This is a genomic window from Halanaerobium sp. MA284_MarDTE_T2 (assembly GCF_003337245.1).
Classification (GTDB): Bacteria; Bacillota; Halanaerobiia; order Halanaerobiales; family Halanaerobiaceae; genus QPJE01.
Genome location: NZ_QPJE01000011.1, coordinates 1 through 57671, shown reverse-complemented (window position 1 = coordinate 57671; position 57671 = coordinate 1). Strand labels below are relative to the sequence as shown.

The 57671-nt window shown below is 33.4% G+C and carries 53 protein-coding genes, 3 riboswitches and 1 other annotated feature (1 of these 57 running past the window's edge); of the genes, 3 read left to right on the top strand and 50 right to left on the bottom strand.

The window, feature by feature from the left end; all coding sequences use genetic code 11:
- Together DFR78_RS06745 and DFR78_RS06740 are read left to right on the top strand one after the other, a co-directional pair.
- Positions 1-1250, top strand: the 3' portion of a protein-coding gene (locus tag DFR78_RS06745; RefSeq protein WP_114458076.1) for a flagellar hook-length control protein FliK. Its footprint begins 322 nt before the window's first position; only the last 1250 of its 1572 coding nucleotides appear in the window; the start codon falls outside the window, past its left edge; it ends in the stop codon at positions 1248-1250.
- Between the two features lie 100 nt (positions 1251-1350).
- Entirely contained in the window at positions 1351-1674 is a 324-nt protein-coding gene (locus DFR78_RS06740) for an EscU/YscU/HrcU family type III secretion system export apparatus switch protein (RefSeq protein WP_114458075.1), read from the top strand.
- Positions 1675-1744: 70 nt separating this feature from the next.
- Here DFR78_RS06740 and typA read toward each other — a convergent pair whose 3' ends face one another.
- From typA to DFR78_RS06520, 44 genes are all read right to left on the bottom strand, one after another.
- The gene (gene typA, locus DFR78_RS06735; protein ID WP_114458074.1) at positions 1745-3550 is read right to left on the bottom strand and encodes a translational GTPase TypA; all 1806 of its coding nucleotides are present in this window, start codon (positions 3548-3550) and stop codon (positions 1745-1747) included.
- Between the two features lie 199 nt (positions 3551-3749).
- Complete coding sequence (locus tag DFR78_RS06730) at positions 3750-3953, bottom strand: cold shock domain-containing protein (RefSeq protein ID WP_013406635.1); 204 nt, start codon at positions 3951-3953, stop codon at positions 3750-3752.
- Positions 3954-4155: 202 nt separating this feature from the next.
- Entirely contained in the window at positions 4156-4617 is a 462-nt protein-coding gene (locus DFR78_RS12295; RefSeq protein ID WP_114458073.1) for a hypothetical protein, read from the bottom strand.
- A gap of 18 nt (positions 4618-4635) precedes the next feature.
- Positions 4636-5163, bottom strand: a complete 528-nt coding sequence (locus DFR78_RS06720) for a hypothetical protein (RefSeq protein WP_114458072.1) — start codon at positions 5161-5163, stop codon at positions 4636-4638.
- Positions 5164-5266: 103 nt separating this feature from the next.
- Positions 5267-5722, bottom strand: a complete 456-nt coding sequence (locus DFR78_RS06715; RefSeq protein ID WP_114458071.1) for a chemotaxis protein CheX — start codon at positions 5720-5722, stop codon at positions 5267-5269.
- Between the two features lie 2 nt (positions 5723-5724).
- Positions 5725-6144: a bacteriohemerythrin gene (locus DFR78_RS06710; RefSeq protein WP_114458070.1), complete on the bottom strand. Its 420-nt coding sequence runs from the start codon at positions 6142-6144 to the stop codon at positions 5725-5727.
- Positions 6145-6371: 227 nt separating this feature from the next.
- A complete protein-coding gene (locus tag DFR78_RS06705; protein WP_114458069.1) occupies positions 6372-7268 on the bottom strand; it encodes a DMT family transporter in 897 nt (298 codons plus the stop codon).
- Positions 7269-7637: 369 nt separating this feature from the next.
- Positions 7638-8258 (bottom strand): Spy/CpxP family protein refolding chaperone, encoded by a 621-nt coding sequence (locus DFR78_RS06700; RefSeq protein WP_114458068.1) that lies wholly within the window; start codon positions 8256-8258, stop codon positions 7638-7640.
- Between the two features lie 182 nt (positions 8259-8440).
- Positions 8441-9556 (bottom strand): CBS domain-containing protein, encoded by a 1116-nt coding sequence (locus DFR78_RS06695; protein ID WP_114458067.1) that lies wholly within the window; start codon positions 9554-9556, stop codon positions 8441-8443.
- Positions 9556-9687 (bottom strand): hypothetical protein, encoded by a 132-nt coding sequence (locus tag DFR78_RS12290; protein WP_255416533.1) that lies wholly within the window; start codon positions 9685-9687, stop codon positions 9556-9558. Before DFR78_RS12290 ends, DFR78_RS06695 begins: the two co-directional genes overlap by 1 nt.
- 21 nt (positions 9688-9708) lie before the next feature.
- Positions 9709-11328: a glycoside hydrolase family 10 protein gene (locus tag DFR78_RS06690; RefSeq protein ID WP_233487007.1), complete on the bottom strand. Its 1620-nt coding sequence runs from the start codon at positions 11326-11328 to the stop codon at positions 9709-9711.
- Positions 11325-12584 carry an ABC transporter substrate-binding protein gene (locus tag DFR78_RS06685; protein WP_114458066.1) on the bottom strand — a complete coding sequence of 420 codons (1260 nt, stop codon included), beginning with the start codon at positions 12582-12584 and terminating at the stop codon, positions 11325-11327. The genes DFR78_RS06690 and DFR78_RS06685 overlap by 4 nt, the downstream gene beginning before the upstream one ends.
- A gap of 128 nt (positions 12585-12712) precedes the next feature.
- The gene (locus DFR78_RS06680) at positions 12713-13603 is read right to left on the bottom strand and encodes a YegS/Rv2252/BmrU family lipid kinase (RefSeq protein ID WP_233487006.1); all 891 of its coding nucleotides are present in this window, start codon (positions 13601-13603) and stop codon (positions 12713-12715) included.
- Between the two features lie 261 nt (positions 13604-13864).
- Positions 13865-14650, bottom strand: a complete 786-nt coding sequence (locus DFR78_RS06675; protein WP_114458065.1) for a nitroreductase family protein — start codon at positions 14648-14650, stop codon at positions 13865-13867.
- Positions 14651-14686: 36 nt separating this feature from the next.
- Entirely contained in the window at positions 14687-16030 is a 1344-nt protein-coding gene (locus tag DFR78_RS06670; protein ID WP_114458064.1) for a phosphomannomutase/phosphoglucomutase, read from the bottom strand.
- 50 nt (positions 16031-16080) lie between these two features.
- On the bottom strand, positions 16081-16710 hold the full coding sequence (locus DFR78_RS06665; protein WP_114458063.1) for a hemolysin III family protein: 630 nt from the start codon (positions 16708-16710) through the stop codon (positions 16081-16083).
- 386 nt (positions 16711-17096) lie between these two features.
- Complete coding sequence (locus DFR78_RS06660) at positions 17097-17477, bottom strand: RidA family protein (RefSeq protein ID WP_114458062.1); 381 nt, start codon at positions 17475-17477, stop codon at positions 17097-17099.
- Positions 17478-17566: 89 nt separating this feature from the next.
- Complete coding sequence (locus DFR78_RS06655) at positions 17567-17812, bottom strand: pyridoxal-phosphate dependent enzyme (protein WP_199505571.1); 246 nt, start codon at positions 17810-17812, stop codon at positions 17567-17569.
- 329 nt (positions 17813-18141) lie between these two features.
- On the bottom strand, positions 18142-19335 hold the full coding sequence (locus tag DFR78_RS06650; protein ID WP_114458061.1) for a M20 family metallopeptidase: 1194 nt from the start codon (positions 19333-19335) through the stop codon (positions 18142-18144).
- A gap of 59 nt (positions 19336-19394) precedes the next feature.
- The gene (locus DFR78_RS06645; protein WP_114458060.1) at positions 19395-20060 is read right to left on the bottom strand and encodes a hypothetical protein; all 666 of its coding nucleotides are present in this window, start codon (positions 20058-20060) and stop codon (positions 19395-19397) included.
- 132 nt (positions 20061-20192) lie between these two features.
- A complete protein-coding gene (locus DFR78_RS06640; protein ID WP_114458059.1) occupies positions 20193-20888 on the bottom strand; it encodes a DUF5058 family protein in 696 nt (231 codons plus the stop codon).
- Between the two features lie 13 nt (positions 20889-20901).
- Positions 20902-22119, bottom strand: coding sequence for a Zn-dependent hydrolase (locus DFR78_RS06635; protein WP_255416534.1), 1218 nt, complete (start codon positions 22117-22119; stop codon positions 20902-20904).
- A gap of 131 nt (positions 22120-22250) precedes the next feature.
- The gene (locus tag DFR78_RS06630) at positions 22251-23771 is read right to left on the bottom strand and encodes a PucR family transcriptional regulator ligand-binding domain-containing protein (protein WP_114458057.1); all 1521 of its coding nucleotides are present in this window, start codon (positions 23769-23771) and stop codon (positions 22251-22253) included.
- Between the two features lie 91 nt (positions 23772-23862).
- Positions 23863-24918: a nicotinate-nucleotide--dimethylbenzimidazole phosphoribosyltransferase gene (gene cobT, locus DFR78_RS06625; protein ID WP_114458056.1), complete on the bottom strand. Its 1056-nt coding sequence runs from the start codon at positions 24916-24918 to the stop codon at positions 23863-23865.
- A gap of 79 nt (positions 24919-24997) precedes the next feature.
- Positions 24998-25172: riboswitch (cobalamin riboswitch) on the bottom strand.
- 170 nt (positions 25173-25342) lie between these two features.
- The gene (locus DFR78_RS06620) at positions 25343-26167 is read right to left on the bottom strand and encodes a universal stress protein (RefSeq protein ID WP_114458055.1); all 825 of its coding nucleotides are present in this window, start codon (positions 26165-26167) and stop codon (positions 25343-25345) included.
- Positions 26167-26736 (bottom strand): potassium-transporting ATPase subunit KdpC, encoded by a 570-nt coding sequence (gene kdpC / locus DFR78_RS06615; protein ID WP_114458054.1) that lies wholly within the window; start codon positions 26734-26736, stop codon positions 26167-26169. The genes DFR78_RS06620 and kdpC overlap by 1 nt, the downstream gene beginning before the upstream one ends.
- Complete coding sequence (kdpB, locus tag DFR78_RS06610; protein ID WP_114458053.1) at positions 26737-28773, bottom strand: potassium-transporting ATPase subunit KdpB; 2037 nt, start codon at positions 28771-28773, stop codon at positions 26737-26739.
- Between the two features lie 2 nt (positions 28774-28775).
- Positions 28776-30512, bottom strand: coding sequence for a potassium-transporting ATPase subunit KdpA (gene kdpA, locus DFR78_RS06605; protein ID WP_114458052.1), 1737 nt, complete (start codon positions 30510-30512; stop codon positions 28776-28778).
- 15 nt (positions 30513-30527) lie between these two features.
- Positions 30528-30617 (bottom strand): potassium-transporting ATPase subunit F, encoded by a 90-nt coding sequence (locus DFR78_RS12400; RefSeq protein ID WP_114458051.1) that lies wholly within the window; start codon positions 30615-30617, stop codon positions 30528-30530.
- A 92-nt stretch (positions 30618-30709) separates the two neighbouring features.
- The gene (locus DFR78_RS06595) at positions 30710-32197 is read right to left on the bottom strand and encodes a TrkH family potassium uptake protein (RefSeq protein ID WP_114458050.1); all 1488 of its coding nucleotides are present in this window, start codon (positions 32195-32197) and stop codon (positions 30710-30712) included.
- A 2-nt stretch (positions 32198-32199) separates the two neighbouring features.
- Positions 32200-32859, bottom strand: coding sequence for a TrkA family potassium uptake protein (locus tag DFR78_RS06590; protein WP_114458049.1), 660 nt, complete (start codon positions 32857-32859; stop codon positions 32200-32202).
- Positions 32856-33275: a TrkA family potassium uptake protein gene (locus DFR78_RS06585; protein WP_114458048.1), complete on the bottom strand. Its 420-nt coding sequence runs from the start codon at positions 33273-33275 to the stop codon at positions 32856-32858. Before DFR78_RS06585 ends, DFR78_RS06590 begins: the two co-directional genes overlap by 4 nt.
- Complete coding sequence (locus DFR78_RS06580) at positions 33276-33971, bottom strand: response regulator (RefSeq protein ID WP_114458047.1); 696 nt, start codon at positions 33969-33971, stop codon at positions 33276-33278.
- Complete coding sequence (locus tag DFR78_RS06575; protein WP_114458046.1) at positions 33964-34344, bottom strand: response regulator; 381 nt, start codon at positions 34342-34344, stop codon at positions 33964-33966. Before DFR78_RS06575 ends, DFR78_RS06580 begins: the two co-directional genes overlap by 8 nt.
- Positions 34341-36164 carry an ATP-binding protein gene (locus DFR78_RS06570; protein ID WP_114458045.1) on the bottom strand — a complete coding sequence of 608 codons (1824 nt, stop codon included), beginning with the start codon at positions 36162-36164 and terminating at the stop codon, positions 34341-34343. The genes DFR78_RS06575 and DFR78_RS06570 overlap by 4 nt, the downstream gene beginning before the upstream one ends.
- A gap of 28 nt (positions 36165-36192) precedes the next feature.
- Positions 36193-36846: a TrkA family potassium uptake protein gene (locus DFR78_RS06565; RefSeq protein WP_114458044.1), complete on the bottom strand. Its 654-nt coding sequence runs from the start codon at positions 36844-36846 to the stop codon at positions 36193-36195.
- A gap of 44 nt (positions 36847-36890) precedes the next feature.
- On the bottom strand, positions 36891-38213 hold the full coding sequence (locus DFR78_RS06560) for a TrkH family potassium uptake protein (RefSeq protein WP_114458043.1): 1323 nt from the start codon (positions 38211-38213) through the stop codon (positions 36891-36893).
- A 520-nt stretch (positions 38214-38733) separates the two neighbouring features.
- Positions 38734-38864, bottom strand: a riboswitch (cyclic di-AMP (ydaO/yuaA leader).
- Between the two features lie 176 nt (positions 38865-39040).
- Positions 39041-40030, bottom strand: a complete 990-nt coding sequence (locus DFR78_RS06550) for a zinc transporter ZntB (protein ID WP_114458041.1) — start codon at positions 40028-40030, stop codon at positions 39041-39043.
- A gap of 152 nt (positions 40031-40182) precedes the next feature.
- Positions 40183-42594: a homocysteine S-methyltransferase family protein gene (locus tag DFR78_RS06545; protein WP_114458040.1), complete on the bottom strand. Its 2412-nt coding sequence runs from the start codon at positions 42592-42594 to the stop codon at positions 40183-40185.
- On the bottom strand, positions 42578-43279 hold the full coding sequence (locus DFR78_RS06540; protein ID WP_114458089.1) for a vitamin B12 dependent-methionine synthase activation domain-containing protein: 702 nt from the start codon (positions 43277-43279) through the stop codon (positions 42578-42580). The genes DFR78_RS06545 and DFR78_RS06540 overlap by 17 nt, the downstream gene beginning before the upstream one ends.
- A 4-nt stretch (positions 43280-43283) precedes the next feature.
- Entirely contained in the window at positions 43284-44171 is an 888-nt protein-coding gene (gene metF, locus DFR78_RS06535) for a methylenetetrahydrofolate reductase [NAD(P)H] (protein ID WP_114458039.1), read from the bottom strand.
- 88 nt (positions 44172-44259) lie between these two features.
- A riboswitch (SAM riboswitch) is annotated at positions 44260-44363 on the bottom strand.
- A 432-nt stretch (positions 44364-44795) separates the two neighbouring features.
- Positions 44796-45305: a peptide deformylase gene (gene def / locus DFR78_RS06530; protein WP_114458038.1), complete on the bottom strand. Its 510-nt coding sequence runs from the start codon at positions 45303-45305 to the stop codon at positions 44796-44798.
- Between the two features lie 44 nt (positions 45306-45349).
- On the bottom strand, positions 45350-45793 hold the full coding sequence (locus tag DFR78_RS06525; protein WP_114458037.1) for a GNAT family N-acetyltransferase: 444 nt from the start codon (positions 45791-45793) through the stop codon (positions 45350-45352).
- Entirely contained in the window at positions 45783-47903 is a 2121-nt protein-coding gene (locus tag DFR78_RS06520) for an EAL domain-containing protein (RefSeq protein WP_233487009.1), read from the bottom strand. Before DFR78_RS06520 ends, DFR78_RS06525 begins: the two co-directional genes overlap by 11 nt.
- 456 nt (positions 47904-48359) lie before the next feature.
- Between DFR78_RS06520 and dmpI the strand changes: the two genes are divergently transcribed.
- The gene (gene dmpI / locus DFR78_RS06515; protein ID WP_114458035.1) at positions 48360-48545 is read left to right on the top strand and encodes a 4-oxalocrotonate tautomerase DmpI; all 186 of its coding nucleotides are present in this window, start codon (positions 48360-48362) and stop codon (positions 48543-48545) included.
- Positions 48546-48801: 256 nt separating this feature from the next.
- Here the strand turns inward: dmpI and DFR78_RS06510 are convergent, their stop codons facing one another.
- The 6 genes from DFR78_RS06510 to DFR78_RS06485 all read right to left on the bottom strand — a co-directional run bounded on the left by DFR78_RS06510 (position 48802) and on the right by DFR78_RS06485 (position 57531).
- A complete protein-coding gene (locus DFR78_RS06510) occupies positions 48802-50061 on the bottom strand; it encodes an MFS transporter (protein WP_158531725.1) in 1260 nt (419 codons plus the stop codon).
- A 319-nt stretch (positions 50062-50380) separates the two neighbouring features.
- Positions 50381-51847, bottom strand: coding sequence for a tryptophanase (locus DFR78_RS06505; RefSeq protein WP_114458033.1), 1467 nt, complete (start codon positions 51845-51847; stop codon positions 50381-50383).
- Positions 51848-52019: 172 nt separating this feature from the next.
- Positions 52020-52249, bottom strand: a binding site (T-box leader).
- Positions 52250-52363: 114 nt separating this feature from the next.
- Positions 52364-53446 carry a putative sulfate/molybdate transporter gene (locus DFR78_RS06500; RefSeq protein ID WP_114458032.1) on the bottom strand — a complete coding sequence of 361 codons (1083 nt, stop codon included), beginning with the start codon at positions 53444-53446 and terminating at the stop codon, positions 52364-52366.
- A gap of 59 nt (positions 53447-53505) precedes the next feature.
- A complete protein-coding gene (locus DFR78_RS06495; RefSeq protein ID WP_114458031.1) occupies positions 53506-54966 on the bottom strand; it encodes a pitrilysin family protein in 1461 nt (486 codons plus the stop codon).
- 110 nt (positions 54967-55076) lie between these two features.
- Positions 55077-56429 (bottom strand): pitrilysin family protein, encoded by a 1353-nt coding sequence (locus tag DFR78_RS06490; protein ID WP_158531724.1) that lies wholly within the window; start codon positions 56427-56429, stop codon positions 55077-55079.
- Positions 56430-56685: 256 nt separating this feature from the next.
- Positions 56686-57531, bottom strand: a complete 846-nt coding sequence (locus tag DFR78_RS06485) for a serine hydrolase (RefSeq protein WP_114458029.1) — start codon at positions 57529-57531, stop codon at positions 56686-56688.
- Between the last annotated feature and the right edge of the window lie 140 nt (positions 57532-57671).

Here is a 57671-nt window from a genome sequence, read left to right as displayed (position 1 = left end):
TTCCATATTCAGATAAAATAATTAATGCCTTAAAGACAATTTTTTCTCATCAGAACAATTTGAGCAGCCTTTTGAACAACATTGTAAACAGACCATCTTTATTAAACAGTGAAAACACAAAAAATCTACTTTCTCAGTTGGATTCACAAAAACTTTTATCTGTTTTTGAAAATGTTAATACAGAAATTTCGGGCCAGAATTCGATTCAAAATGGAAATACTTTTTCAGAAAAAAATTATAATTCCGATCAGATAGAGAGCTTACTCAAAAATATGGAAAACACAAATCCCAAATTAGCAGATTCAATCAGCAGACTGGAAACAGAAACAAAAAATATAGTTCTTTCCAGCTGGGATAAGATAAGTAGTGATTTTAAAAGCAGAACAGTTAACTTTCTCAGTGACTTTTTAAATAATAATAATTTTAGCAGTAATGAAAAACTACTTACTATCAAATCACTTTTATTTATGAAAAAAAATAATATCCCGCTTACAGAAAATTTAACAAAAATCATTATGGATAAATTTTCACAGCATAAAACTTACTTTTTAGCAGAAAATACAGACATTAAAGATGAAATACTGAGTACCTCAAATGAAAATCTAAAAAATCCAATCAGCAAAAATGATCTCAGTATTAAATTAAATAATACACCAGCCCAAATAGCTGAACAGCTGGAACTTATATCGGAAAAAAAAGGAGAGATTTTTTCTCTTTTAAATAGAATTGCTGAACATGGAGAAGAAAAAACTGCAGCTGAAATAATACTGGGAGAAAAAATAATTAATCTAGAAAAAAATCAGGAACTCAATCCTGCTCTTCTAGCTTTAGAAATACCTGTACAGATAGCAGATAACAAAAACCTTAAACCTTTTTATTTAAAAATAGAAGATTCAAACAGAAATAAAACTGAAATGGATTCTAAAAGCGCTTTTAAAATAACTTTTATTATAGAGCTGAAAAATTTGGGTTTTATTCAGAGTAATATAAGTATTGAAGGAAGTACAATAAGTGGAGAATTTTTTGCAGAATCTGAAACTGCCGCTGAAATAATAGATGCCAATATAGAGCTTTTAAAAACCAGCTTAAATAAAATTAATTATCACCTGGAAAGTTTAAGTATAGATGTTTTAGAAGATGCGGATAAAAATATTGATGGAAATAAATTTTATAATGAGCTTGTACTCAATGAATTAAATAACATTCAATTTGAAGCAAATAAATATACACATATTGATGTTAAAATCTGACTTCAGCTAATTTTTATTTCTTAAAATGCAAAAATATTTATTGAAACACCTGTTCTGATTTATGCAAAAATCTATTATTTAGATTAAAGGAGCTAAAAATATGTCTTCTGCAAATAATTCAAATATAAATCAAGATAATGATACAGCTAAAAACAGCATAAAAGATAAAAAATCCGTTGCCCTAAAATATAATAAAAATAAAGATAGTGCTCCAAAAGTAATTGCAAGTGGCAAAGGCAGTATAGCAGAAAAAATTTTAAAAAAAGCACGAGAAGAAAATATCCCTATCAAAAATGACTCAGATATTGTCGAAGTACTGGCCAAACTTGATATTGGTGAAGAAATTCCTGAAGATCTATACCGCGTAATAGCTGAAATTCTTTCTTTTGTCTATAGTCTGGACGAAAAATACAGGCAGTTTTAAACTACCTGTATTATCTTTATCAAATAATTTATTTAATTATAATTTTTCTTTCTATCTCCTATTTTAAAAACTATTTGTTATCTCTTAAACGCATCTTTTCATTGAGTATCTTTTTTCTCAGCCTTATTGCTTCCGGAGTAATTTCAACTAATTCATCATCATCAATAAATTCTAGAGCAGTCTCCAGTGTAAACTTTTTAGCCGGTGCAAGGCTGATATTATCATCAGAACCAGAAGCCCGCATATTGGTTTGTTTCTTGTTTTTACATGGATTTACTGTTAGATCATTATCTCTATTGTGAAGACCTATAATCATACCTTCATAAACTTTAGTACCTGGTTCAACAAAAATTTCTCCTCTTTCTTCAAGATTGGAAAGGGCATAACTCATTGCTGTCCCAGCTTGATTGGAAATTAAAACACCGTTCTGACGTTGTGGTACTTTCCCTTTGTAAGGTTCATATCTGGCAAAAGATCTAATTAAAGTTCCTTCACCTCGAGTATCGTTTATAAATTCACTTCGAAAACCAATTAAACCTCTTGTAGGCACCATATATTCTAAACGAATATAATCATTTTCCGGCAGCATTGACTGCATTAAGCCTTTTCTCTGGTTAAGCTTATTAATTACTGTTCCTGAATATTTTTCAGGCACCTCCAAAATAACTTTCTCTATTGGTTCATTTTTTCGTCCATCTATTGTTTTCATCAAAACCTCAGGTTTGGAGACAGAAACTTCATACCCTTCTCTCCTCATGTTTTCCAGCAGTATCGAAAGGTGAAGTTCTCCTCTACCAGAAACTTTAAAAGCTTCTGCACTTTCTGCTTTTTTAACCCTGAGCCCAACATTTACTTCAAGTTCTCTTTCTAGTCTAGCCTTTAAATGACGGGTAGTAAGATATTCCCCTTCCTGACCGGCGAATGGAGAATCATTAACCAGAAAATACATAGCAAGTGTGGGTTCTGCAATTTCTATCATCGGCATAGGAATAACATTATTAATCTCACAGATCGTCTCACCTATCGATATATCCGGGATACCTGCTACTGATACAATATCTCCACTATATGCTGTTTCAACGGAATTCTGTTTAAGTCCCTCATATACAGAAAGCTTTGTTATTTTACCTCTTTTTATAGTTCCGTCTCTTTTAAAAATATCAACCTGCTGTCCATCTTCAATCCTGCCCTGATATATCCTACCAATTCCTATTCTGCCAAGATAATTATCATAAGCAAGATCATAAACCTGCATCTGCAGTGGTTTATCATCATAATCCGGATAGATATTTATATTATCAATAATAGTTTCAAAAAGAGGAGTCAGATCCTCACTTTCTTTTTCAAGATTGTAAAATGCTTTTCCTTCAACTGCAATACCATATATAACTGGAAATTCTAACTGCTCATCATCTGCAGCTAAATCAATAAACAGATCAAGTATTTCATCTTTAACTTCTTCTGCTCGCTCATTATTTTTATCTATTTTATTAATAAATACAATCGGTTTAATACCCTTTTCCAAGGATTTTTTTAGAACAAATCTTGTCTGAGGCATTGGCCCTTCAGAAGCATCCACAATCAAAATAGCAGAATCAACTGCTTTAATAACTCGTTCCACTTCAGAAGAAAAATCAGCATGGCCTGGAGTATCAACTATATTTATTTTTACACCATTATATTCTATGGCACAATTTTTAGAATAAATGGTAATTCCTCTTTCTCTCTCTAAATCATTACTATCCATTACACAGTCAACAACTTCTTCATTTTCCCTAAAGACTCCACTCTGATTCAAAAAGGCATCCACCAGAGTTGATTTACCTGCATCAACATGTGCAATTACAGCTAAATTAATTATCTCTTTTTTATTCATATTAAAACCTTTCTATATAAAGCCGAATTTTTATCTATTCTAAATTTTAAACTCAAAGAAATTTTGAACTGATCCGGCAGTTTAACACTGCTGAATTTTGAATATTAATCTTCTAAAAAACTTTTTCTATCAACAAAAAACCCTGATTACATTACGCAATCAGGGTTTCTGTTTCTATATTATAAAACTTTAACTTGCTTTATAATTTAACGATATTAGCAGCTTGTGGGCCGCGATCGCCTTCCACGATTTCAAATTCTACTTCCTGACCTTCGTCAAGATTTTTGAAACCTTCCTCTTCAATTGCTGAGAAGTGTGCGAACACGTCGTCTCCATCTTCTCTTTCAATAAATCCAAATCCTTTTTTCCCATCAAACCACTTTACTGTTCCTGTGTAAATCATTAAATAAATTCCTCCTATTTTTTAACGATGGAAATCTTACTTATTTTTTTTCTCCATCTCCAACAGTATAGCATTCTTATATGTTTCTGTCAACTATTATCTAAATTTATTTTTTAATAATTCTACTATTACCATATTCCCGCATATTTTTAGTTATTTTTAACATATTAATCTTCAAAAACTCCCAGTCTTATAGAATAATCTATTTTACCTTTATTCCTTTAGCTGTAATATCTATAACTTTATCTTTATATAATCCACCAATAGCCTTTTTGAAAGTATTTTTGCTCATCTGCAGTTCTTTTTTTATTTTTTCAGGAGAACTATTATCATTTAGAGTTAAATATCCATTTTTAGCCTTTAGCTTATCCATTATTTTTTGCTTTGCATCTTCAACTTTACCATAACCAATTTTTCTTAAGCTTATATCTATCTTATTATCATCCCTTATTTTCTTTATATACCCTTTTGTTCTCATACCTGTACCCAGGTGTTTGTATATATCATCCTCATAAACTAAACCAAAATATTTATTGTTAATAACAACTCTAACTCCCAGATCAGTAAAATGATCTATAAATATATCCACTTCATCTCCAACTTCAAACTCTACATTTTCTGGAGCCTCTTCTATCTGCGAAAAATCGATTTCATTTTTACTCATTTTTGCATCTATCCTTTTTTAATTTTTTAAAGCCACATCTGCCTGATACCACCTAATAAAATCTTCAACAAATTGTTCTGGTAAAAGTTCTAAATATAAAACAACCGGTCCACCTATAGTTTCAGATTCAGATTCAATTATAAATTCTCTCCCAGGAAGTTTATAAATACTCTTATCTATTTTTTTTAATTTTCTTCTGTGAGGAATAGTAAAACCTTCGACTCTTAAAGCAGTAAATTTAACCTCTTTTATATCTTTTCTATTTATTATTTTCATCTCAAAATCTTTATTTCCTTTAATTATAATACTCCTGTTTGTAAGAATAATTTTTTCATTCCAGGTTTCAAAAGTTTTTACTATCAATGGTAATGACTCAAAACTAAAGAGAATTATTCCTGAAAAATAAACAATCCAGATTAAGATTTGCTGATATCTCCCTGTAACTGGATAGAAAAAATCAACTAAAAATCCTGCAATTATTATTCCTACGGGAGTATACATTTTCTCTAAAAATTTAATTTTGCTGTATTCATATATATCTTCCATAATAATTGCTCCTTCATATACTAGTTTGATATATTAATACAACAATATCATTATTAAATAAATTTATCAACAAAAAAGCCCCATCTATTGGGGCAATAGCTGATTAATTTATAGAAAAACTGACATCAAAACTACCAAGATTAGTATCAAATGTAACTGAAAGTACATTTTTTGCATCTGTAACTATCTTTACCTCTTTTCCAGTAACAATCTGTGGTGGTGCAATATCACAGGTGAAATTTTTTTCTGCCAGACTAGTTGTTGCCTTTCCGCTAATTATATTGCCCAGTTCTCCCATAGCAGAAGTCACAAATTTATCCAGCTCTTTCATTTCCATCCCTGACATCGCTTCTACAACTTTAAGTGCCATATCTTTAGAAAAACTATATATAATGGAGCCTTTAATATCTCCAGTAACTCCAATTATCACATTTGCTTCTTTTCTGCTTACAAGCCCTTCCTGTACAAAAACTTTTCCTTTTCTTGGCTCAAGCTGAAGCATTGTCTGAAAAACAGAATCAGTTGCTGCAATTATCGGATTTAAATAATCTGCATTCATTATTATTTTCCCTCCTCAATAGAATTTATATAATCACCAATCTTTTGATCGGTTGAGGCTACATGATTTATCAGCCAGGTGAGCAGCCGCCCGCTGAATTCCATAACAAAATCTTCATTATAGTCATTATTTTTATATTCTTTTTGAAAATCAATTACTTCCTGTTTGAAATTTTCATGTATTTCATGATGTTCTTCATAACCTGGATAATTATATTTTTTCTGAAGAGCTTCTTCAGAATCAAAATGTGTAACTACATATTCTCCCATAAAATCGAGTGTTTTTTCTACTTCTTCTTTTTTTACATCTTTTTCACTATCACTCCTCACAGTTTTAATAAAATTACCAAGCCTTTTAAAAAGTTCCTCATGCTGTTTATCAACAAGTTCTACTCCTATTTTATAATCATCACGCCAGATCATAATTTCACTCCTTCTTATGAATTTAAAATTATTATTAATAATGATTATTATATATTTCTATAATAGCATTTAATTTCCTTCTTAAACCTTATATTTTTTATTATTACAAAGAATATGCATGGCCGCTCTGCTTTTAAAAAAGTAAGGTCAGCTTTAAACAGCTGACCGTGATCGTACTTGTATTATATAATTTACCTTAAAGCAAATATTTAATATTAAAACATATTCTATGAAGCCTGAGAACTGAGTCTTTTTTTCCTTTCCAGCCCAGCTTTTTTCTTTTTCTTCCTCCCGGCCTGAAAATTAATAAATCCAGCCAGTATAATAACAGATCCACCAAAAATACTCAATATATCTGGAATCTCACTGAAAAGAAAAATACCTATTAATGCAGAAAATATTATATTAGAATAAGCATAAATCGATACTTCCCCTGCCGGTACAAGTCTGTAAGCATTAGTAACAAAAAACTGAGCAATTACTCCAAATACACCAACAGCAAATAGAGCCAGCATTTCATTTGCGGTAGGAACCACAAATTTGCCCAAAATCATAAAAGGAATGGACACCAAAGTAGAAAATCCACAAAAATAAAATACTATTGTGTCAGCCGAATCACTTTTCCGCAAATATCTTAAAATTGTATAGGCTGTACCAGCTAAAATCCCGGAACTAAGTGTTACAAGGGCGGGTACTATAGATGCATCAAATCTAGGCTTTATTACAAAAACTGCACCAACTACTGCAAATGCCAGAGCAGCCATCTGTGGTTTTCCAATTTCTTCTTTAAGAAAAACAGCTGCCAGTACAATTATAAAAAACGGGGAAATCTTATTTAGAATAACTGCATCAGCCATCTTAAGCTGAGAAATTCCATAAAAGTAAGCTGCAATACTTAATACCCCGAATAAACTTCTAAACAGCACCATTTTAATATTATTTGCTTTTATGCTGCTTCCATTTTTCCGAATCATATAAGCCGCAATAAACATTCCGATCAAATTTCTAAAAAATATCTTTTCTGCCAGCGGGATCTCACCCAAAAACTTTACTGTTCCTGCCATAAGTGCAAAAAACAGTGAGGACAAAAGCATATAAGCTATGCCCTTTTCATTATCATTCACTTTTAACACCTCTAATTATTTTTATTATTTCCTTATCTGAGTTTTATCATCAGCAATTATACAGGGGTTAAAAGTACTTGTAAAGAGCTTATTGATATTTAATAAAATACTGATATTAATAACAAAATACTTTATGATAAGCACTATAAAAATATATTAAACAGCCTCAGTAATCGATAAAACCTGATATACTGCATTGTTCAATTAAATTATCAATTTATACAAAATTATCACCATATTTTTAATCTTTAGTAATCAAAAAATACTACAGTTAAACACAAAAAAGAATAACCCGGTATATATACCGGATTATTCTAATCTTTTATTTACAATATTCCTGCTGTTTGACTTCAGCCTGGTTAAACAAAATTAATAGCAGAATCCAGGACCCATTCCATAATGTCCATAACCAGGATATCTGTTAAAATCGTTAAATCCTCTTCCCATCCAATGTCCAAAGTTATTATAATTTCCCCGTCCAAAAAAGTTTCTGCCTCGTATACCAGGACCATAACTGCCGTGGGGACCATAGTGTGCATCAAATCTTCCGTAATCTCTTGCCTCAAATCTCTGACCAAAATTATTTCTATTGTTCTCAATTTCTTGCAGCTGTTCTTCTGTCAGCAGTGCTTCTATATCCTGCTGATGTTTTCCACGCATTTTCGCCAGCTTTTCAACTATTACTTCTATTTCGTTCTCAATTGCTCCTATTTCTTCATTACTTGCACCTTTTAGATATAGATCTCTCAAATTCCATCTTAAATTTCTGAGCTGATCTCTCAACTCATCTGTTTCATTATAATACTCTTCTCTCAATTCAGAAATCCTGTCGATTTGATTTTCAGTTAATTCTACAGACTGATATCCAGTACCCACCTGTGGAGCAGCTGTACCCCTGTTCATACCATAACCACCATATGCCATAACAGAACTACCCACTCCAAACAGTGCCAGACTAACAATTAAAATTCCTACTAAAATTTTTCTCATTATTTTCAACCCCTTTAATTTAAAGTTTTATTTTACTTTCTGAATTCATTATAGGAGTTAAATTTGAAGGAATTATGAATTTGAGAAAATAATTTAATTTTTTTTGCATTAATTTTTTCATTTTATACTTCTCAGCAGCTTCAGCACTCTTTTCTTTTTTTCTTTTTTCAATTTGTTAAATTCTAATTCGAAGAGTGATAATTTTCCAGCTGCCTGATTCTAATACCGGTTAAAATATCAGAACGGGTAATTATACCTTTTAACTCATCATCTTCTAAAATTAAAAGCCGACCTATGTCTTTTTGAAATAACAGTTTAAATGCTTCATAAAGCTCATCTTCTGCACTTACAGAATGAATTTCTTTTGACATTATACTCTGAACTGATGTATTTCTGTACTCATCCTGAGGTATCTTTTGTGCATCTTCCATTGTAACCATTCCTACGACCTTTCCATCTCTAACAACGGGGAAACCGGAATGTTTATAATTAAACATATTTTCTATAAGCTGCTGTACACTTATATTTGCAGGCACAGTTTTCACCTCAGTAGTCATTAAATCCGCAACTTTCAGATCGGATAATGCATTTTTTATAGTGCTAAATTGATATTCCTGTGAAGCTCCGATATAAACAAAAAAACCGATAAAGACAAGCAAAAAATTGCCTGTCATAAAACCCACCAGGCCGAAAAAGAAAGCAAATCCTTTCCCTATCTTTGAAGCAAGTTCTGTAGCTTTCAAAGAAGAAGTCCTCTGGGCCAGAAAAGCCCTTAAGATACGTCCCCCATCAGAAGGAAAAGCAGGTAAAAGATTAAAAAGAGCCAGAAAAATATTTAGCTGTCCGGAATAAAGTGTAACAAGCCTGATATCTTCTATAAAAAAGCCGGGAAAAATCAGTGAAAATCCAATCAGTAAAATACCTAATACTAAACTGGTCAGCGGACCACTTGCAGCTATCTGTATCTCTACTTTTGGATCTTTAGAAATATCATCAATATTAGCTACTCCACCAAAAAGCATTAAAGTTATATCATTTATTTTAATATCCTTACTTCTGGCCACAAGCGAATGAGCAAGCTCATGAAAAAGAATACTTATAAACAATATTACCGCCATAATTAATCCCAGCAGGTATGGATTTAAAACAAGTGCACTGCGAGCAATTTCTGTATTTTCACTGAGATAAATAATATTATTTCCAAAAGCCCAGGCAAAAAACGGGAGTATTATAAGCAGACTAATATGAATTTTAACAGGTATACCAAATAATTCTCCAATTGTTAAGGAATTTTTCACTATATTTCCCTCCCCAAAAAATTTATAATATCAACAACTCCTGCCAGCTCAACTTTATCTGTAATTTTTTTAAAAACAAACTGTGTTACGGCGAGAATAGTAGTTTTTAAGTTCCGGTCTTTCAATTTCATCACCCAAATTTCCTTAATTTATTAATTATCATGCCGCAGCTCCTGCAGATATCTGTAATCAGTTTTAAGTTTTTCTATATCTTTAGATATATTTAATTTTTCAAGATAATTTAAAAAATCTTTTTCAGTATCTAAATTACCTGATAAATTATCCAGCAGATCACTTTCATTTTCAGCTCCGCTTTCTTTTAGTATAAGCTTTATACGCTCTTTAATCACGGCAAAAATCATTTTTTCTGCCTCAGAACTATTCCTATATGGAAGCAGAGCTTTTTTCCTGAAAGGACCTTCTCCTAACATATAATAGTGTTCTTTCGTAAGATGGGCAGCTGCAAATAGTGATAAGCCTGTTCTGTTCAGATTATTAATTTCATCAACCTGTTCTATCACCTGATATGGTGACAATTTAAATACCGAAATCCCTGGATATATGGGGTAATCAAGTTCTTTTGTATCTTCTTGAATCCATTGACTTAGTTCTGAAAATAAATTCTCAGTATATGTCATGGGTAAAACAAAATCCAGATAACCTTCCTTAAGCCAGAGTGACCAGTCCTGCAGCGCCCTATACCTCGCTTCTTCTCTTCCCGGAATTACATCAGCAGAAATTATAAGCCCGGGCTTGATATTTTTCAGCACTGCTGAAGTTTTTTTTACCATCTGTGTAATTAAACTTTCTCTAAATTTATTCCACTCTGCTGACTGACTGCTGCCACTTTTTATTTCAAAAGGATTAATACCGGTTGTTTCTTCAAACAAAGCTGCTGTATTCTCATCAAATCCATAGCTGGCCCTGTATTCTTCTGGAAATCTTATATAATCCAAATTTATACCGGCCAGATCATAGTTTTCTGCCAGGTAGGCATACCGCTTAATCAAAAATGTCCTTACATCTTTTCTGGAAGGACTTAACCAGCTGCTGTTGTGATATGTTACTATATTTCCACTTTTATCTCTGGTAGCCCAGCTAGGATGTTCTTGTAGTATTATTCCCGGCTTACCATGGGTATTTTCGTTGAAAACCCAGACCCAGGCATGAACCTCCATATTCCTTTTTTTAGCTTCTTCAATTATTATTTTTAGAGGGTCTTCAGTCCAGTTTTTAAATCTTTCATCCTGTATAAAAAGTTCATTATCAGGAATTATAGTTTTTCCTTTAAAAAACACTTCCGGAAGGACAGCATTAAAATTTGCCATTTCTGCCATATTCAGAAGTTCTGCAATCCCTTCTCTACCTCCAGCAGCTGCTATAGTACCATTATCAAGCCAGAAAGCCCGAAACTGCACAGGATAGGATTCTAATGTCTGCAATTTTGCCCTATCTGCCATTTCTACTGCCCTTACAGCAGCAGCTTCAACTTCAGCATCTCTGTTATTTTCGTACAATTCCACTGCTTTCTGCAGATATTGTTTTGATTCAGATAAAAAATATTCTGCCTGTTCTTCATTATAGAGTTTAAATTCTAATTCAGCTTTATTTATCTCTCTTTCTGCTCTGCTGATTTCCCTTTCGGCTTCCCTTATTTTCATCAAAACCTGTCTCATTTGCTCTGGCTTAAAGACTGCTGCTGTTGGAATGCTATTTACTACCAGAAAAATTATAGTAAATATTATAATTAATTTAGTTTTATTTTTCATCATTCTGTTTCATTCCCTTTATTTAAAATATCCAGCCAGCCTTTTTCCATCCTGTTAACCGCTTCTTCTGCAGTATTTTTTGACTTGACTGCCCGGCCAAATTCTATATCCATTACTCTAATGAGTTCATCCGCCTGAGGCAGCTTCAATGTCATATCAACCGCTTTTTTGAGCTGCTTTTTAGAAATTTCTCTTACTGCTGATTTAAGTAAATCGCCATTCTTGTTTTTTAAATCTTCTCCACCTGCATTTTTTGCAGATGAAAGAACATTTGCTTTTTCTGCAAATTCTTGCTGAGCTTCAGCTCCAGTTAGATAATGCGCAAATTCAGCTGCTTTTTCAGGATTTTTTGATTTTTTAGGAATTACAACATTCATAAGTGCAGCACTAATTTTTTCTCCTTCTCGAAGAACCAGTGGGGCAGCAGCTGTAACATCATAAATATATGGGGATTCTTCTTTGATTTTATCTATAAACTGTGGTCCCGTAATCAGTATTCCCAGCTCTCCATTAATATATCTTTCTAATGCCAGATTATATCCTCCCGTAAGAGTATCTGCCGGAATTAAATCTTTCTGCATTAAATTCTGATACCACCTTAATATCTCAACAGCTTTTTTAGTATTAAAAGCAGGCATAATTCTGCCATTTTTTTCTGTATAAAGTTCTATACCAGCCTTTATAAATTCATGATGTATCTTTATCTGAGGCATAAATCCATATATTCCTGTATTTTCTTTTATTTTTTCAGCAGTTAATTTTAATTCGTCAATATTTTTAGGATAGTCATTTTCTTCAATTCCAGCAAACATAAAAATTTCTTTATTATACATCATTATCTGTGTACTTAAATACCAGGGAAAAGCATAACTTTTCCCATTAAATACTCCGACCTCCCAAAGACCCTGATAATAATCCTGATAAAAATCCTTATCAAAATTACTCACAGGATATAACAGATCTTCTTTTACCAGTGAAGTCATTAGTTCAGGAGAAAGATTAACAACATCCGGACTCCTATCTTCTGCCATTCTGTAAAGCAGCTTCTGTTTAACAGCAGAAAAACTATTATCTTCCCATATAATATTTATATCGGGATTTTCTCTTTCATAATTTTCAATTAAATTTTCAAAATACTCATCAAATCTAGGACTTAAATTAATAGTCCAGAACTCTATTTCTGTTTTTTCAGCAGATAAAGTTTTGCCAGCAGAAAAAACAGTTATTATTATAATTAAAATAAATAATATTTTTTTCATAAATTTCCCACCTAATAATTCTACGTTACCTCAAATCTAACTGATAATAATTATCAAAATTTGATTTGTAAACTGATTATTTCAACTGTATAAAATACTTCGCTGATTTTTGCTTTGATATCGTAAATTCAACCTATAAAAACCTTAAGACTTTTAGGAAAAATATTTATTTCCAGTGGTATAGAAGGACCTTTTTCTCCATCAACATCACAAAATTCTGTATTACAGTCCTCTTTTAGACATTCTATCTTAAAGTAATTATCCTGAAGATAAATGAGATTTTCACTCTCAACTTTTTCTCCCTGAAACAGCCGGGCTGCTGCAGATGTTAATTTTATCAAGTTGCCTACTTTAACTCCAATAAAATCAAATACTCCATCATCTATGGCCGCTTTTTGAGCCACATTTTTAAATCCACCCGCTCCTTTACTGTTGAAAATAAAATATACTAAAAAATCACCCTCAAGTACTTTTTTAGAAGTTGTAATTTTTAAAGGCATCGGTTTTACCTTCGGCAGTTCGGTGACTCCATGCAGATAATATGCTACTTTACCGAGCCTGTTTTTAAGTTCAGTATCTGTCCCATGAGATATATTGGATATAACTCCACCCACACATACATTTAAAAAATACTGTTTATTTACACAGCCAATATCTATTTCTTTTATATTGTGTTCTAATATTTTATCAAAGCTTTTTTCGATGTTCTGTGTCATTCCCAAATAAGAAGCAAAATCATTGACTGTACCTGCAGGAATAATCGCAAGGGGAAGATCTATCTTTTTCTTTTTCATTACATTTAACATCTGATTAGCAGATCCATCACCACCTGCGACAGCAATAAAGCTGAAGTTTTCATCTATATTTTTAAGACCTCTACCAAAATCTCCTGGCTCCATACTGCGGAATATATCTACTTTATAACCGGCTTTCTGAAATTTTTCTATAAAACTATCTAAATATCTGGGAAAAGATCGATCCCCAGCATATGGATTATAAACTAATTTTACTTTTTTCACTATAAAACAATACCTCCCTTTACGTATTATACCACATCTATTGTTATATAAACTATTCAAATAAGATCTTATTATGAACTTTTTCTAATATATCAGAATCTATTGCTAATCTTGTCAAAATATTGAGATTATTGTTATACTCTTAATAGAAGATGTGTCCACCACAAAGGAAGATGTCTACATCTTTCAGAAGATCTATTAGTATAAATCAAAACCCTGGAAGCCCAAAAATTACTGAACTCCAGGGCCTAAAATATATAATCAGTGTTCCTTCTTAAAACTTCCTATCCCTTCTCCGCCAAATTCTACTTTGCCGTTTACACCACCATCTTTAGCTCCAATTTCTAAATGCAGGAGGGCAATCCCACATTCCAGCCTCCTATATGCAGTTGGTGTTCCTTTACATTCCACTATAATCCTGTCAGATTCAACTTTAAAACGCCAAGGCTGTCTGTTTAATCTGGAAGGAGCAATTCTTGCTATCTTAAGCGCATTTTTCATCCACCCAGGCCAGTCAGAATCAAAACCACCTTCACACAGATCATCAAGTGATTTTCTGTCATGTCGGGGAAATAATTTGGATATAAAGTTTTGGCTGAAAAGATAATTTTCAGAAGAAAACCCAAGTGGAGAAACAGCGGCCAGCCTTTCATCAGGCTCTAATTCTAAATCTACTTTTGATTTTTCCTCTTTATAACGGCCGGCAGTCCAGCAGGTTGCCAGACCCAGATCTGTTGCCTCTAAAAGTGCTGCTTCTCCTGCATAGCCCGCCTTTTCCCAGCAGTAGTCACCTTCTTTTTCTACAATAATAGCTATAAAATAAGGTGCACCTGTAATACTTCCATATTTGCCTTCAAGAGCCGGCAGCAGTTTAGAGATGTCTTCTTTAAAAAGCTTGATCCGAACTTCAGGAAATATCTGATTTAATTCCTCAAGAAATTTTTCATAAGATCTTAAAGTGAACTTAGAGATTTCTTTTTTTTGATATTTTTTACGAGAATATCGTTTTTCAGCAGCTTCATACCAACGTTTTACAGGAATCTGCATAAAATCAGCTCCTTTTCTTCTCAATTTTATCTTTTTCTACTCAACATTCATCACTTTTTTTATCTCTTCTACTTTTTCACCTAAAAGTTCTTTGTTTTTAGCTTCAACAACCAATCTAAGATAGGGTTCTGTATTAGAAGGTCTTATATTAAACCACCAGTCCTTATATTCCAGACGGTAACCATCAAAATCATAGAAATTAACAGGTTCTTTTTTATTAACAAAATAATCCTTTACCTTCTCCATTACTTTTGCTTTATTTTCAATTTTAAAATTTATTTCTCCAGAAGAAGCGTATTTATCCAGTTCAGAAATATATTCCGAAATAGTTTTACCTTCTTTTTTAAGCCTTGAAACAACATTTAGCACCACCAAAGCTGTCAGCATACCGGAATCACAGTAAAAAAAGTCTTTATAATAATAATGGCCGGCCAGTTCACCACCACACACACCATCTATTTCTCTGAGTTTTAGCTTGGCATAAGCATGACCTACTTTCCACATATGAGTTTGACCACCAAGTTTTTCTATATGTTCTTTTACAGACCAGGAAGTACGGATATCATATAGAATATTTTTTCCTTTACCCTGATCAAGATAATACTCTGCCAGCAGGGCAATAATTAAATCAGGAGAGATAAAATTTCCTTTTTCATCCAAAAACATCACCCTGTCTCCATCACCATCAAATATCACCCCCAGATCAGACCCTTTTTCCAGCAATAATTTTTTTAGGTCTTCTCTGTTCTCTTTCAGCAGTGGATTAGCTTCATGGTTGGGAAAAGTCCCATCAAGTTCATTGTATAGATAATGAGGATAATCACCAAAAATTGCGTCAGTTAAAATAGCCACCATCCCATTGGAAATATCTATGGATAAGTTTAGGTCTGACAGATCAGGCAGATATATTTTTTGAAATTCTATATATTCATCCTTTAAGTTGTGTTCTAAAATATGGCCCTTTTTATTCTTCCCTACAGGTTTTACATCTTCATTTTCCATCATTTCTTCTAATTCTTTTAGGCCGGAGTAATATCCAACAGGAAGTGCATTTTCGCGAGAAATTTTGAGCCCATTATACTCAGGAGGATTATGTGAAGCAGTAATCATAACCGAAGCTTTGTAGCCGTGTTTGGCTGTACCATAATAAACCATAGGTGTAGTCGCATAACCTATTTTATATACATCTGCTCCTCTGTCAGTAATACCATCCGCCAGTGCTGTAAAAATTTCTGGTGTCGATTCTCTATCATCATAGCCGACCAGTACTCTGTCAGTTTCCAGCAGTTTGGGTAAAAAATATCCAATTTTATATACATCTTCTTTATCAAAATCACTATTGTAAACTCCTCTTATATCATAAGCTTTAAATGCATCCATAATACCGCCTCCCTATTTAATCTGATTCTGTAATATAACTGTAGAGCAGGTTATCCTAATGCAATGAAAACCATCAAATAATGAAGTATTCCACCTGCCAGTATGAAAAAATGGAAAATCTCATGAAATCCAAAATTAGGTGTAATGTCCGGTTTTTTTATAATATAAAATACTGCTCCGGCTGTAAAAGACAAACCTCCGGCAAACATAAGAATTAAATTTAAAGTAGGCATTGTCATAAACAGCTGATGGAAAGCAAAAATACCCACCCAGCCCATTAAAAGATAAATTACAGTGTAAAGAATTCTTGGAGTTTTAAAATACATAAACTTCAGAAAAAAACCGCCCAGGACAAGTCCCCACTGTACTGCAATTATTGTCCACTTCAGCCATCCTTCAAGATATAAATAGGCTACAGGTGTGTAAGAACCTGCAATCATAACAAAAATAGCAAAATGATCCAGTTTCCTCCAGATAGAATTTTCGTCATCGACTTTTTTGTGAGCATGGTAAAGTGAACTAGCCAGGAAAAGAAAAACCACAGACAGACCATAGACAGCAGCTATTATGAGTTTATCGAGACTGTCAAAAGCTTTTATCAATAAAATAATCATACCAATCAAAGCCAGAAAAAAACCAACTAAGTGAGAATAAAAAGATATCCGTTCATCTTTTTTCACTGTTTTTACCTCCTGAAATTTAAAGTGCAGCAAATCAGACAAAAATCATATATATTTTGCAGTTGAGAAACTAAATTTTTGAAACTCAGAATCTATTTTCTTAACTATATTCTATCACAAATTTATCTTTTTTAAATATAAATAGAAAAAAATCCCGGGAAAACAGGGAAATATCCAGGGTTAAATTGATATGCCACCTCAAAAAGAGTAAAGATAAGTATTTACAATCAAATAAATTCCTAGTGTTTCTTCTCTGGCCGCTACATTAAGATATTTCACTATCTTTGTCTTTTGTAGTGAGCAGCATTATATGGACAAGAAAAAACCATAAATATACCCCTTGTGCCAAAAAAGCCACAGGGGGTCTAAAAAATAAAAAAACTAATCTACTTTACTGCAGTAAGTGCTATTTCTACTGAAACACCTTTGGGCAAATTGCTTACTTCCATACAGGCTCTTGCAGGAGGATTTTCTTTAAAATACTCTGCATAAATATCATTTACTGCGCCAAAATCATTTATATCATCAAGAAAAATTTCTGCTTTGACAACATCCTGAAAAGTACAATCTGCTGCTGCTAAAACAGCCTTAAGATTTTCTAAAACTCTTTTTGCCTGTTCTTCTACTCCACCATCAATAATTTCTTGAGTTTCCGGATCAATAGCAATCTGTCCGGATAAATAAACTGTATCTCCTGCTTTTACTGCCTGTGAATATGCTCCCACTGCTTCTGGTGCCTTATCAGTTTTAATAATTTCTTTTGTCATTTTAAAATTCCTCCTAATTGATTTTGTTTAAAATATTTCTCTTTTAAATGTAAATAAGATTGGGTAAAAATGATATTATGATTCTAACCTTATCTTGTCCTTTTTACTCTATAGTTATTATTCTCTAAAGTGGTAAGAATATCCTTCACATGATCTTCATTTTTTGTTTCTAATGTGACCTGAACCTGAGCATGATTTCCTGCAGAAGCAGCCACCACTCCATTTTTCTTTCCCTCTTCAGTCAGGTTACACATTTTATTATATGCACCGCGAATTTTAAATGATCCAGTTCTCTGCAGATTTTCCAGCTTTAAAAAGACCTCATTCCCACTCATTTTGCTGAATGTTCTTGACCAGTCCAGCTCGGTTTTTTTGCAATACCTTCTAAATTTTGTTTTGCATTTTTTATATCATCTAAAGTGACTATAGCCATCTTCTTCCCCCTTTAATTAATAATTAATCCTGACAAAATTTTAAAATACCCAGCAGAATAGAACATATTTAATTTATTCAGCTAAATTTATTGGATTCCTCTAAAAAAAGTATAAAAAAAGATATGTACCGAATACATAAAAAGGAAATAGTACCGGGCACAAGTGAAAAATTTCATTTGTACCCAGTACTATTTAATAATATTGCTATTTTATTTTTCTATCTGCTGTCTCTACTTATTTTTCTCAAGCCAGTCAAAGGCGGTTTTTGCCATTAATGCTGTCCCCAGATGGAATACTGATTCTTCAACATCAAATTTAGAGTTGTGATGGGAATGCACTTCACCTTCAATCTCTTTGCCTCCACCTAAAAAGAAGAATGTTCCCGGCACTTCCTTTAAGAAATATGCCATATCTTCTCCACCCATAACTGGTTCTTTTATTTCTATAATATTTTCGTCATCCATAACTGTTTCTGCTACTCCTTTAAAGTAATCAGTAAACTCTTCTGGATTAAATACTGGTGGATATCCATAGTGGTAATCAAACTTAACCTTTGCTCTTCTGGCATCAGCTACTTTTTTAACCACTTCTTCCATTCTTTTGGAAATCTGCTGCCTCTGTTCTTCATGGATAAAGCGGGCTGTTCCTTCCATATTTACTTTTCCAGGTATTACATTATAGGCACTGCCTCCATGAATCTTACAGACACTTATTACTCCCGGTCTAACAGGATTTATCTCTCTACTGATCAGTGTCTGCAGCTCCTGTACTATTGATGAACTTACAGCAACCGGATCAACAGTGGTATTTGGCATGGCACCATGGCCGCCTTTTCCTTCAACTTCTATCTGAAAACTGTCCAGACATGCCATTGTTGCACCTTTAGAAACACCAATCTGTCCCGGTTTTACTTCTTTAAAGATAGTACCTATATGCAGACCTACTATAGCATCTACTGCTGGATCTTCTAAGGCACCTTCTTCTATCATAGGTTTTGCTCCACCAGGTCCTTCCTCTGCAGGCTGGAAAATTATTTTTACATTTCCGGCCAGCTTATCTTTGTTTTCACTGGCAAGCTTTGCAACACCTAAGGCCATAGCCATGTGAGAATCGTGACCACAGGCATGCATTTTCCCTTCATGTGTTGAGGCAAAATCCAGTCCAGTTTCTTCATTAATATCAAGTGCATCCATATCAGTTCTTACAGCAAATGTTTTAGAATCTCCTTCTCCGGCCCAGATTGTAGCCACTATACCACTTTTAGCCAGACCTGATTTATATTCTATACCCATTTTATCCAGTTCATTTCTAATATACTCATTTGTTTTGGGAAGATCAAGCTGTGTTTCTGGAATCTGATGCAGATCTCTTCTCCACTTAATTATCTGATCTTCAATATCTAAAGCCATCTTTTTAAAATTCATAATTTATCACTCCTATTCCAAAAAATCGTCTGATATTTATCTCTTTTTAAACTATATAATCAGTCAATAATACCTTTATCAAATAATACTTTACCTACAAAAATCGATCCAAAAACGGCTGCCAGAATACTTATCCAGGCTGGTGCTCCAAAAAATCCAATTAATATGATAGAAAGTCCGATACCAACCGGAGCAAGCTGTGGATATTTCATAGAAAACTGCCCAAATACAGCTCCAAAAATAGCTGGAGCAGTATAATTTCTAAATGCATGTATTACCACATCTGGCAGTACTTCAATAATAGACATTCCTATAAATGCTGCCAGTGTTACACCTAAAAGATTTGTTACAACAGAACCAGTAATACCAAGAGTTCCGACGATTTCTGCTTCCTTAGTTCCTTCTTTAACTTCCAGCACTTCCTGAGCCATCGCAGAACAGGGAAGTCTTAGATTGGAAATATTACCGGTCAGAAATGATAAATATGTCCCTGCCAGTCCAAGTATCGCATAATAGGAAACCGGTTCAACTACATAAAAAGCTCCAAAAGAAGCTGCCACCAGACCCCAGGCTCTAATCGAGGTTGTAAAATTGGGTAAAATTCCTTTAGCAAAATATAAATATACAAGTGGAAGAAATGAAAATACAGCTGCCAGTAAAAGTGTTGTCATCCCAACTTTCTTTACAGGTAAATACCAGTCTTCGTGCCACTGCTTGTCAGTCAATTGTTTTTCCCCCTTTTATTTGCTGTAACCATTTAATATTTTTATAATTCTATATCATTGATTTTAATAATTTCCTATTGTTTTTATCGAGTAGAATATTATATCTTTCTGATTAAATTGTACTAATTCTAATTACCCTAATAATGTAGCAAAAAACATACCTAACAGCATTGCAATACCAAGTGAATATTCCTTTATTGGCCTGAAGCTTTCCGATATTTTGAGAAGAGCAACCATTGATAATGCACCAACAACAACTGCTACAAGTGGACCACCCAGTGAAAGTACATAATCAGCATTCAAATAACCAAATACACCAAGCATAGCTGCACCACTTAGCACACCCAGCCATCTTGAATCTCCATTGGCAACTTTTTCCCGAACATCTTCTAATTTATGTGCAAAAAGTCCTACAAATAAGAGCCAACCGACACCGTTAATAATCATATTCCACCACGATACTGCCATTACTTCTAAATTATATCCATCTCCACCAAATTCAACCCCTGCTGCATCTGCACCCAGTCTGGCAGCAGTCAATTCAGTTGGAGCTGCACCGATAACAGATAATCTCATCCATGCCATTGGACCACCAATTACTGACATTAAACCCACCATGACAATAAATACAGCGATTACAGGACCGATAGATGTTACCACACCTGTTTTAAAAGCCTTATGAAGTTCCGGCTTAGTTAAACCTATCTCCTGACCAACCTTCATAGACTGACGATAATATAATAAAGCCTGAACTAAAGCAATAATAACAACTGGAGCTGCCGCAAGCCAAACTCCCCATTCATTGGCTACTTTTAATACTTGATCCATTATTTTCCTCCTTTTAAGTACTTAATTCTAAAACAGTATCCAGCAGTACATTAGCACCTTTTTCAATATCTTCATATTCAGTCGCCTCTTCTGGTGCATGACTAATACCATCAATACTGGGAACAAAAATCATTCCTACATCATATTTTTTTGCCAGAAGAGAAGAATCGTGTACTGCCCCACTGTGCATATGTTTAAAATCAAAACTTCTTTTCTCAGCTTTTTCAGAAATAATATTCATAATCTTATCAGAAAGTTTAATTGGAGGTGCAGTTTCCTCTACATCAATAAATAATTCTATTTCACTGTCTTCTATTAATTTTTCTGCAAATTCCTTAAGATTAGTAACAAGATAATCCATACCTTTCTGAGAAATATCTCTAACATCAACATTAATTTCTACTTCTGAAGGGATTACATTTGTTACATTTGGAGTAACTTTAATTGAACCGGCTGTTCCTACTAAAGTATCAGAAAACGGACAGTTTTTTGCAATTTTTTCTACTTCATTAATAATTAAACCGGCAGTTGGAAAAGGGTCTTTTCTGAGATGCATGGGTGTTGATCCTGCATGATTGGATTGTCCTTTTAGTACAATACTGAGCCAGTTCACACCAGCAATATTGGTAACAACTCCAATCGTTATATTTTCTGAATAGAGTACATTACCCTGTTCAACATGCATCTCTAAAACTGCTTTTATAGGAGTATTTCCTCTTTTTTTGTAATCTTTTTTTATAGTAAATTCCTCAGCCTTTTCCAGAATAAAAACACCATCATCATCAGTATACCTGCTGAAATCCTTAATTTCATCAATAAAAAATTTGCTTCCAAGAAGAGTTGAACCAAAAGTTGTACCTTCTTCTTCTACAAAAGCAACAAGTTCAATAGGATGTTTAAGAGCAATATTATTTTTATCAATAGTCCTGATTACTTCCAGTGCTCCCATTACTCCTACAACTCCATCAAATCTTCCCCCATTTTTTACACTGTCAATATGGGAACCAACCATTACAGACTCTTCTTTTTCAGTATTTTTAGAATATTTACCAAATAAATTGCCGATTTCATCAAAATAAATCCCCATATCCAATTTTTCCATTTCACTAATTAGATATTTTAGAGACTGTTCGTATTCACTGCTGAAGCTGAGTCTGCTGATTCCTTTTTCTGGAGTACTGTTAAATGAATTGATTTTTTCCAGTGAATTTTTTAATCTTTTAAGATTGATATTCAGTTTAACTCACCTCCTTTTTTGAATCATATTTCAATCATATATTGATTATATCAAATTTACTGAATATTTAATATATTCTAACCGTACAATAAAAGTTCCCTCAGATTGTACGGTTCGTATAAGATTTAAATATTCATTTTTAATAATTTTACCGAAATGGCTAGATTTAACTTTTGATTCCAGTCATCGGGATCTAAATCTAAAATTTTACATATCTTGCTGAACCTGTATTTTGCTGTATTATAATGAATAAATAAATCCTGTGAACTCTTTTTTAAATTCCAGTCATTTTCTATTATTGTTTCTAATGTTTCAAGCAAATTATCATTTGCACTGTTATCATATCTTATCAGTTTGCCCAGATTATCTTCCAGAAATTCCTCTGCTATGTCTTCTTTTATTACAATATCCAGCAGCCTGTATATGCCGAGTTCATTAAAAAAATAAATTTTTTCCTCAGATTTTATATTCATACCTAAATTTAGAGCATTTTTTGCTTCTTCATAGCTTAAATTAATATCAGCTATATTATCTCTTGCATTTCCAATACCTGTATAAAAAAAACTTCCATTAGAAGCATCAGAAAATATTTTCTTTATTTTGTCTTTAACAGTCCGGTCCATATATTCGCTGCTTCCATCTGATTCAATTAAATAAATAAATCGATTTCCAATCTGAGTGAAAACAGAGCCACCGAACTCTTTTTTAAATTTTCTTTCAAGATCTCTGGCTTTAGTTATACTGCAGTGTTTATCCAGTTTAGTTATTAAACAAAAAATATCATTATTATATTTCCAGTCATATTTATTTAGCTGTTCTTTTATTTCATCTTTTGAACTGAAGTTATTAAAAATCAGATCCTGGATGAACTCATTTCTAAATCTTAATTCCACCTGGTAATTAGAAATTTCCCGCTGAATCTTTAACCGCAAAACAGTAGCAGCATGTTCAACTGCAATTTTATCATATTCTTTTAAAACAAAATCGGCTTCCTTATCAATTAAGATAATGTAACCATATGTCTTATTTTTATATATCAATTTGTAAGTAAAGTTTTCTTCTATCAAATCACTTATACCTTTTGTATTATTTATCAGTTCTCTGGAATTAAAAAGCTGTTCCGAAAATTTATCATAAAAAACAGTTTTTGTTTTTATCAATTTTTCTAAATTATCAAGAATTACTGGAAAATCCTCATCTTCCAAAACCAATTTTGTAAAAGACTCATGAACTTTTTCAGAATATCTTAGTTTCTTAGCCTGCCGATTGACAACCTCTGATAAAACAGGATTAATTATATCTGCAAATGCAAATTCATCGGGAATGTAGATTATAGGAAAATTCAATCTATCAGCTTTATTTTTAATATCTTCTGGAATTTTTTTAATATATCTGTCTATTTTAATTCCAAGACCAGCTGCATTTTTCTGATTCATTATATCAAGCAGTTCCAATAAATAATCAATATCATCTCTAATAACATAAGCAGTAGAAATTATAAATTCTTTTCCATTAATCCATTTATAAAAATCCGGTGCATCAATTACAGTAACTGTACTTACTTCTCTACTTAATCCATTCTTTCCAGCTATTACTTTCAAATCCCCATTAAATAATTTGAGCATATCTTCAATATTTAGCAGCATAAGGCACCTCCTATAAAATGTATATTATCATGAAGATGGTACCGGGCACAAGTGATTTATTTCACTTGTACCCGGTACTATATTAAAAAAACTATGCAGATGCATTATCGACGGCAGCTTCAGAAAAGGTAGCCATACTTTTCATTAGATTAATAGAACTATCTAAAAATGGCATAGCCAATACAGCCCCTGTACCTTCTCCTAAACGCATATTTAAGTCAAGAAAAGGACTAAGTCCAAGTTGTTTATAAACATTTTTATGCCCTGGCTCAACTGATTTATGAGAAGGAATAAGATAATTAACTACTTCAGGTTTTAGTTTTTGGGCAATTAGGGCTGCAGCACCAGTAATTAAGCCATCCATAATAACGGGCACATTATTTGCAGCTCCTCCAATTATAACACCAGCCATACCTGCTATTTCTAAACCTCCAATTTTTGCAAGGATATCAATTGCATCTTCTGGATCAGGATTGTTGATTTTTATGGCTCTTTTTATTACTTTTATTTTATTTTTTAATCCTTTTGGATTTAAACCGGTTCCAAAACCTACTATCTCCTTCAGTGGCGCCTTTGTTATAACTGCGATTATTGCAGAACTAGCTGTTGTATTTCCAATCCCCATTTCCCCAATACCAATTACTTTAGAACCTGATTTTATAGATTTTTCTGCAATCTCAATTCCAGCTGCTAAAGAGTCCACAGCCTCTTTTTTAGACATTGCTTCCATTTTTGCCATATTATCAGTACCATTTTTTACTTTTTTTATTATTAATTTTTGATTATTAATATTATCTATCATTCCCATATCTACAATTTTTAAGTCTACACCAACTTCAGCTGCTAAAACATTTATAGCAGCCCCATTATTTAAAAAATTATTTACCATTTGAGTTGTTACTTTTTGAGGAAAAGCACTAACTCCTTCTTCTACAACTCCATGATCTCCTGCCATTACAATATGAGTTTTCTTGTCAAAACTGGGATAAAGTTCTGAACAAATCCCCGCCAATTTGACCGCCATTTTTTCTAATTTCCCCAGACTTCCTTTAGGTTTTGTTAATTGATCTAATCTGTTTTGAGCTTCTGTCATTTTTTTAATATTAGGTATTCCAATTTGGCTAATAGTTTTTTCTAATTTTTGCATTTTAATTCCCCCTTCTATATTTTTTAAATTAAAAAAGTTCACGATCCCCAAAGAGATCGTGAACTTTTCCATCATCCACAAATAATTTAATTATTAAGGCAGGTCTCCTGACTTACAGCAAGTTCTTTTTCCCTTCCCTAATTAAATAGGTGGTTTATAAAAAGTTTTTAAGCTGAATACAGTGATGGGATCGTTCAAGATTCAAACTTGATTCCCTATTCTCCCAAATAGGCACCTTAATAATCATTTTTTATTATGCATTCATTATATAACATATTTAATAAATTTTCAAAGCTTATTACAAATGATAAATAGCGAAGAATCTTTTATTTTTTACTAGTTAATTTCCCCGTCAAATCATAGATTTAAATGTTAAATAAAATTTTCTTTAAATATTTTTGATAAGATGAGGATATTTTAAATACTATTCTTCTTCTCCATACTTATGAAGTAAGACTGAACATTTTGCTGCCTCTGCAATTTTATCTGTTTTGCGACCAAATACAGTCTGATAAACCCACCAGTCTCCAGATGGTCCAATAACTAGCAGATCAAAATCCTCTGTGGCTTCTTTAATGCTGGCTGTCAGAGAATCGCCCTCCAGCATCATGGTTTCGACATCAAGACCAAATTCAAGCGCTTTTTCTTTTGCCTGTTCCAGTACTTTTTTGCCTTTTTGACGGCTGCCGTCTCTTTTATCAACATAATGAGTCAGAGTTAAAGTAGCGCCAGTTTCCTGAACAATATGTTTAATTAGATTCAATCGGCTTTTAGAAGGAGCTTTAGCTACAGGATACATTATCTTTTTTGTCTGATCAATATCAATCCTATTTTTATAGATAATCACATCACCATGAAAATTATCCATGATATGTGAGGCCATTTTAGAAATTTTAGTCCCCGGCTTAGGGCCCCAGCCCAGGATGATCGCTTCTGCATCCATATCAAAGGCAGTCTCTAAAATACCCCTTTCTATAGTTTTAGAAGTTACAATTTCACGGTTACTGTGAATCCCATACTTCATCATCTTATGGTGACTTTCTGTAACCCTTTTAGCACCCTCTCTCCATTCACGAGGTAGATCTATATAACTTCCCTCACGCATCACATGGATAAATTTAACCTCTCCTTTTTTTCGCTCAATAATAAAGGAAGCTAGATCTGTTAAATTATTAATATCTGCTTTATGACCTAAAGGAAGTAGAATCTTCTTATATCCGGGCCAGCTTTCTTGTAATTTATCATTCATTAATCTAATACCTCCTCTAAAGCAAGATTTAATTCCAGTACATTAACTCTGCTTTCCCCAAATAATCCCAGCAGTTTTGATTCTGTATGTTCTTCTATCAATGAATTCAGGGTTGACTCAGAAATTCCTGTCTGTTCTACTAGATAACTAACCTGAAAATAAGCTGCCTCAGGCGAGATATGTGGATCTAAAGCAGAACCAGATTCAGTAATTAAATCTACTGGTACATCCCTATTACCAGGCTGATATTTAACTTTAATTTTCATTGAGTCAGCTGCAATTCTCTGCTGTAATTTAGGATTTGAAGCAGCCAGATTATCACTTCCAGAAGTTGAAGCATCATAATTAATTGAAGATGGTCTTGAGATAAAATAGCTGTCACTGACAAAATTTTGTCCAATTAATCTGGAGCCTACAGCTTTTCCATTTTGATAAATTATACTGCCTGATGCTTTATCAGCAAATAACTGTCCAACTCCACCCAGTAATAGTGGATAAATAATTGAAAAAATCAAAAGTGAGAGAACTATTAACTTGACTGCAGTTACTACATTCTTTTTAACACTCATTTAAAACACCCCCAGCATAACTAATAGCATATCGATTAGTTTAATAGAAATAAATGGTGCAATTAGACCGGCTCCACCATATATAACCAGATTCTTGCGCAGTAATTTGGATGAGCTCTCCGCTTTATAATCCACACCCTTCATTGCCAGTGGAATTAAGAAAGGGATGATCAGTGAGTTATAAATTAAAGATGCAATTACTACACTCTGTGGTGAATACAGGTTCATAAAGTTAATCTGCTGTAAAGCAGGTATCCCGGCACTAAAAATTGCAGGTATCAGAGCAAAATATCTGGAAATATCATTGGCAATACTGAAAGTTGTTAGCGAACCTCTGGTCATTAACAGCTGTTTACCAATCGCAACTACCTCAATTAATTTAGTTGGATCAGAATCAAGGTCAACCATATTACCAGCTTCTTTAGCAGCATTAGTACCGGCCTGCATGGCCAGTCCCACATCGGCTTTTGCTAAAGCAGGAGCATCATTGGTCCCATCACCGGTCATGCCAATTAACTTTCCTGATTTCTGAATTTTTTCAACCAGAGCAATTTTTTCTTCTGGCTTAAATTCAGAATAATATTCTTCTATTCCGGCCTGTTCTGCTACATAGCGAGCAGTTCTCTCGTTATCACCGGTAGCCATAATACATTTAACTCCCATTTCCTGCAGTTCCTGAATTCTGGCTTTAATACCAATTTTTAATTCATCCTGCAGCTCAATTAAACCAAGAATCTTTTTATCAACTGCTACGGCAAGAGGAGTACCTCCACTATCTGCAATTTCATGGGCTTTATCTGTTAAACCATCAGGAATCTTATCAGCATATTCCTTAACTGCTTCTACAGAACCTTTTCTGATTTCAGTTCCATCTGGTAGATCAATTCCACTCATTCTGGTTTTAGCAGAAAATTCAACGAATTTTTCTTTTTTTAGTTCACTTTCATCTACCTCGACATCCAGGTCATGAGCCAGATTAACTACTGAACGCCCTTCTGGAGTTTCATCAAAATATGAGGACTGCAGACAGGCTTTATATAACTCATTTTTCTCACTTCCGACTGCTATAAATTTTTCTGCTATTCTTTCTCCAGTTGTAATTGTTCCTGTTTTATCTAAAATCAGGGCATCAAGATCACCAGCTGACTCAACTGCCTTGCCTGATTTAGCAATAATATTTTCTCTAGTTACCCTGGTCATCCCGGCAATTCTGATCGAGGCCAGTAAAGCTCCAATAGTTGTCGGCATTAAACCAATTAAAAGAGCAATTAAATTAGCAACATCAACATTCATATCCACATACATGCCAAAAAAACGCATAGTAACAACTGCTGTCAGATAAACAAAAGTAAAACTGGCTAGAATCAGAGTCATTGAAATTTCATTAGGAGTTTTCTGTCTGGAGGCTGTTTCTACCAGATCGATCATTCTGTCTAAAAATGACTCTCCTACAGCAGCAGTAACCTCAATTTTAAGCACATCACTTAAAACTTCAGTTCCCTCTGTAACAGAGTTTCTGTCACCACCACTTTCTCTAATTACAGGCTCTGATTCTCCTGTAATTGCTGATTCGTCAATAGAGGCACTACCTTCTACAACTTCTCCATCACGAGGAATAATATCACCTTTTTCGGCAAAGACATAATCTCCTTTTTCTATCTCTTCTCCGGCAACTACCTCATAATCAGCTTCAGTTATCTCATCTAATTCAATATCCTTATTTTTTAGTCTTTTTCCTTCACTCTCTACCTGTAGGGCCTTTAGACTATCAGCATGGGCTTCACCCTGCAGTTCTGCCAGAGATTCAGCATAATTAGCAAACAAAAGCGTAAAGACTAAAATTAATGTGATTGTTAGATAATACCAGGTAGGTTCCTGACCATTAAAAAGAGGTGGATAAATAGTCAAAATTATTGTCAGTATAGTACAGAGTTCTACTACAAACATAACCGGGTTTTTGATTAAATATCCAGGATCGAGTTTGATAAACGACTGTTTAATTGCTGTCCACTGCTGTTCCCAATCTATATCAAACATCTTTACATCCCCCCACTTAGCATTTCTGCAATTGGTCCCACTGCTAATGCAGGCATAAAGATTAGGCCGCCTATAATAATCATTACACCAACAAATAGAACTAAAAATGATAAATTTTCTACTTTAAGTGTTCCTTCAGTTTCTGGTCTGATTTTTTTCTGTGATAAATATCCTGCTATTAAAAGCTGACCAAAAATGGGAAGATATCTCCCCATTAAAATTGCACCACCATTAAGTAAGTTATAAAATACCGAATTATCCATTAAGCCTTCAAAACCACTACCATTATTGGCAGCAGCTGAAAACATCTCATATAATACTTCTGAGAAGCCAGTAAAACCCGGGTTATGAATGGCTTCTTTTCCTACTTTAGTAATCACTGCAATAGAAGTTGGAAATAAAACCAGAACAGGAAGCAAAAGAATAATTAATGCTGCAATTTTAACTTCACGCCATTCAATTTGCTTCCCTAAGTACTGAGGAGCCCGGCCAATCATCAAACCGGCTATAAATACACATATAAATATATAGGTCATTAAGTTAAGCAGACCAACTCCAACTCCATTATATAAGCAGTTCATTGCCATTGCCAGAAATGGACCAACACTTCCCTGGGGATTATAACTATTATGCATACTGTTAACTGCTCCATTAGTAGTTGAAGTTGTGGAAATAGCCCAGAGTGAACTTAAAAGACTGCCAAAGCGTGTTTCTTTTCCCTCCATATTACCCAGACTCTGATCTATGTGTACATCTCCTTTTACCATTGTTACAGCTCTATTTGGCTGCATTTCTCCAGCTGCTGTAACCCAGAATAAGCCAAGAAAAATTACAAATAACGCTCCAATTAAAATTACCCCATGTCTCCTCTTTCCTATCCAGATACCAAAGGCATAAATTATTGCCATCGGGCTGGCCAGCATGATTAAATTGAGCACTATATTTGATAGAATTGTTGGATTTTCAAATGGATGAGCAGCATTTGCTGCAAAAAAACCACCACCATTTGTACCCAGGGTCTTAATTGCTTCTATTCCAGCTACAGGTCCAACTCTGATCGCCTGTTTTACTCCCTCAATAGTATTTACTATAATCTCACCACCAAACCACTGGGGTGAACCCTGAGAAATTAAAAGTAGAGCAACTACAAAAGAAACCGGCAGTAAAAATCTAATTAAACCTTTTATTAAATTTACATAGAAATTACCAAGTTTACTCTCTTCTTCATTCTGAATTCCTCGTGTAAAAGCCGGTGCAAGTGCCAGACCTGTTCCTGCTGATAAAAACATTGCCAGCCCAACAGCAAAAAGCTGAGAAAAATATGATAATATTTCCCCACCATAATGCTGCTGATTTGTATTACTAATAAAAGTACTGGCTGTATGAAAAGCCTGATCCCAGCTCATACCCTCTAAATTAAGCGGATTTAGAGGCAGAATGTTCTGAAATTTAAAGACCAGAAATAAAAATATAAATAAAACTCCATTAAAGATCAGTAAAGAAAATAAATACTGTTTCCAGTTCATCTCTTTATTCTGATCAATATTCAAAAATGAAAATATCCTATCTTCTACAAACTTAAATGGCCTATCCAATTTTTTAATAAATTTCAGTTTATTCGGCAAATTACTTTTGCTTTTCGTTTCATCTTTATAAATCCAGGCTATATATTCTCCAAATAAATAAATTAAAGTAAATAATAGTAAAAAAAAGACAAGCAGAGCTATTATATTCAGCATTTTTTCACCTTCCTTTTAGAACTTTGTGGGAAAAAATAATACATAGGTTAGATATCCAAAAACAAAAATTGTTACCAATGCTAAAATAATATTACCAATATCCATTTAACACCACCCCTATTTTTTTCTTAAATACCTGCTGAAATAATCAAATTAAAATATTCTGTTTTAAAATTACTTAAACAAAAATTAATTAACTAATTTTTGTGGCGGCTTATATAAATTCCATCTTTAAACAATTTAATAGCTGCATAAAGAATAATCAAAAATTCCAGCCTTCCCAGGAACATTCCTATAATTTCAGTCCATATTACCATTAATGGAGTATCTAAACCTGTAATTCCGATTGACAGCCCGACCGTCCCAAGAGCAGAACCAAATTCAAACATGCTTTCGAGCAGAGTATATCCATGGGCAGTAAAAATACCAACTCCAACAAAAAATGTTAAAAGATACAGTATAATATAATTTGCTACCCTCTGTACATGCTCACTTTTTACGTAAAATTTACTTTCTCCCCTCCAGAGATAATTACTGCTTACATGCCTTCTTGGTAAAAACTGTTCTTTGATCTCCCAATAAATAGATTTAATTATCAAATAAACTCTGTACTGTTTAATACCACCAGCAGTAGAACCAGTTCCACCACCAACAAGCATTAGCAGAATGATTATAAAATTAGCGAAAGCAGGCCAGCCAGTAAATGAAATTGTAGAAAAACCAGTTGTCGAAAGTGCAGTTACCAGCTGAAAAAATGACTGCCTTAAATTTTCTCCCAGATAAGGATAGATTATATCTAAAGAAAAAAACATTATTACTGGAGTTAAAAGCAGAAGTGAAGTTATCATAAAGCGTATTTCTGCATTTTTAAAAAAAGTTTTTACTTTACCTTTTAAAAGAGTATAATGTGTGGCAAAATTTATTGTGCCGAGAAACATAAGTATAATTGTAACAATCTCAATTGAAAGGCTGTTATAATGACCTATACTGTCAGCCTGAGTAGAAAATCCACCGGTTGAAATAGCAGCCATCGAATGGTTGATAGAATCAAATAAACCCATTCCAGAAATATAATATAAAAAAACACCTACTAAAGTATAAAAAGTATAAATCCGCATAATCATTAAAGTCGATCTCTTTACATGGGGAAGAAGTTTATCACTTCTGGCTTCCGCCATATATAATCCCATTCCATGAACCGGCAAAAGATAGGAAAGTGCTATTACTGCCAGACCAGCACCACCAAAAAACTGCATAATACTTCTCCAGAGAAGAAATATTCGGGGAGCTTCTGTAACATCAACAAGGGAAAGACCGGTTGTTGTCCATCCACTTACCACTTCAAAAACAGCATGACTCCAGCTCATATTCAGTCCACTGACAAAGGGGACTGCTGAAAAAACAATTGCACCCAGCCAGGAAAATATTACAATAATACTACCTTCATTTAAAGATAGTTCCACATCTTCTTTTTTATTTTTTATACCATAAATATAAAGTAACAGACCGGTTAAAACAGCAAGACCACCGGCTGAAATAAAATAAAAACTATAATTTGCTTCTTCAGGATAGGCAAACAGAACAAAAAGTGGTGATAAAATTGCCGCACCGGCAAACATTATTATCATACCTGTATATTTAAAAATTAAAAAATATCTTGAAACAAGCAGATCTTTGTAGTTCACATTTATTCACCACCAAAAACTTTAATTGCCTCAGCCTGTTCTTCAGGCAGAGAGATAATAACTATTTTATCTCCAACTTCAATTTTAGAACCACCCCTTGGTATCTGTATTTCTCCATTTCTGATTATTCCTCCTAAAATAATGGTAAGAGGCAGATCCATCTCTTTAATTTCTTTTCCGGCAGCTGCAGAATTTTCTTCAACCTCTACTTCAAATATGCTCAACTTCCCATCTTCTATCATGGTTAAATTGTTAATATTATCAGAGGAAATACTCTGTTCTATTAGAGAACTAATAAGATCGGTTATATTAAAAATACTGTTGATGCCAAGTTTAGTAAATAAATTTTCGTTTTCCGGATTATTTACAAGAGCAGTAGTTCTTTTAACTCCAAAATATTTTTTAGCCATTTTACAGATAAATAAATTATTATGATCTTTTTGAGTCAATGAAACTAAAACATCAGCTTTATATGCGCCAGCATCTTCCAGAACCATTTTTTCTGATGCATCGCCAAAAACTATGGTTCCATTTATATCTTTAGATAGATCAGCAGCAAGTTCTTGATCTTTATTTATAATTGTAATGAAATGACCTTTTGAGATTAATTTTTTGGCAAGATGGTAAATTAATTTACCACCACCAACTAAGATGATATTCACTCTAATTTCATTCCTTCCCTATCAATTTTGCTTATAATATTTTCAGCTAAAAGAGAGATTTGAGAAAATATTTCCACTCTATCTTCATTTTTATACATATCCTCTACCGCAGGATCAATTGTCCTAACCAGTATTCTGGGAACATCAAAATTTTCTTTTGCCATTTGAGTTACAAGATAGTTCACCTGATCATTTCCAGTAGTTACTATAGCAAGATCAGCGGATTTTATTCCTGCCTCTTTTAAAACATCATTTTCCATAGCGTCTCCTTTAATCTGAAATCCGGAGAAATCCACCGGCAGAAGCGTAAAAGAAGCAGTTCTTTTTTCAACAACTACAATTTCATGGCCAGATCTGGACAGATTTCCGGCAAGAAGAGAACCTGTCCGTCCGGATCCAATTATAACAATAAACATTTATTCCTCCTTCTCCTCGTCTCCAAGATTCATACTGTCTATATCTACAGTACCCATATTTTCGCCCGCTCTTTCAATATTATCATTCGCAGGCTTATATGATGGATCAAGGGCCAGTGCTGCTCTATACATTTTCATAGCTTCGGGCTGTTTGTGCTGCATCTCATATATGATACCCAGCAGATTAAATGGTTCCGGTTTTTCTGAATTCTCTGAAGTAGCCTTCTGCAGCATTTCCTTCGCCTTAGAAAAATTTCTTTTATTAATTGCATTTTTAGCTAAAATTATATAATCCTCAAAGCTTTCAACTTCTTTTTCGATATTTTCAAGCTCATATCTCTTAAATACATCTTCAACTATCTCAATAATCTCTTCTGGTTTAAAGGGTTTGCGCAGATAATCTATCGCTCCGAGTTTAAGAGTTTCAACAGCAGTTTCAACACTTCCATATCCTGTTATCATTATAACTTTTGTTTCAATTTCTTTATTATTTAGTTCTTGCAAAAATTGAATACCATCAATACCGGGCATCTTCATATCCAGCAGAATTACAGGGAATTCATCTTCCTTTACCTGTGCCAGTCCATCTTCTCCATTAACTGCAGTTTCAACTTCATAACCGGCATTTTTTAGAGCTGTCTTCAAAGTTAATCTTATATTTTTTTCATCATCAACTATTAAAATCTTTTTATTCATTTTCTTTTTCCTCCCTTATATTCTTTTCCACAGCACTCAATAAATCACTTTGATTTATTGGTTTTACCAGAAAATCTTCAGCACCAAGTGAGATGGTTTTCTGTATATCATCTTCTTCCGAAAGTGCCGAAACTATTACAACAGGAATCTCTTCGGTTGCAGCATCACTTTTTAAAGCTTCCAGAACAAGAAATCCGTTCATTTTAGGAAGCCTCAGATCCAGCAGAACCAGGTCAGGATTTGCTTCATTTGCTTTTTCTACTGCATCAACTCCATCTACTGCATATATTACATCATATCCAGCTTTTTCAAGGCTTTTACCAACTACAAGCCTTATATTTTTTTCATCATCTACCAGCAGTATTTTCTTCATTTTTCTTCCTCCTGATAACCAAATCTTGGGATGTAAAAGTAGAATTTAGAACCTTCTCCCTCTTCACTTTCTACCCAGATTCTTCCATTATGGGCTGTTATTATTTCTTTTGCTATTGCCAGACCCAGCCCTGTACCACTTTTTTCGTCTTTATCATTACCGGCCCTGACAAACTTATCAAATATTTTTTTCTGATATTCTGCCGGAATTCCAGGGCCATTATCTTCTACAGAGATTAAAACCCTTCTTCCCTTAACTTCTGTATCAATCTGTATAATACCTTCGTCTGCATATCTCAGTGCATTACCAACCAGGTTGGAAATAACCCAGCTGATTTTACCCGGATCAGCCCAGGCAAAAATGTTTTCTTCGTCTTTATTAAATATGAGTTCAATATCTTTCTCTTCCGCCTGTCGATAAAATGGTTCCAGTGTCTTTTCTATTAGATTATTGATATCTGTTTTATCAAACTCCATTTCTATTCTTCCAGACTCTATTTTAGACAGGTCCAGCAGATCATTAACCAGTTCTGTTAACCGCTCTACATCCTCATAAGCAGCCTCCAGAAGTTCCTGCTGTTCTTCGTTTAATTCTCCTGTGTCGCCATTAATAACCATACTCAACCCCATATTCATAGAAGTTAATGGTGTTCTAAATTCATGTGATACTGTGGATACAAATTCTGATTTCATATTATCAATTTCTTTTAAACGTGTAATATCCTCCAGCAGGGTTACAGTAAACTGATACCCTTCTTCTTCATCAATAACCTGATTGGTTGAGACTTTATAATGTTTTTCCTGACCATCTTTCTTTACTAAGATAGTATTTTCTTCTTTTTCTCCCGGCTCTTTAATATATTCAAATAGCTTTTCTGACTGTATAGCCTCCAAAAAATGTTCATCAATCACATCTTTTTCTATTGAAAATAGATCTTTAGCCGCCTGATTAATTAACACTATTTTGCTGTCTTTATCAGTAACAATCAGTGGGCCAGAAAGGTTATTAACTACAGCTTCAGATTTTTCTTTTTCTATTAAAAGTTTTTTAATATTTATTTTTTCATATTCCTGAAGTTTAGAAATCATCTCATTAAACTCATCAGCAAGTACTCCAATTTCATTTTCAGAAGCAACTTGAACTTTCTGCTGGAAATTTCGATCTGCTACCTTTTTGATACCTTTTTCCAGTTCTTTAATTGGTCTCAATATCTGTTTGGTTAAATAAAGTGCAAAAATTAGAGAAAAGATAATAACAGATAAAGCTAAAATGAGAGTATATATAATAGCCTGATTTGCTCTGCTGTTGGCCTCCTGCTGTGCATCCAACATTGCCTGCCTGTTCAATTCTCTCAACCCTCTTATATCATCCTTTATTTGTGTAAATATTGGCAGAAGTTTCTGATTGTATACATTCCACCGTTCATCTTCTTCTGCATTATAAAATCTATCAAAATTTGAAATAAATTTGTAATAATTATCACTAATCTTATTTAAAATTTCACCCTCACCATTAATTGTAATATTATCTTCGGCTCTTGCAAGCCAGGTATAAAATTCCTTTTCATTTTTCCTGAAAATTTCCTGACCCTTTTCTTCTGGAGAGCGGAGCATTAAAAGCAAAGCACTATCCTGCCGCTCTATAGATTCAACCATACTCTCACTGGCCTTAATGCTTCTATAATTTTCTACCATAATATCATTGATGGCATTAGATAAAATTTTAAAATTATAAATACTCCAGCCGGTTACCCCGGCAATAATAATTATCATAACTGCAAAACCGAGCAGCATTTTCCCTTTCAGTGTTTTTATTTGCATGATAAGCCTCCTGAATATACGTCATTATCTATCCATTATAATCTCTAATTTTTTCGAGACTATTATTTTTTCCCATCAGTACAATCCTATCTCCTTCATTAATCTTATCTTCTGCTCCAGGAGATACCAGCAGATCCTCCCCTCTTTTTATTGCCATTACATTGACATTAAATTTAGATCTAAAACCTATTTCTTTTAGTGTTTTTCCCACCATATTTTCGATCGGAACTATCTCCAGTACACCGTATTCTGGAGCAAATTCTATATAATCAAGCACATTAGAAGATATAAGATTATGGGCAATTCGGGAACCCATATCTCTTTCTGGATAAACGACTCTATCAGCACCTACTTTTGTAAGAACTTTACCGTGCAGACTGTGGGGGGATTTGACAATTACATATGGGACAAGTAATTCTTTTAAAATCAGTGTACACAAAACATTGGCAGAAATATTATCACCTATGCTGACAACTGCCACATCAAAATTACCAACCCCCAGTGCCTTTAAGGTATTTTCATCTGTTGCATCCGCTCTTACAGCATGGGTAACCTTATCAGTAATAGCCTGAACTTTATCCTGATTACTATCAATGGCAAGTACATCATAACCATTTTCAGATAATGTTGTCGCCACACTTGAACCAAAACGACCGAGTCCTATTACAATAAACTGTTTCATCTACACAACCTCCAGGAAATTTGTATAAATATCAAATTTATAATTTAACCGACCATAATTTTTTCTGTTGGATAATGATATATACCCTTAATTTGTTTTTCTCCAAAGGCTACTGCAAGTGTGAGTGGTCCAACTCTTCCGGCAAACATTGTTATTGTTATCAAAACTCTGCTCAGCTTGGAGAGCTGACCTGTAATTCCAGTAGAAAGTCCTACAGTTCCAAACGCAGATACTGTTTCAAATAATACATCTATAAACTGAAAATCTTCTATTATTAAAATCAGAGTTGTAACTAATAAGACCAGTGTGCCGGCAAGCATAGTTATAGTAAAAGCTTTATATACAATATGTCGTTCAAAACGCCTGTTGTAAACTTCCATATCTTCTTTCCCAGTAATCATACTCTTTAAAGTTACAAGCATTACACCAAAAGTAGTTGTTTTAATTCCTCCACCTGTTGAACCTGGTGAAGCACCAATAAACATTAAAATAATTATTATAAATAGAGATGACTGCCTTAATGCACCTGTAGGGACTGTATTAAAACCGGCCGTTCTTGGGGTGACCGATAAAAACATGGCTGATAAAACCTTGTCCAGTAAAGGCAGCCCCTTCATCGTATTATTATATTCAAGGGCAAACATTACTATAAATCCAAATACTAAAAGAGCAAGGGTAATTACAACAACAATTTTTGTCTGCAGGGTGGCTTTCTTAAATTTAACTCTTTTGTATGTCTCCAGCATTACCCCAAATCCAATTCCACCAAGAATAATAAGTATCATAATTACAAAATTAATGGTAATATCACCGGTAAAACTTTCCAGGCTGTTTCCAAAAAGATCAAACCCGGCATTATTAAAAGCAGACACAGCATGAAACACAGATAAATAAACTGCTTTCCAAAAAGTATAGTCCTGACTTAAACGCAAAAAGAGTACTGCCGCACCTGTTCCTTCAATTACAAATGTAAATCCTAAAAGATACTGTACAAGTCTTACCATTCCAGAAATCTGATACTGATTTAGATCTTCCTGTATAATAAGGCGCTCTTTTAAACTGATTTTTTTGCCAATAATAAAGGCAAACAGTGTTGACATGGACATAATACCCAGTCCACCTATCTGTATCATCAGCATAATTACGGTTGATCCAAAAATTGTAAAAGCTTCTTTTGTATTGACAACTATAAGCCCGGTTACACAGGTAGCAGAAGTAGCTGTAAAAACAGCATCAATAATACCTAGTCCCTGTCCATCATTTGTAGCTATAGGAAGCATAAGAAGTATTGACCCCAGCAAAATTACTACAAAATATCCCCTGACTAAATATTGAGCTGGTGTTAAATTTTTTTTCTTTATTATCATCCAACTTCTCTCCTATTCTGGAATTTACTCAGTTATGCTGTAAAAATTTTATCAACACTGTTTAATGCTTTATGAGCTTTGTATTTTGAATTTTTTCAGATCACTTTATAAAAATCCGAACATATATTAAAGATGTGTCCACAAAAAGGGTGTTTGCGGAACATTCGGCATTTTTCGTTAATCTACATTAAACAGTGCCTGTACGAATTATTTAAATACGTAGTGCCTGTGGTGCAATCTTAATGAGTTAGAGACGCAAATAACCTTTTTGTGAGAGAACCATATTAATCATTTTTTTATAATCATAAATGATTGCAGTGCGAAAAGTCGATTTTTAGTATTATACCAATTTGAGAAGCTTTTTAAGATAGGGATTATATAAGTCGAAAATTATTATTTAATACTTTTCGCAGTGAAACCATAAATTCAATTTAAGAACAAATATTCCCATATAAATACAAAATAAAAAAGCACTACAGATAGACTGTAGTGTCAAATATAATATAACCATTGACTGGCAGCCTGTCCTTTAATAAGTCTACGGAGTTAGCTGTCGGGCTGGAAGTAAAGGTCTTCCTCTAATTAAATTAGATTCGCCCCAAAAAGGTGGGTCCTCCGCTCTCATAAAATGAGATTGGACAACAGATATATTTTCTTTTTCTATATTAAAACATATTTTAATCATCTTGTCAACTTCGGTTAAACAGGAGTTTCCCCAAAATTTATTTTCAAGCTGCAAAAAGGGGGCTTTAGTCATCAACGAAATTTTCCTGCATCTCCCCTTTTTGCAGCAGTATATAAAAAATGGGGAAAGTCCAGCGGTTAAATTAAAGCCAGTTATTTTTTTTAAACAAAATATATTCTATCACTATTAGTATAACCATAGAAAAGGAAAATATCCAGAAAGCAGAATCATTATCTACACCCGGCATGCCGCCAATATTAATTCCAAACAGTCCTGTTAAAAATCCAAGAGGAAGAAAGATACTTCCTACTATCGACAAAATATACATGGTCCGATTCATCTGATCATTTATCCTATTGTTAATCTCTTCATGTATAAGTGCCGCCCTATCACGAATATTATCAAGTTCTTCCAGCAGTCTGATAGTTCGGTCGGAAAATTCATAAATATATTCTTTATTTGCCTCTGTCAGCCAGGGAATTTTTTCTCTATAAAGCCTGGCCATAAGTTCTCTCTGAGGTACTATATAGCGCCTGATAATAATAGTTTTTCTTCTCTTCTCAGATAGTTGGGAACGAAGTCTATCGGTTTCTCCTGTCAAAACCTCTTCTTCCATATCATCTATCTGTTCTTCCATATCATATATGTACTCACTAATCTTATTTGTAATACCATCTATTACTCGTATCAAAAAATCATTTATAGAAAGTGGGCCAGCACCAGCGTCATAGCTCTTATCTATCTCATCCATTGTCAGTACTCGCTCACTTCTGCTGGTAATTATTCTACCTGGCTCAATCCACATATGAAGAGAAACCATGTCTTCTTCATCAGAATCAGCATTAAAATTTAGTCCCCGCAAATTGATCAAAATACCGTCATCATCTTTTAGAATTCGGGGTCTAGTTTCCTCAGAGATCAGTTCCTGAATTACAATTTCTGATAATCCACTTTTGTTTTTAAGCCAGGTCCTAGTCTCTTCAGTTCCCACATTTAAATGATACCAGAGAAATCCCTTTTCACCCAGACTATCTCTTTCTGTTATATTATTAAGGTTAAGGTCTTTTATCTTTTCTATCTTTTCTTCAGTAATTATATATCCATTCAGCAGAGCTTCATTTGTATTATTCATCTTGTCTCCTTTCCTGAAAAGATTTAAATTATTTGACCCTTATCCCTTATATTAAGATTCGAGATAATTAAAACTTTTCCTGTTTTTAAAATATTATTAGATGACTTTCCTTTCTCAATTAACACTATTTTTAAATTTTATTATTCGCAGCCTTAATTTATTTCAGCAAATACTTTTTGCGCTATCTTAACTGCTTCTTTAGCATCTTTTGCATAAAAATCAGCTTCTATCATATCTGCATAATCTGATGTAAGTACAGCTCCTCCAACCATTATCCGACAGTCAGGAGTTTCTTTTCTGACAGCTTTTATGGTTTTTTCCATATTTTTTACTGTAGTAGTCATAAGTGCACTTAAACCTATAAGTTTAATTTCATTTTCTTTTACTGTTCTAACAATCTCCTCAGTCTGCACATTTCGACCCAGATCAATTATCTGATAGCCGTAGTTTTCCAGTACTATTTTTACTATGTTTTTCCCTATATCATGTACATCACCTTTTACAGTCGCAACGGCAATTTTCCCTTTTGCAATATTTCTGCCACCACTGTGTGCCATCTTCTGCTTAATAACAGCAAAGGCTTCCTTTACAGTTTCTGCAGACTGTACAAGTTGAGGTAGAAAAATTTCTCCCTGTTCATAACTATCACCGACAATATCCAGAGCAGGAATTAAATATTCATTTACTACTTCTAACGCTTCTTTTTCTTTTAATATCTTTTCGGTTAAAGGACCGGCTGCATTTTTTAAACCTTTTATAATGACCATTTTCAAATCATCGACTTTATCACCCAATTCTTCTGATTCCAGAATTTCTTTTTTTTCTGGAGCAACATTATCTTTGTTTTTCGCCATGTATTCTATATATTGAACAGCACCTTGATCAATATTATTTAAAACTGCTGCAGCTTTAATTGAAGCCATCATTTCTCTATCATTGGGATCAATTATAGGCAGATTTAAGCCCTGGAAAAGAGCCATACTCAAAAAAGTTCTATTGAGAACCGAACGTGCAGGCAGCCCAAAAGAAACATTGGAAATCCCAAGAGTAGTATTAACTCCCAATTCTTCCTTTACTCTCTTTATTGCTTTAAGGGTTTCTTTTACACCTTCCTGCTGGGCAGAAGCAGTTAAAGTAAGGCAGTCAATTATAATTTTCCCTCTCTTTATTCCATACTCATCCGCTTTATTAACTATTTTTTCGGCAATTTTAAATCTTTCTTCTGAACTGTCAGGTATACCGCTTTCATCCATAGTAAGGCCAATAACAGCTGCCCCATATTTTTTTACTGAAGGTAAGATCTTATCAAGTACAGCAGTCTCTCCATTAACAGAATTAACCACTGCAGTCCCATTATAATATCTCAAAGCACCTGCTATAACATCAGGATCACTGGAATCAATCTGAAGAGGAATGTCTAAAATCCCCTGCAGTTCTTTAATTGTTCTGATCATCATCTCTTTCTCATCTATATCCGGCAGCCCTAAATTGACATCCAGTATATCTGCTCCTGCTTCCACTTCTTCTACAGCAACTTTAAATATATAATCTAAATCACTATTTTTAAGTGCATTTTTGAAAACAGGTTTTCCAGTCGGATTAATTCTCTCTCCTACCACATTAATACTGGCAAGATTAACATATTGTGAGGGTGAACAGACTGTGCTCTCTTTTATTATTCTTCTGCTCTTAACTTTTTTATTTTTTAGATTCTCTGCAATAATAGAAATAAAGTTTTTATCTGTACCACAGCAGCCTCCAACAACAGCCAGCCCTTTTTGATAAAGTTCTGCTAAAGGCTTAAAATATTCTTCTGGTGAAATCTTAAAAACCGTTTCTCCATCTTCTACAACAGGAAGCCCAGCATTTGCCTGCATAATTACCGGAATTTCTGAATATTTCAGCACTTCTTCTGCCAGTGGTTTTAGTTTTTCCGGCCCCAGGGAACAGTTTAAACCTAATGCATCTACACCCAGACCTTCAAGTACAGAAATCATAGAACGGATACTGCCCCCGGTAAAAGTCCTGCCGTTTTCCTCAAAGGTCATTGTACAGAAGACAGGCAGGTCAGAATTTTCCTCAGCAGCCAGAACCGCAGCTTTTGCTTCATATAGATCTGCAATAGTTTCTATATGTATGAGGTCTGCTCCTGCTTCTTCACCTATTTTAACCTGTTGTTTGAAAAGCTGATATGCTTCATCAAAAGTTAAACTTCCCATCGGCTCCAGAAGCTCTCCTAAAGGGCCAATATCCAGGGCAACCAGTGCATCTACAGAACTTTCATCTACAGCTCTGCGGGCATTACTGACTGCTGCTCTAATAATTTCTTCCACAGAATAATCAGTTTCATCCATTTTTAAGGTATTTGCTCCAAAAGTATTGGTGGTTAAAATCTCTGCCCCAGCCTCTAAATAGCTTTTATGTATATCAACGATTTCTTTACTTTTTTCTATGTTCAATATTTCGGGCAGTTCTCCTGCTTTCAGTCCTCTCATCTGTAGTACAGTCCCCATTGCTCCATCAAAAATTATTATTTCTTTCCCCAGCCTATTTTTTAGTTCCACAGTAGTTCCCCTTTCTCCTCAACTGACAGTCATTATATAAATTACACTGTCTGCAGTGTCTTTTTTCAAAAGAAAATTCTCCATCACTTTCTGTTTTTTCTGTCAACATGCCGATTACAGCAGTGACTGATTTATTTGGCTGAAGCATATTATATTTAGAAACTGTTAAACCAATTTTTTTGGGAGCATTAAGTATTCTTAAAAGCTCTTTCTGAACTTCTATACTTAGGTCACCATAGCCCGGACTATAGCGAAAGGTAATGTCTTTATATCCATCATTAAATGCTTTTCTTTTTATTTCAGCTTCGACTTTATCACAGCCTTCTTCAACTGCTGCTGTTGCGCAAGCATCAAAGATTACTGCTTTTGTGACAGAAGTTTTATCATAAAGCGATATTTTTTTATCAATTTGTACACCCAGAGTAACTGCCATTAAATATATTTCTGGTGACTTTTTTAAATGTTTTTTAATGCTTTTACCTTTTAATGTAAGGGTTGTATTTAATAATTTTATTCCTTTTTGAGAAATTTCTATCGGGAATTTTTTATATAAATAGCGAAAATCAATTAAATCTTTTACCTCTGCCGATGCTTGACTGATTAACTGTATAATATTTTTATCTTTTAAATCTTTAGATGTCTGCAGATACATCAATACTTCAGATCTGTCTATTTTAAATTCCATCACTTTATCCAACCTTTTTATGATTTATATGTTTTAATAATGATTCAATAGCTTCTTTGATTTTCCTCGCTACAAAGGGATTATTCATCGTATAAAGATGAATCCCATCAACATCACTGGATATTAAATCTACAATCTGTTCTACAGCATATGCTATCCCAGCATCACGCAGTGCTTCAGGGTTATCCTGATATTTAACAAGTATCTTTTTAAATTTTTCGGGAAAATATGCATCTGATAATTCAATTATTCTTCCCACCTGTTTTTTGTTAATAACAGGCATAATACCTGCTTCAATAGGTATATCAATCCCCTTTTTTCTTATTTGACTGATAAAATTATAAAAAATCTGGTTATCAAAAAACATTTGAGTTATCAAATAATCGACACCATAATCAACCTTGTGTTTCAAATATTCAATATCTTCTGCCAGATTCTCTGTTTCCAGATGTCCTTCAGGATAGGAAGCAGCAGCCACTCCAAAATCTCCTTTTTTCTTAATATAATCAATCAGCTGATAGGCATAATTATAATTTCCTGTCTGACTGCCGTCAAGTGGTTTATCCCCTCTTAAGGCCAGAATATTTTCTATCTTATTAGCCTTCAATCTCTCCAAAATATCATCTATATTTTCCTGGGTAGAATTGATACAGGTTAAATGTGCCAGGGGCTCTACTCCATATTTTTCTTTTAATAAAGATGAAATCTCACAGGTTTTATTGTTGTTTACCCCTCCACCTGCACCATAAGTAACACTCATATAATCAGGCTCAATTTTTTTAAATTTATCCAGCACCTTATATATTGTTTCAATATGCATATCATATTTAGGTGGAAAAATTTCCAGTGAGAATACCACTTTTTTTTCTGCAAAAATATCTTTAATTTTCATTTTAACCTTTTCTCTCCTTAATATATTATCATCAATAAATGTTGTTTAATTAAAAAATCCACTCCCTGAAAAAGAAATGGCCTAGGATAACTTATCTTTCAGGTTTATCCTGCTGGATTTAGCACCGGGCAGAATAAACTGCTGGTTGCCGGGTTTCTCAGGGCCAGTTCCCTCCACCTCTCTTGATAAGATATTATTATGCTATTTTTGATTACTTTACCATATTAAATGATCTATGTCAAGAATTTATGGTATAGACTTTCCCCATTTTTTATATACTGCTGCAAAAAGGGGAGATGCAGAAATATTGAAATTTTTAGTCAATGAATCTTAACGAAATGAAGGAAGAAATAGGGTTGAACTGCAGGATGGAGTGAGCTAATCATGAGTCAGGAGGACTCATTGATTAGTGTGCCCTATTTCACACCCGAATTGAGTTTTAGATAAATCTAAAAATTTCGTTGATGACTAAAGCCCCCTTTTTGCAGCTTGAAAATAAATTTTTGGGGAACTCCTATTTATGGTATTGCAGGTGCTGCTTATGCCAATGTCATTGCCCGTGGAGTTGGCGGCATTTTTATTAATCCCCGGCATGTATCTTTTGGGGGAAATGCAGCAGAGTTATTAACTGCTGTATTTTTTTTCGTATTCACTTCTCATTATGATATTTTTATTATCTTTAAGATGGTCTGCTGCCATTATTCCATATAAATGATCTATCTCATGCTGAAAAAGTTCAGCCATATCATCTGTAAATTCTCGCTCTATATTTTCTCCTTCTGGAGTTATATAATTTACTCTAATTTTTTTATGCCGCAAAATCTTTACAAAAAAAGCTATATCCATACTGAAACAGCTGTCCCAGACATAAAACATTTCGCTGCTTTTCCAGTTTATCTCTGGATTGATCATTATTATCTCTTCATCAGGCACACTGGCATAAACTACTTTTTTTAAATAAGCTATCTGTGGAGCGGCAAGTGCTCTGCCGGTTTTCTTCTCCTGCTGCAGATTAATTAATGTATCTTTTAAGTCTTCAACAATTTCTTCCAGATCTTTATCAAATTTTTTTATCGGTTCAGATTCTTCCCTTAATATTGGATTACCCAGTTTTAAAACTTCTTTAACAGCCATTTTTTCTCCTTTCTAATCTTCCCTCTTTATTTTAAGATTATTATTTAAAATTCAAGCAGCATTTCAATATGGGGTATACCGTCTTCCAGATAAACTTCAGAAACATTTTTATAACCCAGACTCTGATAAAAATCATTTAAATATTTCTGGGCCGAAATACGGATCGAATCTGCTGCAAATTTTTCTTTAATAAAAGCTGCAGCAGTTTTCATCATCTTTTCCGCATACCTCTTCCTTCTAAATTTTTCTGCCACAAGCACCCTGCCGATTGAAGGTTCACTGTAAGAAAGTCCGGCCGGTAATATTCTTAAATAAGCAGCTATCTCCTCATTCTCTTCATAATAGAGGTGATAGGACTGCTGATCTTTGTTATCACATTCTGCATAAGGACAGTTTTGTTCTACTACAAATACATCTATTCTCGCTTTCAGGATTCTGTATAAAATATCTGTATTAAGTTGATTAAAATGTTTTATCTTAAAGTTCATTATTTAAGCTCCTGTTCTTCAAAAAATTATTTTCAATCATTTCAGCTGGTGCAGGTCTGGCAAAATAATAACCCTGATATAGATAACATCCGTTTGCCGCCAAAAAGTCAAGTTCTTCTTCTGTTTCTACCCCCTCTGCCACAACTTCCAGATCAAGTGTCTGGCCCATCATTATTATTGTTTTTACAATATTAAAGTTATCTCTCTTATGCAGAAAAGATTTATCTATCTTTAACTTATCTATTGCAAAGCGGTTCAAATATTCCAGTGAAGAATATCCTGTACCAAAATCATCTATAGCTATTGATACTCCCAATTTTTTAAGCCTGTTTAAAACATCTATTGTATATTCCACATCTCTAATAGCTGTTCTCTCAGTAATTTCTAATTCCAGAAATGCTGGATTTACATCATAATCATTTAAGATTGATTTTATTTTTTCTATAAAATCATCTTCCTGAAACTGCTGAGGAGCAATATTTACAGACATCTTTAAATCATTATATCCTTTCTCATTCCAAATTTTAAGCTGTTTGATAGATTCGTTTAATATCCAATCTCCTAGTTCCAAAATCATACCTGTATCTTCTGCTAATGGAATAAAATCCCCCGGTGAGATGAGTCCGCTTTCCGGATGTTTCCAGCGAATAAGTTCTTCTACACCAATAATTCTATTTTTTCTGCCGTCAACCTGTGGTTGATAGTAAAGTTCAAACTGCTCTTCTTTGATTGCATAGCGAAGCTTATTTTCCAGATTCATTCTGCCGGAAAGTTTCCCATCCATTTTTCTATTATAAAAAGCTATCTTACTTTTATCCTCGGCAAAATGGACAGCAATTCTGGATTTTTTTAATAGGCTGCTGCAGTTTTCATCTGGAACAGCTGCTTTTGCTATTCCAATTTTAGGTTTTATATATATAAGTACTTCATCTATTTCATATGGAAAAGAAAGATTTTTTAAAATTTCTGAAGCAAAAGACAGCATTTTTTCTCTGCCGCTTCTAGAAGTAAAATAAAAGATAAATTCATCATTTTTGCGGGCTATAATTGTTTTATTGTCCAGTTCCTTATTAAGCCTCTGATATATTTCTTTTAAAAGCTTATTTCCTTTTTGAAACCCATAATTGCTGTTAATGAGATTTAAATTATCTGTTATAAGAGTGAATAAATAAAGGTTTTTACTGGAATTTTTATTGTTTTCAAGTGCATCACGTAGATTCATCTGTAGAAAATTCATATTCGGCAGTCCGGTCAGAGGATCATTATAGGTTAAATTATTTATTTTATTCAGCATAGTGTTAAAACCTCTGGTAAGTCTGCCAAATTCATCCCTGCTCTCATAGGTTAAATTTAAATCCAACCTGCCTTTTTCCACTTCTTTAAATGCAGAAATAAGTCGGTTAACTTGTTTGTTGAAATAACTGGAAATATCCAAAATTATAAAAAACATAATCAGTGTTACAGCTGCAAAAATTACCAGTGAAAGATAAAGTGTCTTATTTCTGACTTCGTTTATTTTTTTTATTGAACTCCCAACAATTTCATTGAATTCTGTTTCATAACCACCTGAACCAACAAAAAGGTCTGTGCCAGCTATCGGCTCTACATAACCATATTTTGTTTCTATATTACCTGTCTGTGGATTTATATAAGGATATGTTACCTGACCTCCACCCTTTTTTACTACTTCTAACATCTCTTTTATCAGATATCTGTTTTTTATACTATACCCCATCCTGTTCTGACCTTCGAGTTCCGGTGTTGGAGGTAGAGAAATCGTTTTTCCTTCCAGACTGTATATATAAAAATAATTGTTTTCCAGATCGGCATTTCTGTTTATATCTGCAATCAAATTCTCTTTTTCTTCATCTGTTAAATTATCATTATTCTTATAAATTTCAGCAAAAACAATTGCCCTTGTTCTTACAAGATTTTGATATTTATTATAGAGCTGTTCCAATAGTTTTTCTTCCAATACTGCCTCATTACTGCTGGATAGATTTTCAAATTGATAGAATACTGCTGCCATTAAAAAAATCATTGCTGCTAAAAAGCTGAGCCCTATACCAAATAAAATTTTATTTTTTATAGATAGATTCCTGAATTTCATCAATTTCAACTACTCCTTTTAAATAGTAATATTAATCAATAAACTGGTGTGATTTATTTCTGTATTCAATTTTTTTATTAATTTTAGGCTGATAATCTTCTGATAGTATAGATATTCAATAGACTTTCCCCATTTTTTATATACTGCTGCAAAAAGGGGAGATGCAGGAATATTGAAATTTTTAGTCAATGAATCTTAACGAAATGAAGGAAGAAATAGGGTTGAACTGCAGGATGGAGTGAGCTAATCATGAGTCAGGAGGACTCATTGATTAGTGTGCCCTATTTCACACCCGAATTGAGTTTTAGATAAATCTAAAAATTTCGTTGATGACTAAAGCCCCCTTTTTGCAGCTTGAAAATAAATTTTGGGGAAACTCCTTAGATATTCAGTTTTGATTTTTTATATTTTATGAGATATAATAAGTTTAGATAAAATTATAAGGAGGGATCATTTATGCCACATATTGTTTTTGACGGACCTAAACTCAGCAAAGAACAGAAAAAAGAACTTGTAAAAAATTTCACTGATACTGCCAGCAAAGTTACAAATATTCCCAAAAAGTCATTTGTTGTAATGATCAAAGAAAATAACCTGGAGAATATTGGTGTTGGAGGAGAACTTTTATCTGAAAAAAAATAAATATTATTTCGGAAGTTAAAAAATAAACTTTAACTAAAAAGCTCCCTGGAAATCTTGTTTGACAGCTTAATTATTTATTTCCCGGGAGCTTAAATTTATAAAAGTCCAAAAATGTCCTTCCCAATCCCCCTGACCACATTTTGAATCCTTTCTTTTTTTGTTTATAAATTGCTACCTCAAACCATAAAATATTGAAATTATTATTTCTACAAAAACTGATCTGATATTAATTTAATTATTACTGATGATTTTCTGTTTAGTATTTTACAGCTGACTTTTCGGATTTAGATAGAAGTATATTACTTGTAAAAAGTGCTATAACAGTATAAACAGCCATAATTAACCAGCTTAAACTGTATGAACCTGTTTTATCTGCAATAAGACCAAAAATCGGTGGCCCAATTATTATTCCAAAACGTACAAAAAGTAGTGAAAGTCCCACACCTATACCTGTATTTTCGTCTCCCAGCTGTTTGGACACAGCAGAAAAATACAGACCATTCCAACCTCTTCCTACACTTCCGAGAACAAAAGCAATAAATAATAATATAGAGATATGAGGATCTAATTTGCTGAGAAATGATAGTACAGCTGCTGTTAAAATTATTAAAACTGCAAGCAGATTAAATCCAGTCTTATCATTACCTCCCAAAAACCTGTCATTTAATATTCCCCAGCCAGGTCTACCTGCCATACTTCCCAGCTGAAAAACCATAAAACCAAATCCAGCAGCAACTTCAGAAAAACCAAAATCTGAGTAAAGATAAAGAGTAAAATGAGTAGCAGTTATTCCTGATGCGACTCCGAACATAATTCCCAAAAAACAAAGAGCCAGCAGATATTTATCTTTAAAAAGTATCTTAAGCTGTACAGAAATAGCCGGTTTTTTATTTTTATCTTTTTTTTCACCATCTTTCCCTTCAGAATCTGCTGATTTTTTATTTTTATAGAAAATGAAAAAGATTAGTGAAACAACAAAATAAGTAAAAGACAGCAAAATAACCGCTGCTTTCCATCCTGCTGCAGATGCAGTCCAGGGTAAAATGCTTGCGGCAATAACTCCTCCTAAAGAAAGTCCCAAAGTTATAATTCCAACTGCAGTAGATCTGTTTTCTTTTGAAATCCATTCTGCAACACCTTTTGTTCCTGTCGGCAGAATAATACTCAATCCAAGTCCTGTTGCTGATGCCAGAAGGAGCATCATCACAAAATTGATAGAATATGAATGCAAAAATATAAAAACTCCCATACAGCTGAGCCCTGCTATCATAGATTTTTTAGTTCCCCATTTGTCAGCTATCCAGCCAGAAAAAATCGAAACTGACACCGAACTTATGTAGATAAAAGTAGAATATAATCCTAATTGAGCTTTACCCAGACCATATTCTGCCTGAATAAATGGAAAAAGAGTCATGATACCATTTCTATAAAGTCCACCAGTCATTGTAGCCAGTGTAATAATTATCAGCACTTTCCAGTTAAAATTCTTCCCTGCTTCATTCTCCTTTTTAAGCATTAATAATCCTCCAATTATCGATACATAATTTAAAATGACCATTTTAAATTATTATATCATCACTTAAATTGCATTAACAGGTTAAATTGAAAATTTTTAGGATTAGATCAATAAATTTGATTTCTGCTTCAAAAAAATTGGTTTCCCGAAATATTTCAAATTTCCCAATGGCAGATTTCGTTCTGATTTCAAATCATAACATTTATTTTTTATTTGAGTTTGTTCTTGAGTTGCAGAAATTTTCCTAATTTTAAATAAAATTCAGATAAAAAAAGAGGGCAAAAAACTAAAACTGCCCTCTCTATAAATATATTAAATTTTAAAGACTATCTCCAAAATCTTCTCTAAATTTTCCCACCAGTTTTTGCTGCCAGTTTGAAGTGGTCTTTAATTTGCCGAAGAAAAATCTCAGCACTTCAGGTTCTTCAGTAAATTCTAATCCACCTATCAATTTGCGGTTTTTATAAAGCCAACTTATTCTGTCAGCAGCATATTTAACCTGAGAGAGGGTAAATACTCTTCTGGGCAGAGCCAGACGGAGCAGCTCCATATTGGATAAAGTTTCATTACCATCTTCATCTCTCTGCTCTGACATTGTACCCCTCTCCATACCTCTAACCCCACTAATGAGATAAACAGCGGCTACCAGTGCTCCTGCCGGATATTCTGTCTGAGGTATATGGTCAACAAACTGCATAGCATCTATATGACAGCCCAGTCCTCCAGGGGGTGTAACTACAGGCACATCATTCTTTTTCAATTCTTCTGCCATAAACTTTATAAATTGTGGTCCCTGATTAACCATGTTTTCATCCATTGTCTCTTCCAACCCAACTGCAATTGCTTCCATCTCTCTTACTGACATGCCACCATAGGTTGAAAAGCCTTCATAAAGAGGCAGCAGTTCTCTCATTTTAAGAAAGATATCCCTATCACTGGTACATATTCCACCACCACGTGCATTGCCCAGCTTACGAGCTGAAAAGTAAATAATATCCATTAAATCTGCTATTTCTTGTGTTATTTCCGCTATACTCATATCTCTACATTTTTCTTCTCTTGTTTTTATAAAGTAGAGGTTATCTGCCAGCAGACTTGCATCAAAAACAATTTTTATATTTTCCTGATTGCATAATTCTCTAACCTCTCTCATGTTTGACAGAGAAACTGGCTGACCACCGATAAGGTTTGTTCCTGCCTCTATACGTACAAAAGGAATATTTTCCGACCCATGCTCTTTAATCAAATTTTTTAATTTCTCCAGATCCATATTTCCTTTAAATGGATGGCTGCTTTCAATATTTAACGCTTCATCTATGTAAACTTCTTCAACCTTACCACCATTTGCTACAATATGTGCCTTAGTGGTAGTAAAGTGGTAATTCATTGGTACAACAGATCCTTCTTCTACCATAGTAACAGATATAATATTTTCACATGCTCTTCCCTGATGTGTGGGGAGAAAAAATTCTTTGCCAAAAATACCATTTAAAGTTTTTTCTAATCTGGTAAATGTTTCAGATCCTGCATAACTGTCATCTGCCATCATCATTGCTGCCTGCTGTCTGTCACTCATGGCATTAACTCCACTATCTGTGAGCATATCCAAAAAAACATCTCTATTATTTAATAAAAAAGTATTATTTCCTGCTTCTATAATTGCCTCCAGCCTTTTTTCGATTGGCGGGAGATTTAATTTCTGTACAATCCTGACTTTATGCATTTCTAAAGGAACATCTTCTTCAGAATAAAATTTAATTTGATTTTGACTTCCGTTAGCTACCATACTACACTCTCCTTTAATATTTTTAGTTTATTAAATATTCCTTGATTACTATTTTTTACCATCCTGCTGTTTGCTCTAATTAAATTAAACTTTAGCCTACTTGGAACAAAGCAACTGAATTTACAAACAGATTCCTACTTTTATCACCCCCAAAAAAACAAAATCGCCCTTTTAACAGGACGATAATATCGCGGTACCACCTGAATTAACCTAATAAAATTAGATTCACTCTTTTGGAAGCAGTTAACTTCCTCACCAAATAACGTCGGAACACGTCTGAATCTACTGTTTTCAATTCAGAAACTCAAGGGTGTATTTCAGTCAGCAGCAATTACCAGTTCCCAGCTTACCCGGCTCTCTTAAAATGCTTAAAGACTTACTTCTCCCCATCATAGTTGTTAGATTTTATTTACATTATATTTATTATATTTAATTTTACCACATCTGTCAAGTTATCTTTCTCGAGGAGTTTCCCCAAAATTATCCTTAAGATTGCAAAAAAGAGGAAAGTATTTATTATCCTCTGCTGATCAAAAACTTTTTTATTAGGCTGAATGTCATCATTATCAGAAAAGCAGCCGTCATCCCAGCAAAAAAAGCTATTATACCTGTAATACCTGTATACAATTTGCTTTCTGTTTTAACCGCACTGTTTAAAAGCTGCAAAGCTGAAAAAACTAAAAGAGCACCCAAAACTCCAAAAGGAATGATATTAACTAATTCTTGAGAAGCAAAGAAAAAAGCAGCAGTTAATATAATAACACCTGATATAATATTTGATCCTCCAGTTCTGGCCCCAAAACGGTACTGTGCAGCCAGTCCACCTGCCCCATGACACATTGGAAATCCACCAAAAGCAGATGAAATTAAGGACATCAGACCAATACTTCCCACTATTTTTCTCTCAGACACATTTCTATCCAGCAAATCTTTTATCAGAAGAGATGTTGCCAGTACTGCATTACCTAGAGTTAAAGGCAGTTGAGCTAATGTTCCTTTAATAAACCCTGACCACAGTTCTACTCCAGCAGGCAATGTTAAAACAGGAAGATTAAATGCTGTGGTTTCCGGAAAACCATAATTATATATGCCCACTCCAAGACCAAGGACAAAAACTATCAGTGAAGATATATCAGATATTGGTAGAAAGTAGAACAATATTATGATAAAAGCTGAAATTAGACCAATTAATAAATCATCAGCAATAAAATTTAGTGCGGTTTTAGAGAGTGTCAGCGCCAGACCAAACTGTATACCTCTAATTAACCAGTGTGGAACATATCTTTTTATAAATTTCATACCATCAGTCAGAGCAACTATTAAAAAAATAATACCTGTCATTATACCTGCACCAGCAATTTCACCTGCAGTTAGGGCTCCACTTATTGCAATTGCTCCAATTGCCTTCATTGGTTCTACCGGCATCGGCAGCTTGTAATATATGCCTGTTAATATATAGCTTATACCAAAAAAGAACAGTACAGGCGCAATATTTATTTTAGTAACTGCTGCCACACCAAAAATAATAGGGATTAAAGTACCAAAATCACCTACTGCTCCTGCTGCCTCTTCTATATTGAATCTAAAATCTTTCTCCACAGCTAAAATAACACCTACTTTCTAATTTTTGCTACAGCACTGGCCGAGCGACCTCTAATTTAATCAATTTCTATAACCTCTACAGAAATACTATTTTCTTCAAATTGAGGCAGAATATCTTCCTTTTTCCCAACAATAACTGTCAAAAATCTACCTGGATAGATATATTTCTCAAAATATTTGTTTACGTCTTCAGCAGACAAAATATTATATGCCTGAATAAATTTATTTATATAATTTTTATCTCTTTCTTTAAATTCAATATTAAAAATCACTGACTGAAGCAAATCTTCTTTTCTGCGGTAGCTTTTGGGAAAAAAAACATTTCTTCTGTTAACTATCTCAAAAATATCATCTTCTGTTATTTGCTCTTTTCCCTGAATAATCTTTTCTATTTCTTTATTTATGGATTCCACGGCCAGATAGGTTTTTTCTGGCTTTACAGATGTATTTAAAATATAATATCCGCCAGCTTTTTTATCTACATATTTTGAATAAATATTGTAAACTAATCCTTTTTCCGCACGCAAATTTTTGGAGAGTCTGGAAGTTAAATCTCCTCCTCCAAATATTTCATTTCCGAGTGTAAAAGCTATTCTGTCTTTAAAATATCTAATATCAAGATTATATCCCATTTTGATTTTAGCCTGTGTTGCATCTTCTTTGTTTATCAAAATAACTTTTCCATAATTACTCTCTTCTGCAGTTACTGTAGGCTGTTTCCAGAATTCACTGCTGTTTTTCCAGCTGCTAAATTCTTTATGTAGTTTTTTCAGCATTTTTTTGCTGTCAAAATCACCATATAAAATCATAATTGTCTTATTAGGTCTAACTGTTTTATCATAATATTTTTTTAAGTTCTCTGGGGTATAATAATCTAAATTATCAAGCAGCAGATCCAAATCATGTGCATAAGAATATGGATGTCCTAAGTAAATATTTTTAAAAAAATACATTTCTAAAAGGCTATTTTGTCTGGTTTTGGACTGCTGTATATTACGCTCTCTTTCAGCTAAGAGTCGGCTGCGGTATTCTGCTGCAAAATTGGGCCTTAATAAAATCTCCTTTAAAAGAAATATTAATTTATTTTTTTCTGAAGTTAATGCATTTCCGCTAAATGATATATAATGATCAGAACTGGACAAATTTAGATCAACAGCATTTAATTCTTTAAACCTGTTCAGCTCTTTTTCTCCATAATTTTGTGTTCCTGTATTCATTACTGCAGTCATAAAATCTGTTATACCTGCATTATCTTCATTCTCTAAAATTCTTCCACCCTTTATATAACCTTTGATATCAATATATGGCAGGCTGTGGTCTTCTAAAAGATAGATTTTAAGCCCATTATGGAAAACAGCAGAATTATAATTAGGAATATCTAAATATGGAATAGGATTGGTGTTTTCCGATAATTTGCTGTAAAGCTCCTGTGTAAAATCAACTTCTGCAGAGGTATGGATTGTAAAAGTTATTAAAAGAGAAGTAATAATCAGAATTACAAACAGCTTTTTTCTCATTTTTATCACCCTTATTAAAATTTAATTATTAACAAAAATAATCTTGAATAAATATCAGCTGCTGATCTCAAATACAAGTTTTTACTTTTAACTTAAACTGCTGTCAGATTTTATTTTTTGGGCATAATATAACCTATTGTCCGACTGCTTTTATTAAAATATTTTTTAGCGGCATCTATTATATCTGCTTCAGTTACACTGTTAATTCTCTCTATTTTTTCTCTGTAAAATTCTGGTCTGCCGTATTTAATGTAATCTCCAATAATCATATCCGAAAAATTACTTATATTCTTCTGTGCTAAAATAAGATTTTTAGTCATTCCTTTTTTCATAATTTTTATCTCTTCTTCGGAAACACCATTTTCTATTATTTTCTGCAGTTCTTTTTCAAAACCCTGTACTACCTTTTCTATATTTATTTCTGAATTAGGAATTAAAACAATTCTAGAAAAATTCGGGACAGATAATGACGTCCTATAAGCATTAGCGTCAAGCAATATATTCTGCTTCTGTTTAAGTTCTTCTATTATTCTAGATGTAGAATTGTTGATCAATATATTATGCAGAAAATCTACTGCTTCCATATCTGGATTATCGCCAGACGGCAGTTTATAAAACATTACTATATAGGGTACTCTTGTTACTTTCCTAATCTTAACCACTTTTTCCTCTTTTTGCTCTGGAAATTTAAATTTAGCTTTTTTAACTTTTTTGGACTCATAATCACCAAAATATTTTTTTACCAGCTGATAAGCTTTTTCTCCTGTTACATCACCACTTATAGATATAACAGCATTGCTTGGTACATAATAATTTTCGTAATAATTATATATATCATCCAGTGTAATCTGTTCTAAATCTTCTTTCCAACCGATTATTCCGTGTTCTAATGGAGTATTTTTAAATGCAGCAGCATTAATTTCTTCGACTGCTGAACTAAAAGCATCATTTTCTATATACATCCTTCTCTCCTGAATTACAACTTCTTTTTCCCGCTGAAATTCTTTTTCAGAAATATTAAGATTTCTCATTCTATCAGCTTCAATAGCAACAGCCAATTCGAGGTTGGATGAAGGAAGTGTTTCATAATATTTTGTTCTCCAGTGAGCAGTTGAAGCATTTTCTGAACCCCCAACATCTTTTATCATTTCCGATATCTGGCCTTTGTTTAAGGTGTCTGTTCCTAAAAACATAAGATGTTCCAGCAGATGTGAAATACCGGTTAAACCTTTTTTCTCATCGATTGAACCAACATCATAATATATCGAAAAATTTACAATCGGAACTTTATGGTCTTCAAATACAAATAATTCTAATCCATTGTCCAAACTATAATATTTATAATCTACTTCAGGAATAAATAGATCACTATCAGCATTTTCAGCCTGAACTGCCGATATTATTATAAAAGAAATTAAAATAAAAGTAAAAATAATAAATAAATTTTTGTTGATTTTTTTCATAATTAATCCAGCTCCTTTTCCAAATTTATATATAATTTTATTTTTTAAAAAATAAAGCATTATTTTGCTATTGCAAATAATTCTACCAGTAGTTTTAGACCAAATTAAAACTATTGATTTTTTACGACTGAATCAATAAGTTGGCTTACTAGCTGGACCACTTTTTCTTTATTGATATTTCTATTTTTATTGTTTACAGTTACAGAAATTGTATAAATCTCACTTTCCGGCGTTTTTTGTAAAATATAAGTAAAATTTAAAACACCTGGTTCCAATCCATTTTTATAGCCTGCCAGATAGTAATTTTTTTCTGTACAAGCCCGGAATTAATCTTTATTTCTTCTGCATCCTTTAATTCAAAAATAATTCTGGCAAGCTCTTCCGTACTTAAAAACCACTCCAGCTTATCAATTGAAACAGGCTTATCTCCAATTTCAACATTTTTCAGTTTTTCGGAAGAGATTTCTTTTAAAATTTTTCTTTTCTCCTCCACTGATGAATTCAGATACTGCTCTCTTATCTCTTTTTTGTCAGAAAATTTTAAAATAAATAATTCTCTTGTTTTTAAAAAAGGAATGTTTTCTTCAGAGAATTCAGCTTCTAACTTTTTATGACCCAGATAATCAAACAGATGATCTGACGCTGTATTATCATTCTGAGAAATCATTAAAATACTAAGAGTTTTTAATGTAACCGGTGTCCCTTCCGGCCAATTCTGTATAATTCCAAAAGGCAATGATCTGTTTTTTTCATTAAGCTCTATTATATCATGCCAGTTTTTTTCAGTATTAGCAATTTCTTGATACAGTACTTTTAATATATGAAGTTTAAAAGCAGAGCCAACTGCCATCTTCTGCTGATCATTATAAGTAATTATTTTTTCAGAATTATTTTTTATTACTGAAATTGAAACATCACCTGATAAATTTCTAAATTTTTCTACAATATCTGATAAACTATCATTAACAAGACTATAATTTCCAAACCATAGGCTGCTAATCATATTGGCTTCATTTATTTCTATTCGTGCGGGAACACTACCTTTTTCAAAAATTAATAAATATCCATCTTCATTTTTTTCTATAGATTTGATATCACCCAATTTTGTACTGTACTGATCTTTGACCCTCCTCGGGGCAAGCCCACGAGGATTCCTGCTTCTTAGAAGTGGTAACCCACCATCTCCACAGGCTTAAAATCCTGTTAGCCCAACAGTATATCCTCTAACTTGCCTTTTGTATT

Excerpts from the sequence above, each read along its gene's own strand:
- DFR78_RS06740 (WP_114458075.1), top strand. The coding sequence starts at position 1,351 with ATGTCTTCTGCAAATAATTCAAATATAAATCAAGATAATGATACAGCT.
- typA (WP_114458074.1), bottom strand. The coding sequence starts at position 3,550 with ATGAATAAAAAAGAGATAATTAATTTAGCTGTAATTGCACATGTTGAT.
- DFR78_RS06730 (WP_013406635.1), bottom strand. The coding sequence starts at position 3,953 with ATGATTTACACAGGAACAGTAAAGTGGTTTGATGGGAAAAAAGGATTT.
- DFR78_RS12295 (WP_114458073.1), bottom strand. The coding sequence starts at position 4,617 with ATGAGTAAAAATGAAATCGATTTTTCGCAGATAGAAGAGGCTCCAGAA.
- DFR78_RS06720 (WP_114458072.1), bottom strand. The coding sequence starts at position 5,163 with ATGGAAGATATATATGAATACAGCAAAATTAAATTTTTAGAGAAAATG.
- DFR78_RS06715 (WP_114458071.1), bottom strand. The coding sequence starts at position 5,722 with ATGAATGCAGATTATTTAAATCCGATAATTGCAGCAACTGATTCTGTT.
- DFR78_RS06710 (WP_114458070.1), bottom strand. The coding sequence starts at position 6,144 with ATGATCTGGCGTGATGATTATAAAATAGGAGTAGAACTTGTTGATAAA.
- DFR78_RS06700 (WP_114458068.1), bottom strand. The coding sequence starts at position 8,258 with ATGAGAAAAATTTTAGTAGGAATTTTAATTGTTAGTCTGGCACTGTTT.
- DFR78_RS12290 (WP_255416533.1), bottom strand. The coding sequence starts at position 9,687 with ATGAAATTGAAAGACCGGAACTTAAAAACTACTATTCTCGCCGTAACA.
- DFR78_RS06690 (WP_233487007.1), bottom strand. The coding sequence starts at position 11,328 with ATGATGAAAAATAAAACTAAATTAATTATAATATTTACTATAATTTTT.
- DFR78_RS06685 (WP_114458066.1), bottom strand. The coding sequence starts at position 12,584 with ATGAAAAAAATATTATTTATTTTAATTATAATAATAACTGTTTTTTCT.
- DFR78_RS06675 (WP_114458065.1), bottom strand. The coding sequence starts at position 14,650 with ATGCAGATTCCTGTAAAACGTTGGTATGAAGCTGCTGAAAAACGATAT.
- DFR78_RS06670 (WP_114458064.1), bottom strand. The coding sequence starts at position 16,030 with ATGGATGCATTTAAAGCTTATGATATAAGAGGAGTTTACAATAGTGAT.
- DFR78_RS06660 (WP_114458062.1), bottom strand. The coding sequence starts at position 17,477 with ATGACAAAAGAAATTATTAAAACTGATAAGGCACCAGAAGCAGTGGGA.
- DFR78_RS06655 (WP_199505571.1), bottom strand. The coding sequence starts at position 17,812 with ATGAGTGGGAATGAGGTCTTTTTAAAGCTGGAAAATCTGCAGAGAACT.
- DFR78_RS06650 (WP_114458061.1), bottom strand. The coding sequence starts at position 19,335 with ATGAATTTTAAAAAGATGGCTTTAGATATTGAAGATCAGATAATTAAG.
- DFR78_RS06640 (WP_114458059.1), bottom strand. The coding sequence starts at position 20,888 with ATGGATCAAGTATTAAAAGTAGCCAATGAATGGGGAGTTTGGCTTGCG.
- DFR78_RS06630 (WP_114458057.1), bottom strand. The coding sequence starts at position 23,771 with ATGCTGCTAAATATTGAAGATATGCTCAAATTATTTAATGGGGATTTG.
- cobT (WP_114458056.1), bottom strand. The coding sequence starts at position 24,918 with ATGCAAAAATTAGAAAAAACTATTAGCCAAATTGGAATACCTAATATT.
- DFR78_RS06620 (WP_114458055.1), bottom strand. The coding sequence starts at position 26,167 with ATGAATGATAAATTACAAGAAAGCTGGCCCGGATATAAGAAGATTCTA.
- kdpC (WP_114458054.1), bottom strand. The coding sequence starts at position 26,736 with ATGAGTGTTAAAAAGAATGTAGTAACTGCAGTCAAGTTAATAGTTCTC.
- kdpB (WP_114458053.1), bottom strand. The coding sequence starts at position 28,773 with ATGTTTGATATAGATTGGGAACAGCAGTGGACAGCAATTAAACAGTCG.
- kdpA (WP_114458052.1), bottom strand. The coding sequence starts at position 30,512 with ATGCTGAATATAATAGCTCTGCTTGTCTTTTTTTTACTATTATTTACT.
- DFR78_RS12400 (WP_114458051.1), bottom strand. The coding sequence starts at position 30,617 with ATGGATATTGGTAATATTATTTTAGCATTGGTAACAATTTTTGTTTTT.
- DFR78_RS06585 (WP_114458048.1), bottom strand. The coding sequence starts at position 33,275 with ATGTTTATTGTTATAATTGGATCCGGACGGACAGGTTCTCTTCTTGCC.
- DFR78_RS06580 (WP_114458047.1), bottom strand. The coding sequence starts at position 33,971 with ATGAATAAAAAGATTTTAATAGTTGATGATGAAAAAAATATAAGATTA.
- DFR78_RS06575 (WP_114458046.1), bottom strand. The coding sequence starts at position 34,344 with ATGAAGAAAATACTGCTGGTAGATGATGAAAAAAATATAAGGCTTGTA.
- DFR78_RS06570 (WP_114458045.1), bottom strand. The coding sequence starts at position 36,164 with ATGCAAATAAAAACACTGAAAGGGAAAATGCTGCTCGGTTTTGCAGTT.
- DFR78_RS06565 (WP_114458044.1), bottom strand. The coding sequence starts at position 36,846 with ATGAAACAGTTTATTGTAATAGGACTCGGTCGTTTTGGTTCAAGTGTG.
- DFR78_RS06560 (WP_114458043.1), bottom strand. The coding sequence starts at position 38,213 with ATGATAATAAAGAAAAAAAATTTAACACCAGCTCAATATTTAGTCAGG.
- DFR78_RS06550 (WP_114458041.1), bottom strand. The coding sequence starts at position 40,030 with ATGAATAATACAAATGAAGCTCTGCTGAATGGATATATAATTACTGAA.
- DFR78_RS06540 (WP_114458089.1), bottom strand. The coding sequence starts at position 43,279 with ATGGAATTTAAAATAGACAGATCTGAAGTATTGATGTATCTGCAGACA.
- metF (WP_114458039.1), bottom strand. The coding sequence starts at position 44,171 with ATGAAAATTAAAGATATTTTTGCAGAAAAAAAAGTGGTATTCTCACTG.
- def (WP_114458038.1), bottom strand. The coding sequence starts at position 45,305 with ATGGCTGTTAAAGAAGTTTTAAAACTGGGTAATCCAATATTAAGGGAA.
- DFR78_RS06525 (WP_114458037.1), bottom strand. The coding sequence starts at position 45,793 with ATGAACTTTAAGATAAAACATTTTAATCAACTTAATACAGATATTTTA.
- DFR78_RS06520 (WP_233487009.1), bottom strand. The coding sequence starts at position 47,903 with ATGAAATTCAGGAATCTATCTATAAAAAATAAAATTTTATTTGGTATA.
- dmpI (WP_114458035.1), top strand. The coding sequence starts at position 48,360 with ATGCCACATATTGTTTTTGACGGACCTAAACTCAGCAAAGAACAGAAA.
- DFR78_RS06510 (WP_158531725.1), bottom strand. The coding sequence starts at position 50,061 with ATGCTTAAAAAGGAGAATGAAGCAGGGAAGAATTTTAACTGGAAAGTG.
- DFR78_RS06505 (WP_114458033.1), bottom strand. The coding sequence starts at position 51,847 with ATGGTAGCTAACGGAAGTCAAAATCAAATTAAATTTTATTCTGAAGAA.
- DFR78_RS06495 (WP_114458031.1), bottom strand. The coding sequence starts at position 54,966 with ATGAGAAAAAAGCTGTTTGTAATTCTGATTATTACTTCTCTTTTAATA.
- DFR78_RS06490 (WP_158531724.1), bottom strand. The coding sequence starts at position 56,429 with ATGAAAAAAATCAACAAAAATTTATTTATTATTTTTACTTTTATTTTA.